This window comes from Streptomyces sp. MUM 2J, from assembly GCF_022414535.1.
Classification (GTDB): Bacteria; Actinomycetota; Actinomycetes; order Streptomycetales; family Streptomycetaceae; genus Streptomyces.
Map to the genome: position 1 here is coordinate 1 of NZ_JADWYM010000036.1, position 57,671 is coordinate 57,671.

Here is a 57,671-nt window from a genome sequence, read left to right on the forward strand (position 1 = left end):
GACTACTACAAGTCGCACCCCGGCCACGCGATCGACCTCATCCAACCCGACAGGTGAGAACGCAGGCGCCCTGACTGAAGCCCCACCAGCAACAGCTGGTGGGGCTTCAGATTTGCAATCATGACATAGCGCGAGATGGCACCGGATCACCCGTGAGCGAATCCGACTTCAAGGGGAATGCCCGACCTCGCAGGAGCCTACTCAGATCCGATGACGGCGCACACAGATTTCGTCACTCACGCCGAAGAATATCCAGTTCGCGCGCCGGGAACGGGATGCCACCCCAAGCTCTTGAATACGCATCGGCACCCCCACATTGCACCAGAACACCTTCTGCCATGCGCATTACGCCGCGAATGAACTGACTGACCCCAACCCGGCCATGCCACCGCAGAATCCCACCGCTCCAGCGACCAGACTCGGATTGCATGTCCGCGAATTGGACGACCTGAAGATAGGCCTCTTCGCTGGCGCCAGCGAAGAATAGACAGGTGCCACCCGGCTCGGCAGGAAGGAAGGCGATGGCCGAACTCGACCCTAGCCGCAGGTCATTCGCCGCCTTCACGATGGAACCGAGACCATCTCCCACGTATGTGGTGTGCACTTCGATGACCTCTTGCGGAAAGCTCACGACGAATTCCGCGGAGCCAGGTTGGCCCATGATCCAATCCAGGGAGAACTCACCCATTGCAATCACCTCGGATAGGCGGTGCGTAGAGATCCATCGGGATTGAGGATCACTTCGACACTAGTCTCACCCCGCGACCCTACGGGATATTCAAAATCTACCGTGTGGATTGTTCCATCACGAGGCACACCCGTCACCGGGTCTGGGGTATTCGGCCGCCCTCGCGTCTTGGCAGTATCCTGAATCAAATCTCCAATATCATCCAGATCCAGGTAATCGGAGAACGTCGTGTTTCCAGGCGCGACTCCTGGACTGCCGTTCACGTGCTCATCCAGCACATGCTGCCAGCCGTCCCCGTTGTAAAGACTGCAGTTGCTGTTGTGAACAAGAACGGGAGTCTCGCCCGCCAGCACATAGTACGTGTGAAGGTCATTGACTGTGAGGTTGTACATGCTGGCAGAGCCAGCCTCATCCCTTACATCAACGACCTCGACCTGAGTGTTTGCTGCGGTGGCCAGCGTGTCACCCGGTTGAAGGTTGCCGGCGGGGATCCAACCGTGGAGGTTCTCTTCCCAGAAGGGGTGACGCGAGGTCGTGTGGAGCCTTGAGACACGACCATCTTTTTCACGGACGTACAGCTCGACAAGATCGTCATCGTAGTGAACAAGACGCGCAATGACGGTTCTGACACCCTTGCGCTTTCCTGTTCCCGGATCTCCGGTCGCCACCTCATCGTCCGGTTTAACCTTACTGATGGGCTTTTCGGTGCCATTCTTGAGCAGGACCGGCGTGGAGGATGAAAAGCTGCAGCCCGATTTCAGTAGCCGCGCCACGGCGGCTTCCTCGGTCTCGACGGAGACGGCTCGTGCAGCAGCCAGTTCCGCAGCGGCCCCCTTGACTGCAACTCTGTTCCAGCCTGCGCCGATCAGGTAGAGGAGGTCCGTTACGACAGCCTCGACACAGTCTCCGTGTCCGGTGACGCAGTTGATGTTCGCCTGAACGCCGAAGGGGTCTTTTCCTACCTCCAGCAGTCCGGCATTCTTGGCGGTGTCACAGAATCCGGTGTACTTAGAGTCGTTCCCACCGCTTCCGAAACAGATATCCTTGGCCCAGCGCTGAATACGGAAGTCATATGTATCCTGATCGGCATATCCGGAAGCGTAACGGGAGAGCTCGTCATAATTGGGAATCTCAATCTTATTGACGACAGGCTTCCCGCCTTTCGCTGTCTTTCCTGCAGCGGCGTGGGACGTTCCAGACTTACTACTGTGACTGGAGCCTTTGGATTTGTCGGACGCGGGGTCGTTTTCAGGGTGATAGGTGCCGTACGTTCCGTTGTCCCCGGAGCAGGAGTGGGGGTAGCAGGATTCGAGTCCCGTGGGGTCGCTTGCAGTTGCGGGGTTGTTGTTGGCGTAGCTGTAGCCGTTGAGGGATTCGGGCTGGTCGGGGCTGAGGATGGGGTCAATGCTGATGAACTGGCCGATGCCCGGGTCGTATTCGCGAGCGCCTATGTGGGTGAGGCCGGTGGTGGTGTCGCGGGTTTTGCCGAGGAAGCCCTTGTCGTCGGGCCAGGGGCCGTAGAGGGGTGCCCCGCGGTCGGAGCCGAAGGGGGTGGTGTAGCGCTTGGTGAAGGTCTGGGCCGTGTCCGGGGTGAGGGCCAGGGTGGAGGTGCCGTGGTGGTCGGCGGTGAGGTAGGTGAGTTTCGCCGTCCCGGACTCGTTGGAGCGCATGGCGGCGGCGATGCCGCCCGCCGAGTAGTAGCGCTGGGCCCAGGTGGAGCCGTCCGCGCGGAGGTGGAGTTCGGTGGCACCGGCGTACAGGATGCGTTCGCCGTTCTGCTTGGAACGGATCAGCAGGGTGCCGCTGGCGTCGTAGAGGTAGTCGGTGGTGTTGCCGTTCTCCGTCAGCTTGGCCAGCTTGCCCTCGGGGTACCAGGTCAGGCTCTGTGTGGCCACGGGGCCGGGACGCCTGGTCGTGTTGCCCGTGTTGTCGTAGGCGTAGGTGCGGTCCGGCGTGGTGCAGTCGTCCTTGGTGCTGGTACCGGTCAGGGTGTGGGGCTGGGCGGAGTTGGCGTAGCAGTAGGTGGTCTTGGTGTCGCCGGTGTCCTTGTGGACGGTTTCGGACGTGCGCTGGCCCGCGGTGTTGTAGGCGTAGCTGGTCCAGTACGGGGCCGGGCCGGACAGCCCGGTCGCGCTGCGAGCGGTGGCGCAGTCCTGGGAGGCCGGTGTCCAGGCCTCGGTCAGGCGCTGGTGCCCGTCGTAGGCGAAGCACTGGGTGTCCGCGCTGCTGGTGCCCCCGAGCGTGGTCGGGTCGCTGATCTTGGTGACGTTGCCGGACTGGTCGTACGTGTAGTTCAGGTCCTGCAGCATGTACGGGTGTGTCTGGTCCGTGACATTGCTGCTGATCAGGCGGCCGGTTCCCTCCTCGAAGGTGTTGGTGACGTAGACGTTCTTCAGCCCTGAGGCGCCGGTGCCCAGAGTGAGCTGCTCGGGCTGGGACAGGGCCGAGTAGGACACGTTGCGCAGGTAGCCGGTGGCCCCGCCGATCTCGGTGAGGTTGCCCTGGCCGTCGTAGTCGTAGTCGATGTTCTCGGCGGGCAGGCCGCCGAGGGCGGGCTCCTTGGTCGTGCCCACGGTGCCGTCGTTGTTGTAGTACGTCGCGAACGCCAGCGTGGTGGGTGTGCCGGCCTGCACGACGGGGTCGGTGTCGGGCAGGTGGAGCTCGGTCGCGGTGGGCCGGCTCAGCGGGTCGTACGCGGTGACGGTCCGTGTGTAGGCGTCGCCGGTCGTGCCTCCGACGTAGCGGGTGGACGAGGACGGAAGGCCCTTGAAGACCGTGTCGTACGTGTGGGCGGTGAGCTGGTTGGCGTCCGTCTCGGTACCCGACCAGGTGCCGGTGATCCGCCCCAGTTCGTCGTAGGCGGAGAGGATCGAGGTGCCGCGGGCGTCGGTGGTCTTGATGACCTGGTCGAGCGTGTTGTACTCGCTGGTCGTGGTGCCCTTGTCGGGATCGCTCGCGCTGGTCTGCCGGCCGAACAGGTCGTAGCCGTAGGACCAGGTGGCTCCGTCGGGGCCGGTGATGGTCTTCAGCTGCCCGTCCGGGCCGTAGGTGAACGCGGTCGACGCGTAGGCGGCACCGGGTCCGGTGCCGTAGTCGGCGTCGGCCGGGCTGGTGCTCTCGTACGCGCGGGTCTCGACCGTGCGCCCGCGGATGTCGGTGACGGTGCGCTGGGCGGAGCCGCCGTCGAGCGCGGTGGCGGCGACGGAGTCACCGGTGTAGCTCGTGGTGGTGGACCACTTCTTCACGCCGCCGACGTAGAGGGTCCTCGTGGTCGGCCGTGCCGCGCCGTCGTAGACGGTCTGCGTCTCCGTGGGAGCCGCTCCGGAACCGGTGCGGGTGTAGGTGCCGTTGGGCGACTTGGTCGGGTCGAAGATGTCGGTGGAGGCGTCCCAGGCCAGGCCGCGGGTGTCGTAGCGGATGTCGGTCAGCAGACGGCCACCCTGCGGGGTGGGGGTCTGCGTCTGCAGGGGGCGCAGCAGAGCGTCGTAGAGCGTGTAGCTGGTGTTGTAGGTGTCGTCGTTCTTCACCGTCGAGGTCGACACCCAGGACGCCTCGGCGTTGTCCAGGTGGTAGTCGAACTTCAGGTTCGGACCCTGGACGCTGCTGCTCCGGTTGGGCAGCCACACGTCGGTCAGACGGCCGAGCGCGTCGTACGCCTGCTCGGTCTTCTTCACGTTGATGTCGTAGCTGCGCAGCGGCAGGGCGCGGCGCGGGTCCAGGAAGACGTACGTCTTGTACAGCTTGGGGTTGGAGGTGACGGTCTTGGTCAGCGGACCGCTCGCCGCCGGTGTGTAGGCCGTGGACGTGGTGTGGCCCGCGGTGTCGGTGACGGTGAGCAGGCGGCCGAGGGTGTCGTAGGTCGTGGTGGCGGTCGTCTGCCATCCGAGGGGGAGCCGGTCGCCGTTGGTGTCGGCGGTGGCGGCGTATCCGGTGGCCCGGCCTGTCCAGGTCGCCTGGCCCTTGGTGGGCGTCTGCGCCGCGGTCCAGGTGGTGGCGTCGGCGGTGTCGTAGACGGCGGCGGTGTCGGTGAGGACGTCGCCGCGCGTGGTGGCGGACAGGGGCAGGCTGAGCTGGCTGTCCGCGACCGAGCAGCTGCGGGCCACGGTGCGGGTGCGGGAGACGAGGCCGGTGATGCCGAGGCTGTTGTTGCGCGCGTACCAGGTGCGGGTGCAGGTCTCGTCGCCGCTCACCCCGTACCGGCCGAAGTCGTCGACGGAGACGGCCATGCCGAGGTCGTCGTAGGCCGCCTTGGTCTCGCGTGTGCGCCAGCCGGCGGAGGCTGTGAGGTAGGTGCTGGTGTAGGTCGTGGTGTCGCGGACCCACCGCGCTACCTGGTCGGCGGCGTCGGGGACGCTCTGGCTCGCCGTCTGCCGGTAGGTGTAGTTCTTGAAGAGGCTGCTGATGGGCTGGCTGCCGTTGTAGGCCACCTGCTGGCGCAGCATTCCCGCGTAGCGGTCGCTGTCGGTCGCGTTGGGCAAGTCGACGTCCGTGTCGAGCAGCGGGGCGACGGTGGCGGACTTGGTGGTGCCGTCCTTCTTCTTGTCGCCGTTCATTCCCTGCAGGTAGAGGGAGACCGTCTTGGAGCGGGTGGCGCTGGTGGCGCCGGTGAGGGCGGTGACCTGGCGGTAGCCGCGCCAGTCGGACCAGGTGCGTTCGTCCTTGGGCGTGAACGGGTCGTCGCTGTAGTGCCAGGCCGCTCCGCTGTAGGAGTAGGCGTGCTCGACCGCCGGGTTGTTCGCGGCCGGGTCGAACACGGTGACGGCCAGGACGCGGTACTTGTGGAACCAGTCGATCGAGGCTTCCTCGGCACCGTTGATGTGCCAGTACTGCGGGTAGCAGGAGCGGGTGTTGGAGTCCTCGGCGGCACCGGAGAGTTCACTGCGCACGCACTCGGCGGGCGACAGGGTCACCGCGGTGATCGCGCCGGTCTCCGAGGTGACGGTGGAGATGCGGGGGCGGGTGAGGGGCAGGATGTCGTCGGTGGCGTCGACCCGGTTGGGCCGCATCTGGTAGGTGAACGAGATCGGCTTCAGGGTGATGGGGGTGGCGCCGGCCTTGCCCGTCCGCGTGATGGACGTGAGCGCCAGCACCTGGTCCGAGCTGTCGCCGATGTCGTTGCCGTCCAGGTACTCCTCGGTCAGTGCCCAGGAGTCGACCGAGTCGTAGGCGGCCGTGGTGGCGTTGTAGGAGTAGGTGTGGATGCCGGTCAGGCGCTTGCGGCTGAAGAAGGACGGGCCGGCCGCGTTGCAGTCGGTGTCACCACTCGTGCACAGGGCGTCGAAGGGCACGTCCGGCCAGTCGTCGGCGGTGTCCTTGGTCAGGCTGGAGCAGTCCGCGGCCGTGCAGCGCTCGTCGTAGGTGAAGGTCACCTTGGCGTCGGCGTTGTCGGTGAACAGGGCGCCCTTGCGCAGACCGTACTCGATCCTGTTCGGATAGCCGCCTCGGGTGTAGACCGCGTCGGCCGTCGTCGCCTTGTTCTTCTTGTAGTAGTTCGCTTCCTTCGTGTACCAGTAGGTCGCCGCATTGCCGCGGGTGTCCTCGACGTAGTCGAGGTTCCACCGCCAGGCCTGGGTGAGCGACCGTTCCGCGAAGGTGGAGCCGGCCGAGTAGCCGGGCTCGCCGGAGTCGTCGCCGAAGACGGGCACCGTCCAGGTGGAGTTGGTGCGCTGGGTACCGGCACCGTCCAGTTTGTTCAGGCCGAAGACGTACTTGGTGCCGTCGCCGGTGGTGACGGTCCAGTACTCGCCGTTGTCGTCCCCGTTGTCCGCGCCGGTGGACCGGACGACCTTCGATGCGTCGTCGTCCGCCAGGTGCCACACACCGGTGGAGTCGTCCTTGATCAGTCGCGTGGACTTGCCGTTCAGGACGAGGGTGGCGTTGTCGTACTTCCAGCACTGGTCGAAGACGTCAGCATGACCGTCGTCGTCGCACGAGCCGTAGCTGCGCTCGATGTAGGACTCGGTGAGGGTGAACCCTTCACCGACGGAGGTGCCTTGGTTGTTGGTGCTCGCGGTGCGGCCGTCGACGCTGCCGGAGTCGTACGACAGCGAGAGGGACGGCGCGGGGCCCGCCGCCGCGGGCGGCGTCGCGAAACCGTACGACCAGGTGAACGAGCCGGAGTTGCCGCCGGCCTCCCAGGACGAGGACTCGGACAGCTGGGTCGCCGAGTAGTCGCCGGCGCCGTTGGGCGACTGGCCGGAGCCCGCGGAGGCGGCGGTGACCGCGAGGACGGTCGCGCCCGAGGCGGAGGCGCCGGACGCGGTGCGCATCAGCTGTGCGGACGGGCCGCTCGTCGTCTGAGGGAGCCGCACGTCGGCGGAGACGGTCTGGTGGGTGGTGTCGTTGTCCGACGCCAATGGCGTCTGCTTGCGGCACTCGGGCTTCTGCGGCGTCGTCAGCGCGCAGGCGGGCAGCTGCACCAGGCGCAGCCTCTGGGCCCAGCCGCCGCCCACCGCGGAGGCGAACTTGCTGTAGTCGACATCGAAACGGGCCGTACCGGCCTGCTCCGACTCGGCCGTCAGGAGGATCCCGGTGATGCCGGCCTCCCGGGCGGCCTGCTGGTCCAGGACGCTCAGGTGCACGTCGCCGTCCCGCAGGGACGTCTTGCCGGAGGAGCGGGTCACCGTCACCGGGAGCCCGCCGGGCCTGGCCAGCCCGGTGCTGCCCGCCGTGCCGTCGGGGACGGCGACGGTCGCTTCTCCCTTCTTCGGCCAGGCGCTCCTGCGTTCCTGGCCGGCCTGCGCGGCCTGCGCGGCGTTGGCCTTCCTGTCCCGGGCGACCTTCTGCCGGGCCGCCTTCGCCCCGGGCCCGTCGAAGGGCTCGACCTTGGTGACGCGTGAGGGGGGTACATCGGGGCGTCCCAGACCGGTGGGGCCGGCCGCCTGTGCGACCTGAGCGACCCCCAGGGGAACGACCAGGGCCAGCGCCAGTGACTGACCGAGCAGCCGACCGGTGCGGCGTCTCCCCGCACTACGCCACTTTCTTGAGGTGCCTATGCCAAAGACCATCGATTTCGTCCCACCGAGTTCCAAAGGATGAAGTCCGCGTCCTGCGGGCAGAACACCGCCGGATCCGCCCTGATCGATCCCGTGCGGTGCAGAACCGGCTCCGCCGGTCCTGCACCGTGTGTGTCAGCCGCTCGTCATCGTGATGTCGTCGACCTGGTCGGAGCCGGCCATCGCGCCTGCCCACAGCGATACCCGGCTGACGCGACCGGGCAGGTAGTGCTGCCAGGTGCCGCCGGTGAAGCCGGTGCCGACGGCGAAGTCTCCCGAGCCGGCTGCGGAGGTGAACGGCTTCGGGCCCTTGTCCTGGTCTCCGACGTAGAGCCTGATCTCGCCCGCCCGCGCGTCGTAGACACCGGTCAGCCGCACATCCGCGCCCACCTCGGCAACGGCGCTCACCCCGTCGAACTCGCCGTCGGCGAACCGGCCGAAGTACCAGTGCCCCGTGGGGACACTCTCCTCTTCCCCGGTGTCCTCATTGAGTTCGTTCTGGACGTCGGCCAGTTGGAACCACAGGCCCCAGCCGGAGCCGTCCGACGTGCGCTGGCCCGCCACCTGAGCCGTGTAGCCGATCGGTTCGGCCGCGATCTTCTGCTTGTCCACGGAGGCGACGGTGGAGAGGGTGAAGGAGCCGGTGTCGTCGACCACCGGTCCGGGAGTCTTGGCGGCGTCACCGGACCCGTCCAGCACGATCGCCGTACCGTCCAGGTGCGCGTCGCCCGACAGGGTCAGACTGCGGCCGTAGCCGGAGTCCGTGTCGGCGAGGGTCGTACCGCTGCCTCCGTCCGCCGACCAGTCGGCCACCAGCTCGACATGGTTGTACGCGCCGTTCAGGGACAGCTCCGCCTCGTCGGCCACCTCCGCGTCGGTCAGGGCCCGCTGCCAGGCGTTCACCTCGTCGATCTGCCCGGGGAAGTAGTCGTAGTAGGCACCGGCCCACAGCACCCGACCGATCTGCAGCGCCCCCTGCGCCTTCCGGGAGGAGGCCACCGTGTCGCTGCCCTGCAGCTTGCCGTTCACGTAGAGGCGGATCTCGTTGGTCGACGCGTCGTAGACAGCGGCCAGGTGCGTCCACACTCCAGCCGTTGCCGGCTGTTTGGCCACCACCACCTGGTCGGTGATGTTGCCGCTCCCGTCGTCCCTCGGTGACGTCCGCAGCGTCCACGTGCCGACGGAGCCCTGGTAGGAGAGGTAGAAGCCGCTGTAGAAGGTGCCGTCCTGCCCGAGGACGGTCCTGTTGTCGCTGGGCAGGCGGTCCAACCGGGCCCAGGCCGAGACGGTGTAGGAGGCGCGGGTGTCGACGACGGGTTCGGTGGTTGCCGCGTACCCGGTGCTGCCGTCCAGGGCCAGGCCCTTGTCCGTGATCGGCGGATCCAGAGGGTTCCCGAGCTCGTCCCGGGTCATCAGTCCTCTCCGGCCACGGTCGTCACGTGTCGCGCCGCCGTGCAGGGCCGCGTTGTACTGCGGGACGCCGCCGGCCACGGCCGAGTCGACGGCATCGCCGCTCGCCTCGTCGAAGTGCCACCTGCCCGTCGGACCGGCACCGGATGCGACGAGGAACTCCACCTGCGCCGTCTGCCCGGCACGGCCACCGTCCGTGTTTTGGACGGCACGCACCTGGAAGGTGTACGTCCCCGAGTGCTGCGGAGTCACGCTCACCGTGGCTTCGGGACCACTGGCGGGTGACCATTTGGTGTCGGTGGACAGCTTGTACTGGTAGTCGTAGGAATCCGTGTTCGTGTCCGCCGCGTTCGGGGCGACGGAGAACTTTGCCTCGACTCCCGGGCCGCCCTGCGCCACGCAGGAACCTTCTTCACCGTACTCGCTGGACCGGCACTCGGTGTACGGCTCGTTGAAGGTGATCTGCGGTGCCTTCGGTGCTTCGGGGTCGACCTTGAAATAGCAGAACCCGGTCGACACGGCACTGCTGAGGTAGTGGGACTGATCGTCGTAGTACGACCATGTCCAGGCGTGGTAGCGGTACAGCTTGCCTTCCGTCAGGGCCGACCATGTCATGGTGACGACTTGGTCGTCCTTGGCAAAGCCGGACGTGGGATAGAGGGAGCCGTTCCCAGGGGTTGTGTCGGTCCAACTGCCGTCGCTGTTCAGCTCGTCCAGGTCGAAATAGACGCGCAGGTTGCGCAGGTCCCCGCCCGGCAGGCTCTGCGCCCTGGCCCGCAGGGTGGGGGTGAACACGATCGCCGGATCCGATGCATTGCTCGCACACACGCTGGTCACGCCCACGCCCAGTTGGTCGGGCTTGCCGGGCAGCGGTACGTACTGCACCGAGAGGACGGCGTCGTTCCTGAAGCGCTTCCAGGAGGCGGTGTCCGACTCGTCGTGGGCCCTCAGTTCCAGGGTCAGCCGGGCGAAGTTGCCCGCGGCGAACGACTGCACCGTCGGCGTCAGGTTCTCGTTCGACTCGGCGGGGTTGTCGTGGAACTCGATCGGCGCGGCGGGCTGCGACGGATCGCAGGCCGAGCCGCGGCCCGCCGACACCCAGCGGTCGACCATCCAGTCCAGTTCCGCCGGTCGCGACGACCAGGTGGTCGAGGACGAGATGTTGTTGGTGCGGACCAGGTCCACCCACTTCGCGTCACAGGTGAACGACCAGGTCTCCGTGGCCCGGAAGGTGGCGTCGAGGACCTTCTTGCCGCTCAGCTGGGAGGGGGAGAACTCGAAGTAGAGCCGCTGCGTGTACCCCGGGCCGCAGTAGTAGCCGCCGTAGCTGCTGCAGTGGCCCATGCCCTTGCCCTCGTTGTCGGAGCCGTTGCCCCAGCCGTACGAGGTGTAGCCGTCGCTGCGCAGCAGGGTGCGCTCCGACACGCCGGCGGCCACCGCCGGGTCGATGAACAGCGGGAAGTCCGCGGCGTCCGTCTCGCTGAGCATCTGGGCGTCGGGCACCACCGACAGGGAGTCCTTCGTGACGTCCACGTCCATGCGGGTCACCGCGTCGCCCTGCCCGGGCTCGACACCGGACCCCGAGGGCGCCGACTCGGACGGGTCGGACGGTGCGGCCCCGCCGATGCCGGCGGCCTCGGTCCGCGCGAGTTGGGTCTGCGGGCCGGCGCCCTCGCCGGCGGAGTCCCACATGCGCGCGGGCGGCGCCTTGAACACCGTGCGACCCGCGTCGTCGACCGCCGCGAGGCTTCCGGACGCGCCCTCACGGACGTTCAGGTGCACGGCCTTCAGGCCGAAGGTGAGCTTCTTCAGCTCCTTGCTGGCCGCGGCCTCAGGCGTCTTCACCACGAACACCGGCTGGAAGCTCTCCGGCGTCGTGTTCACCCGCAGGTCCACACCCGGCAGGACCTCCGCGTACGAGGCGGTGGTGCCGTCCAGCGTGGGGGCGGGCAGCGTGCCCGGCCACCCCAGTTCCAGCGAGCGGCCGTGGTCAGTGATCCGGGCCAGGGGCGCCTGGTCACCACCGCCGGAGAACGCCATCTGCACGGCCGCCGCCTTCGGCGCCACCGATCCGTCGGGACGCTTCTCCAGCGTCGCGTCCGGCGCCTGCCAGCCGCCGTCCGGCGTGGGCACCCGTACCGGGGCCGTCGACTCCTCCAGGGTGAAGGTGTGGCCGTCGGGGTTGGCGAACACGGTCGACCGCTCGGACCGCTTGCCCGTCACCTCCACCCGCTGACCGGACTGCTCGGCCTCGGTCAGGGCCTGCTGTTCCTCCGACACGGGTGCGGGATCCGACTCGGAGGGAGAAGCGGAGACCTGATGCACGGGGAAGGCGAGTGTCGCCATCACCGTGGCGAGGACGACGGCTCCCGCCCTCGCTCTCGCGCGGTCCCTTCGTCTCTGACGCCCTTTCACGCCATGTTCGACCCACCCCGACGACACAGGAACTCGCCCCCCGGTTCACAAGATCACCACAAAGTCCCCGAGACTTTAACCCCGTTCTCATAATCGATCAAGAGTGCGACATGCAATCACCCGCGACCGCACCACCCCGTCGCGCGTCATTCACCCAGGCCGAACCGGGCGCCATCCCTGTGAAATCGGAGTCGTCCACCCGCATTCCGAGCACGCGCAAGGTCACGGCAAGCCATGTGGCGCAACTCCGAGAACAGGGAATCAGGCACCATGGGGCGAGAAGAATGAACCAACGGCAGACCGATCATCCATGCCGATATCGAAGGATATTTGATCTTTTTGAGCGGCTGATCGCCGTCCATCACCTTTCGCCCACGTCCCGAGCAGGCCTCCTGGACGAAAGTCCCGTGTCACATTCGGGGCGAGATGACATCCATCAGGATCAACGCCATCGGGGCGCCACCAGGTCGCCGCCAAGGGGCGCGGGCCGCTCACCGGGCCCGCGCGAGTCACGCCCGGCACCCCGACGGGAACAGCCCGCGCCTTCAGAGGCGGACGTCAGGGCCGATCCACGGAGACCCCAGGGCGACCCCGAGCGGCGAATTCCGGACAGGGTGGCTGGAAATAGATCCTACGAGGAGCCCGATAACCGGAATTGCTTGTTCCTGACGTGACCCGTCTCACCACGGGGATCGCACGAGGAAACTGCCGTCTACCCTTCACGGAAACGGGGAGAAACGGGGAGAGGAACGCGCATGCCGTCCTTACGCCGGGCCACAGCTGTTCTCGTGCTGGCCGTCGCAGCAGCAGGATGCACCGACCACAGCCCTTCCGGGGCTGTTCCGAGCCGCTCCGCGGCGACGGCGGGGAAGACGGCCCCCTCGGAACTGCCGTCCTTCTCGTCGGACGGGGTCGGCAACACCCTGCTGGAGGTGACCGGCCGCGGAACCGGCCGCCACCGGACACCTGCCGTCCCTGCGGGCGAGGTCACCGCCGAGATCGTCTGCACGGGCAGGGGCGTGCTGTCGGCCGACTTCGACGACGCGGCCGGCAAGGTGCTGTACCAGGTGGTGTCCCAGCCCTGTGACCCCGCGGTGAGCCACAAGGTCACCTTCGGTGTGCCCGCCGAGCCCGAGGGGATCGTGGTCGCGGTCACGGCGAGGGACGACGGCACGTACGGCGTCCTTCTGGGGACCGAGGACGTGGACGGCACGTGAAACCGGAGCCGGGCGGGCCGGAGGAGGCCGTGCCCGGCCGTGGTGAACGGTCCTCCAGCACCGGGCGGACCGGAGGGTGAGGCCGTGCCCGGCCGTGGGGAGCGATCCCCCGGCGCCGATCCACCGTGGCGATCCGTGGCGATACGTGGCGATCCCCAGCAGGGATCAGCGGTGCCGGTCGGTGGCATCGGCCGGTCGGTGGCACCGGCCGGCCGGGCCGCGCCCGCCGCGCCGGAACCCGGCGCTACAGCCAGCCCTTCTCGCGGGCGATGCGGGCCGCTTCCGTCCTGTTGCGTACGGCGAGCTTCTGGATCGCCGTCGACAGGTAGTTGCGGACGGTGCCCTGGGACAGGTGGAGGGACGCCGCGAGTTCGGCGTTCGTGGAGCCGTCGGCGGCTGCGCGCAGGACCTCGCGTTCGCGGTCGGTGAGGGGGTTGGCGCCCTCGGCGAGGGCCGCCGCGGCCAGGGTCGGGTCGATGACGCGCTCCCCCGCCAGCACCTTGCGGACGGCTGCGGCGAGTTGGGCGGCGGGGGCGTCCTTGACCAGGAAGGCGTCGGCGCCGGCCTCCATCGCGCTGCGGAGGTAGCCGGGGCGGCCGAAGGTGGTCAGGACGACCAGCTTGACGTCCGGTAGTTCGCGGCGGACCCGGGCCGCCGCCTCGATGCCGGTCGCGCCCGGCATCTCGATGTCGAGGAGGGCTACGTCCACGCCGTGCTCCCGGGCCGCTGCCAGGACCTCGTCGCCGCGCGCGACCTGGACGGCCACCTCGATGTCGTCCTCCAGACCGAGCAGCGCGGCGAGCGCCTCGCGGACCATGGACTGGTCCTCGGCCAGCAGAACCTTGATCATGCGCGTCATGCCCCGGATCCTACGGGCGCGGGCTGCGCGGCGGGGACGCGGGCGACCAGCAGGAAGCCCTTGCGCATCCGGCCCGCCTCCAGGCTGCCGCCCGCCTTCTCCAGGCGCTCGGTCAGGCCCGTGAGGCCGTTGCCGGGGCCGTTGCCCGCCCCGCCGGAGCCGTCGTCCTCGACGGAGAGTTCCAGGACGGGGCCGTCGAGCGTCTGACGGCGGAGGACGTCCACCGTGCAGCGGCGGGCGCCGCTGTGCCGCACGACGTTGGTGACGGCCTCGCGCAGCGCCCAGGCGAGGGCGGACTCGCTGTCCTCGGGGACGCCGTCGAGGCCGGGTTCGGTGGGGAGTTCGGCGGCGACGCCGGCCGCGGTCAGGGCGGCCTTCGCCCCGGCGAGTTCGGCGGCGAGGCGGGGGCGCCGGTAGCCGGTCACCGCCTCGCGGACGTCCACCAGGGCCTGGCGGCTGACCTGTTCGATGTCGGCGACCTGCTGGGCCGCCTTCTCCGGGTGGCCGGGCAGCATGCGGCCCGCCAGCTCGCTCTTGAGGGTGATCAGCGACAGCGAGTGGCCCAGCAGGTCGTGCAGGTCGCGGGCGAGCCGCAGCCGCTCCTCGTTGGCGGCGAGCTGGGCGACGGTGGCGCGGGCCTCGCGCAACTCGATGGTGGTGCGGATCAGTTCCCGCACGCCCGTCATGGAGAATCCGCCCAGCAGCGCCGGCAGGAGCAGGCCGGCCAGGAAGTCCTCGCCGCCGGGGACGGTCAGGGCGACCGCCGTCAGCAGCGCCGAGGCGCAGGGGATCGTCCAGCGGGACAGGCGCATCGGCAGGGCCGCACCGGAGGCCACGGCCACGTACACGTACAGGACCATCCAGTCCCGGCCCAGGGTGAGGGACAGCACCGTGGCCTGGGCGGCGAGGACTCCGAGCGCGCCGAGCACCAGGGCGTTGCGGTCGCCGCGCCCGGCGCGGAAGATCAGGATGAAGTACCAGGAGACGAAGGCGGCCAGGCCGAGCCAGCCGAGGAGCCGTACGCCGTCGCTGAGTCCGCCGTGCAGCAGGTCGTCGACCGGCGCCTGGAGGTAGGCGAACCAGATGCCGGTCCACAGCACCTTCAGCACGCGTTGCCTGCGGTTCTGCGGGCGCTGCCCGAGGCCGATGCCCTTCATCACGCCTTCAGCGTGTCCTTCCGGTACAGCCAGGCCGCTCCGCCCGTGAACAGGGCGAAGAAGACGGCCAGGATGGCGATGTCCTTCACGTGCGGGGCCTGGCTCTGCTCGATCGCCTGCCCGAGGGCAGCGTACGCGTGGGTGGGCACCCAGCGGGCGATGTCCTGGAGCCAACCGGGGAAGCTCGTCGTCGGCATCCACAGGCCGCCGAGGATCGACAGGCCGAAGTAGGTGATCATGGTGATCGGGCGGACCGCGTCGCCGCTGGCGAGGTAGCCGATGGCGACACCGAGCGCGGCGAACACCAGGCTGCCCGCCCAGATGGCGCCGGTGAGCGCGAGCCACTGCCAGGCGTCGAGGCGCACGTCCTTCACGGCGGCGGCGACGGCGAAGACGACGACGATCGACGGCAGGCTGACCACGGCGGCGCTGGCGGTCTTGGCGAGGACGTAGCCGCGGCCCGGGAGGGTGGTCAGCCGCAGCTGCCGTACCCAGCCGCTCTCGCGCTCCTTGGCGATGCGTTCGCTGTTGCCCATCAGGACGGCGGTCAGGGCGCCGAAGGAGGCCATGGAGACCATCATGTACGTCGGCAGGGTCAGGCCGGTGCCGTCGATCTTGGTGGTGCCGTCGGCGGTGCCCGAGATGAGCAGGAAGAGCACCGAGGGGTAGATCACCGAGAAGAACAGGAACTTGCGGTTGCGCAGGGCCCGGGTGAGTTCCAGTTTGATCAGGCTGTTCACGACTGCTTGGCCTCCTCGGCGGCGGTGATGGCGACGAAGGCCTGCTCCAGGCCGAGCCCGGCGACCTCCAGGTTGCGGGGGTAGAGGCCGAGCCCGTAGAGGGCGTGGACGGTGGCGTCGGCGTCGGAGGACTGGATACGGACGGTCTGGCCGGACACGTCGATCGTGGTGAGGAACGGCAGCTCGCGCAGCGAGGTCTCGTCGATCGTGCCCTCCAGGTCGAAGGACACGCGCCGGGCGCCGGCCTTCGCCTTGATCTCGGCGGCCGTGCCGTCGGCGAGCAGCCGGCCGCGGTGCAGCACGAGCACCCGGTCGGCGATGGCGTCGGCCTCTTCGAGGTAGTGGGTGGCGAAGAGGACGGTGCGGCCCTGGTCGGCCTGCTCGCGCATGGTGGCCCAGAAGGCCTGGCGGGTGGTGACGTCCATGCCGGTGGTCGGCTCGTCGAGGACGATCAGGTCGCTGTCGCCGGCGGTGGCGAGGGCGAAGCGGACGCGCTGGGCCTGTCCGCCGGAGAGCTTGTTGACCTTGCGGTCGGCGATCTGCGCGATGCCCGCGCGGGCGAGCACGTCGGAGACCCGGTACGGCCGCGGGTGCAGGTCGCAGGCGAGGCGGACCAGCTCGGCGACGGTGACCTCGTCCATCAGGCCGCCGGTCTGCAGCATGGCGCCGACCCGGCCGCGCACGATCGCCTCGCGCGGGGTGGAGCCGAAGAGGCTGACGGTGCCGCTGTGGGCGGCCTTGAGGCCGAGGAGGAGGTCGAGGGTGGTGGACTTGCCGGCGCCGTTGGGGCCGAGCAGGGCCACGGTCTCACCGGGGTGCAGGGTCAGGGTCAGTTCGTCCACGGCCCGGACCTCACCGTAGGCCTTGCTCACCTGGTCGAACGCGACCACCGGGGCTTTCGTTGTCATGCGGCCATGGTGGCCCGCGGGGCGCGGGCGGGGACAGTGCCGGCCGTCCGGAGTGCCGCATGACAGATGTCATGCCTCGCCTGCGACGACGTGCCGAACGGCCGGCCGCTGCGGACCGGCCGGCCCGAACTCCGGCCCGGCAGCCTCTCCGCCCATACGGCGGGCCCGGCGGTCCCTCGGACCGGTACGGCCGCCCGGACCCTCCGACCCGCGGCGGTCGGCCGGACCCGGTGTTCCCGGAGCCGCAGCGCCGGACCCCGGCGAACGCGGACCGCCGGGCCGGACCGCGGCGCCCCGGAGCCGCGCCCCGTCAGCTCGGGTCGGTCTCGATGACCGCCACCCGGTCGCCGGTGCTCTTCAGGGCCAGTCGCAGGGCGCCGTAGACGTCCTGGACGGTGACCGGGGTCTTCTGGCCGTCGGCACGGGTGATGAGCACGCCGTCGAAGGTGGTGCCGTACAGCTGCTTCAGCGCGTCGGTGTCGGGGGCGTCGACGAGCTTGCCGTCGACGGCCTTGACCCTCAGGAACTTCCACAGGGACTTCTCGGGGCTGAAGGCGATCTCGTGGGTGCCGTCGGCCGTCCTGAGGGTGACCCGCGCGGACATCGCCGGCCGGGCGAACTCCTTCATCATCCGGTCGACCTCGGCGTTGCCGACCGTGGGCTGCCGGGTGGTGGTGGAGACGGCGACGGGCCTGCTGGTCCCGGTCTCCACCTGGGTGCGGTAGGCCTGCTCGACGGCGTACTTGGAGCGGGCGACGTCGATGCCCCGGGAGGGCTTGCCGTACACGGCGACGGCCTTGCCGGACTCGAAGCGGATCGTGCCGTCGGACGCCGAGCCGGTGCTGCCCGCGGCGTTCTCCAGGGCGGCCTGGAGCTTCTCCTCGTCGACGGGCATGACCGGCTGGACCACGCGCTGCTGCCCGAAGAGGGAGCCGATCACGGAGACCGGGTTGTAGTCGCTGCGCGCGGCGGCGCCGACCGTGGCGTCCTTGTCGAACTGCAGGCCTGCCTGGTCGGGTTTGAGGGTGACGGTGGTACCGCCGACGGACAGCCGCAGGGGCTGGCCGACCCGCTTGGCGAAGGCCTGGTCGAGCTTCTTGACGGCCTCGTCACGCGTGCCGCCGCCGATGTCGACGCCGAGCACGGTGGTGCCCTTGGGCACGTCGGAGTGGTTCATCAGCAGTCCGGCGCCGTACGCGCCGGCGACCAGCACGATCACGCCGGCACCGAGGAGAGCGAGCTTGCTGCGGCCCTTCTTCTTCGGGGCCGCGGTGCTCTTCGGTGCCGGAGCAGGCGCGCTCCGCCTGCTGTCGGCCTGCTGGTGCGGCGGCGGACCGTCGGGGTGGACGCGGTCCGCGTCGAACGACGCGTCGGGGTGGGGGCCGCCCCCGGCGAACGGGCCGTCGTGCCGGTCGGCCGGGGGGACGACGGGGATGCCGCTGGTGACGGTGTGCCCGGAGACGTTGTCGTGGGGCGGCGCGGCGAAGCTGCCGGGGGGCGGCTCGGGGGCGGGGGGCTGCGGGGTGAGGATCGCGGTGTCGTCGCTCAGCGAGCCGCCGGGGACGGAGGGGACGCCGCCGACCGGGGGCACCATCGGGCCGTCGCCGGTCACGGGGCCGCCGGTCGGGCCGGAGGGGTGGTGCGGGCCACCGGGTCCCTGCGGGCCGTTCGGGCCGCCGGGGCCGTTGAAGCCGGTGGGACCGCCCGGGCCGCCCGGGCCACCGGGTGCGCCGTAGCCGTCGGTGCCGTCGCCGGTGGGGTACGGCAGGTCGTCGCGGCCGGGTTCGCCGGACCGGCCGGGGCGGTTGCCACCGCCCAGCGGGCCGGCGGCCAGCGCCTCGGTGACGTCGAAGGAGCCGGTGCCGCCGCCGTGGCCGGGCGCGACGGGGCCACCGGTGGCGCTCGGCAGCCCGGCGCCGTTCGGGCCGCCCGGGCGGGAGTTGCCGGGAGCCTTCATGGAGCCGACCACACCACCGGGGCGGCCGGGAGCGGTGGGGCCGGGAGCCGCAGGGCCGGCTCCCGGCGCACCGGGACCGGCCGGGGCGCCGCCCGCGGCCGGGGCGGCGCCGCTCGCGGCCGAACCACCCGGCGCGCCGCTGCCGTTGGCCCCGCTGCCGTTCTGGGGGGCCTTGTTCGCCGCGGACTTGCGGGGGGCGAACCAGTCGCTGGTCGGCTTCTCCTGTGCTGCGGGCTCGGGTTCGGCCGCAGGCTGGGAGGCGGCGCCGGGAGCGCCGGGGGCGGGGGCAGGGGCGGCGCCGGTCTGCTGCGGCTCGGCGGCCTCGGGCTCGACGGCCTCGGACTCGCCGACCGGCGTGCGCATGACGACCGGCGGAATCGGCCGGGATCCGGGGATGTTGATCCGGATGCGGGTCGTCAGCGTGGTCTCGGTCTTGCGCTCCTCCGGCTGTCCGGCGGCGCGGCCGGCGTCCGGGCCGCCGTCGGAAGCCATCGGCGTGCCGTACGGCGGCGTCCCGGAGGGGTAGGCGGCTCCGCCGCGCCCGTCGGGCCCGGAGGACGGAGTGTCAGTTTCACGGCTCAAGGCAGGTTCTCCCGGTTGGCTCCGCCGCCCGCGTCAGATCCTCTCGGGCAGCTCGGCGGCGCGCACCACCATACTGGCCACCTCCGGCGCGTATCCCCCGGCCATCGGGGAAACCCCCACCGCTCCCGCACGTGCGTGTTATGGCGAAGTGGTACGTCACTTGCCAAGTCGGACGGAACCGGCGTCCGGTTGCCTCCCCGCGCCGATCGTGGCGCAGATCACAGCGAGGGCCATGCCGCCGAGCAGGAAGAGGTAGGAGCCGCTTCCCGCGCCGAACAGGAAATCACCCTCGGGACGGCCGGCGGTGAGGGCGATGACGGTGATCACCCAGCCCGCGGCGGGCGCGACGGCTCCCCCGCGGCTGCGGGTGGCCCGGGACCCGCCGAGGAAGAGCCCGCCCGCGCCCGCGAGGGCGAGCAGCAGTCCGCCGGGGAACCAGCCGGCCTGCACCAGCGATCCGGCGATGCCGGTGACCGCGCCGAGGAGGAACAGCCCGAGGTAGGCGGCGAACCGTCCGGCCGAGGGCGGCTTGAACGGCTGGGCGAGCGGGGAGGTGATGCGGTCGCTCACGAGGCGCCCTCGTTCCCGGGTGAGATCCCCGCGGAGTCTCCGGCGGAACCACCGGACGCGTTCACGGCGGAGCCCCCCGACGCGTTCGCGGCGGAACCCCCTGCGGAGGTCCCGGCGAACAGATCGGTCTCCGGCAGGGCCCCCTCCGGCCCGCCCGTCCCGGAGCCGTGCGCGCGCTCCCCGTGTACCAACTCGTAGTACTCGGTGGTGAACAGGGGCTGCACGAGTTGGTTGGAGAGGGCGAAGTAGGGTTCGGCGACCTCGACCTGGGTGGCGTGCGCCCGCATCGCCGCGGCCTTGGCCGCGGCGTACGCGGTGCCGTCGACCGCCGCCGTGACGCGTTCCTCCCCCACCACGCCGGGGACGTCCTCGACGGCTGCACTCCTGTCGAAGGGCAGGCCGGGCAGGTCGCCGGCCAGCCGGTCGAAGGCGGCCTCGACGACGGGGCGCGGGACCCGGTTGACGTAGACCTTCGGGATCGTCCAGCCGGCCTCGGCGGCGAGCTGCACCGCCCGCATGGCGACCCGGTGGGCCTGGATGTGGTCGGGGTGGCCGTAGCCGCCGTTGTCGTCGTAGGTGACCAGCACCTGGGGGCTGGTCTCCAGGATCACCCGGACGAGGTGCCCGGCGGCCTCGTCCGGGTCGGCCTGCCAGAAGCAGTGCGGGTCGTCGTTGTCGGGCAGGCCCGTCATCCCGGAGTCGCCGTAGCGGCCGGCGCCGCCCAGCAGGCGGAAGTCGGTGACACCGAGGGCGCGCATGGCGGCCGTCAGCTCGCCCAGCCGCCATTGGCCCAGTGCGGCGCCGCTCAGGTGCCGCAGTTCGGGCGGGATGACCTCGCCGCGCTCGCCGAGGGTGCAGGTCACCAGTGTCACCTGCGCGCCCTCGGCGGCATACCTGGCCATGGTCGCGCCGTTGTTGATCGACTCGTCGTCCGGGTGCGCGTGCACCAGGAGCAGACGCCGCGCGGCGCGAGGCGGGGATTCCCCCGGCCGGGAGGACGCGGGCGCGGTCTGTTCGGTCATGCCACCCACCCTAGGGGGTCTTTCGGAGGTCCCGCACAGCACCCGCGGCGCCCGGCACGCCCTCCTCCACCTCGCAGCCGGACGCACCGTGCCCCGCTCACCATCGAGGACGAGCGGACGTCGCCCCCCGCGCCCCGTCCGCCGAACACGCCGCGGGGCCCGCGGCACAGGTCCCGCCCACCCCCGGTCACCCGGCCCCCGGCCGGGTCGGCGCAGGTCAGAACTTGAGGTTGCCGATCATGCCCGCGATGTTCGTGGTCAGCTCGCTGATCGTGGGGGCCACCGTCGACGACGCGAGGTAGAACCCGAGCAGCATGCAGACGACCGCGTGCGCCGCCTTCAGTCCGGACTTCTTGATGAGAAGGAAGACGATGATCGCCAGCAGCACCACCGCCGAAATCGAGAGTGCCACGGCGGTTCACCTCCAAACAGAGCAGGGCACGGTGTAAGTCCACGCAGGAGCCAGCAGGTTGATACCCACACAGCGTTAGTGATCATAGCTATCCGTACGCGCGCATCGGTCGGCGCACGGACGCGCAAGGGGGCGCATGGCCAATATGGTCGAGGCATGACGACCGAGCCTGACTCCTTTCCCCGGCGGCACGCCCGCACCCAGCGTTTCAGCCTCGGCGCGCCGCGTTCCTTCACCGTGGCGCCCGACGGCACCCGTGTCGTGTTCCTGAGGTCGAGTTCCGGTACGGACCGGGCGGGCGCCCTGTGGGTGCTGGATCCGGCGGACGGCAGCGAGCGCGCGGCCGCCGACCCCGCAGCCCTGCTGGGCGGGGCCGACGAGGCCCTGCCGCCCGAGGAGCGGGCGCGCCGCGAGCGGAGCCGGGAGGGTGGCGCCGGCATCGTCGGCTATGCCACCGACACGGCCGTGGAGCTCGCGTCTTTCGCCTTGTCAGGGCGGCTTTTCACGGCGGAGCTGCGCGCCGGGACGGCCCGCGAACTGCCCGCCGCCGGGCCGGTGGTGGACCCGCGCCCTTCCCCCGACGGCCGTCATGTCGCCTATGCCGCGCGGGGTGCCCTGCGGGTGGTGGGCACCGAGGGCGACGGGGACCGGGCGCTGATGGAGCCCGAGGCCGAGGGGATCTCGTACGGGCTGGCGGAGTTCGTCGCGGCCGAGGAGATGGCACGTTCGCGCGGGTTCTGGTGGGCGCCGGAGTCGGATCGGCTGCTGGTGGCGCGCGTGGACGACACGCCGGTGGAGCGGTGGTGGATCGCGGATCCGGCCAGGCCGGAACGTGAGCCATCCCACGTGGCCTATCCGGCGGCGGGCACGGCCAACGCGGACGTACGGCTGTTCGTGGTGGGCCTCGACGGGGCACGCACGGAGGTCTCCTGGGACCGGGCGCGCTATCCGTATCTGGCGCGAGTGCACTGGTCAGCCGCGGGTGCACCGCTGCTTCTGGTACAGGCCCGCGACCAGCGCAGCCAGCTGTACCTGGCGGTGGACCCGGACAGCGGTGCGACCCGGATGGTGCACGCCGACGAAGATCCGATTTGGCTGGAACTTTTCGCCGGGGTGCCGTGCTGGTCGCCCTCCGGTCAGCTGGTCCGGATCGCGGACGAGGGCGGGGCGCGCGTCCTCGCGGTCGGTGAACGCCCGTTGACCAACCGGCAGTTGCATGTGCGGGCGGTCCTCGACGTCGGGGACGAGGACGTGCTGGTCTCGGCCTCGGCCGGCGCGGACGCGGAGGTTCCGGAGATCGGCGAGGTGCACGTCTACCGGGTGAACGAACTGGGCGTGGAGCGCGTGTCGCAGGAGCCCGGCGTGCACACGGCGGTCCGGGCCGGGGGTGTGACCGTCCTGGTGTCGGCCGTGCCGGCCCGGCCGGGCACGCAGGCGCGGGTGCTGCGCGACGGCAAGCACGTGGCGCCCGTCCACAGTCACGCCGAGGACCCCGGCATGACGCTCCGGGTGACGCTCGCCGAGGGGGGCGCACGGCATGTTCCGTGCGCGGTGCTGTTGCCCCGGGACTACGACGGGAGCGCGCCGCTGCCCGTCCTCATGGACCCCTACGGCGGCCCGCACGGCCAGCGGGTGGTCGCGGCGCACAACGCGTACCTGACCTCGCAGTGGTTCGCCGACCAGGGCTTCGCGGTGGTCGTGGCGGACGGCCGCGGCACGCCGGGCCGCTCCCCCGCCTGGGAGAAGGCGGTCCGGGACGACCTGGCCGCCGTCGTCCTCCAGGACCAGGTCGACGCCCTCCAGGGGCTGGCCGGCGACTTCCCGCTCGACCTGAGCCGGGTCGCCGTGCGCGGCTGGTCCTTCGGCGGCTATCTGGCGGCCCTGGCGGTCCTGCGCCGCCCGGACGTCTTCCACGCCGCGGTGGTGGGCGCCCCGGTCACCGACCTGCGCCTGTACGACACCCACTACCAGGAGCGGTACCTGGGCCACCCGGCCGAGCAGCCGGAGGTGTACCGGCGCAACTCGCTGATCGACGACGCCGGCCTGGTCGACGCCGCCGAGCCGTACCGGCCGATGATGATCATCCATGGTCTCGCCGACGACAACGTCGTGGTCGCCCACTCACTGCGCCTGTCCTCGGCCCTGCTGGCCGCCGGCCGCCCGCACGAGGTGCTGCCGCTGTCCGGTGTCACCCACATGACGCCGCAGGAGGCGGTCGCGGAGAATCTGCTCCGCCTCCAGCTGGACTTCCTCAAGCGGTCGCTGTCCCTGACCTGAGCGCTCCGCCGGACGTGCCGAGACGCGCCGCCGATCGCCGGCGGCGCCGTCGCGGCCGGTCGCGCGGCTCCCCGCGCCCCTTTTCGGGGTGTTGCCGATCCGCAGCGGACCTCACCGCTGCCGTCAGTTCTCGACCGTGGTACTGGATCCTGGTGTTCCGGCGCGGGTGCCCTCCCGTGCGTAGGTCTCGGTCGTCACCGTTCCCTGGGGATCGGTGAAGGTGAAGTGGACGCTCGATGAGGTGACGGTGTACGCCACCTCGCCGGTGGCGCCGTCCAGAGAGTACTCAAGCCGGTACGAGCCTGATGTGGCGGACTTGAAGCCTGTGATGGTCGCTCCGGCCAGCGGCGTCTGGGCAGGCCGGAACGGTGTGGTGACGGGCTGGGGGTCCACCTGGTCGTCCACGACGCTGACCACGCCTCGCAGACCTCCGTTGATGTAGGGGTAGGTGCGCGTGCCGTGGTAGTGGTAGGTGCCATCGGGCGACTCGTGACCGTTGAACCTGTCCAGGCCGGTGACAGTGCTGCCATCGGGCTCGGTCTCGCCGTAGACGGGATAGCCGTCGAGCGCATAGGCGATGGGGAGTTCCTTGCCGACGGAGTCCTGCAGGTGCAGAGGGGCGATGTGGTAGTGGTAGTCGTCACCGCGTCCGGCGTGGCCGCCCCACTTGTCGAGTTCGCCCGCCAGGTATGCGTCGTCGCCTCGGTTGTTGAGCGCGTTGAAGATCGGCACGCCGTTCACCGCGAGAGCGATGGCCCCGCGGTAGAGAGCCGTCTTTCCCGACACCGGCTCGTCTGCCAGCGCCGGCGCGGAAGGGATGCGCCAGGCGTTGGTCCCGGTGTAGGGCTGGGACACGGGTACCTGCTGCTGCCAACTCGTTATGCCCACCATCATGTTGTGGGCCGGCAGGCCGTTGCTCTCGACGAGCCAGAACTCGCCGTCACTGACGACCTTGACGGTGTCGGCGAACTCCTCGAAGCCGCTCAGCGTGGTGAGCGGCACCCCGCTTGTCCGTTCGGCTGTGCCCGTACTCCGGTTCCTGGGGGAGTCGCTGCATGCCCCGAGGAAGGCGGCACCCAGTCCGGCCGCCCCCGCTCGCAGTAGCCGGCGCCTGGTCACCATGTGTGCAGGAAGCCGGATGCAGCCGTGTTCGTGGTGCTCGCGCGGGTCAGGCATGTGAAGGAACTCCTATGAGCGGCGGGCGTAGGTGACGGTGAGGGAGTCGCGGGCGAGTGTGATGTCGTCGACAGCAGCCAGCAGCGCCTCACGGTCGACAGCCGCCGGGTCGGGCAGCTCGGCCGGCCCGGACAGGGCGTACACGGTGATGGTGTAGGCCTTCTCCCCCGGTCCCTTCGAACACGGAGGGGCGTAGCCGAGTTGATCACTCACACTGTTGGTGCCGACCGTCGCATCGCCGTTCGAGCCGGCCGCGAGGCCCGTGACGGCCGGATCGATGCCCCACAGTGTCCAGTACCAGTGCCAGTCGTCATCGGGGGCGTGATGGTCCATCAACACCGCTAGGCTTCTTGTCCCGTCGGGCACGTCGGCCCACTCGATCGGTGGTGAGATCGCCGAACCGTCACAGGTGAAGTCGACGGGTAGTTCTCCGCCGTCGGCCATCGTCGGGCTGACGATGCTGAACCCGCTCGACATCGCTGTGCCGCTCGGATGTGGGGTCACCTCGGCTCTGGTCGTGTCCGATCTGGTGGGTGCTGCTGATGATGTCGTCGTCGGTCCGCCGCCGCAGGCGGTAGTGATCAAGGCGAGTGCCAAGACGACGGACGCGTGCTCGCCCCGGTGGAGCGATGTCATGCGGTGATCTCTTTTCGGAAGAGGATCGTGTTGTCGATCTTGAGGTCGGAACCCCAGATCAGCTTGGCGCCGTCATCCCACTCGATTTCGGCGTAGCCCCCCTTCGGCCCGACGTCGGCGACAGTCCACTCAGTTGCCGACCCCCATGACGTGTCATTGAAGTCGGCGCTCGTCCAGTCCTTCGGGGTATCAATGATCTCGGACTCACATGCGGTATCCGGGTCGGTGCTCTTCTCGCATTCGGTGTTCAGTGGGGCGCGGTGCACGACAAGCTCAGACCAGGAGTCATCCGTTGCTGCGACGACCTTTCCGCTCCCCAAGTCGGTAACCTGCGCAACCATGCCGCCGTCACCCATCTGCTGCTTGTCCGTGCCGATGTACTCGAGCCCGGAATCAGACTCCTTGAAGTCCTTTGCTTCAATCGCCACAGTGAAAGGAGCTACAGCCCTGAAGGTGAACGTCTCCGCGTTGAAGGAGCGTTCGGTCGTGATCGGCACCGAGTCTTCGCCGATCAGTTCACCGTCGACATAGACAGCCATCCAGTTGTCCGCCCAGATATCGATCTGGTACGCAGTCGAATCACCGGCGCTCTCATCGGCGGTGCGGGATCCACCCCCCTCTGCCCGGCCTACGCCTTGAGAATCGGATCCTGAGGCGCATGCGGCAGCCGAAGCGGCAAGCATGAGGGAAAGAAGGGCAGTACGGATGTGACGCATTGGACGGACACCTCGCCGGAAGATGGAAGGTGGGGTGAACCCGTCAGCGCCAGCCCCCGCTTGCGGGGCACCCCGATCAGCACCGAGGGCGGTCAACTGATCGCGAGCGCCAGAACAGCCGGTCTCCGACGCGCTTTACTTCAGACCCGCCCCTCCCGAGTCCACGCCGGCAGCACGAAAGCCGGTTCACCGGACCACCGAATTGACACGGAACATACACCGGCCCGACCACCCCGTGAAATACACAGATGGAAACCCACAGGAAAACCAATGGAAATCACAGGAAGGCTTGAGGTCGCCTCGCCTCAAACATGTTTACACGCAGGCAACTTGGCGGAAGCGGCACCGATATACGGACACGGAAGGCTGAACAGCGTACGGCCGTGCGGGTGCCGTAGACGGGCCGGGGTGCGTCGTGTCACCCCGGCCCGTTGCCGATCTCCTCCGGCGGGACGACCTGCCGCTCCTCCGCGAAGTGGCACGCCGAGTCGTGCACCGCCGGACCCTGCGCGCTCCGGAACGCCTCCGGTACCGCGAGTTCCGGCACCTCCCGGGCGCACCGCTCCCGGGCCTTCCAGCAGCGGGTGCGGAAGCGGCAGCCGGACGGGATGTTCGTCGGTGAGGGGACGTCACCGGCGAGGATGATCCGCTCGCGCTCCTCGCGGGCCTCCGGGTCGGGGACCGGGACGGCGGAGAGCAGCGCCTGGGTGTAGGGGTGCGTCGGGTGGTCGTAGATCTGCGCGTCGGAGCCGATCTCCACGATCCGCCCGAGATACATCACGCCGACCCGGTCGGAGATGTGACGGACGATCGACAGGTCGTGCGCGATGAAGACGTACGACAGGTCGAAGTCCTTCTGCAGGCTCTCCAGCAGGTTGACGACCTGGGCCTGGACGGAGACGTCGAGCGCGGAGACCGGCTCGTCCGCCACGATCACCTCGGGGCGCAGGGCCAGCCCCCGGGCGATGCCGATGCGCTGGCGCTGACCGCCGGAGAACTGGTGCGGGTAGCGGTTGATGTATTCGGGGTTGAGGCCCACGACGTCGAGCAGTTCCCGGACCCTGCGGCGCCGGTCGCCCTTGGGCGCGACCTCGGGGTGGATGTCGAAGGGCTCGCCGATGATGTCGCCCACCGTCATGCGGGGGTTGAGGGAGGTGTAGGGGTCCTGGAACACCATCTGGATGTTGCGGCGGACGGCCCTCAGGGCCCGGCCCGACAGGCGGGTGATGTCCTCGCCCTTGAACCGGATGGTGCCCGCCGTCGGCCGTTCGAGGTTGACCAGCATCTTGGCGACCGTGGACTTGCCGCAGCCCGACTCGCCGACGATGCCGAGGGTCTCGCCCTGGTGCAGGGTGAGATCGACGCCGTCGACGGCCCTGACCGCGCCGATCTGCTTCTTGAAGAGGATGCCCTGGGTGAGCGGGTAGTGCTTGACGAGGCCGCTGACCTCCAGAATCGGCTCAGCCATCGAGGCACTCCCTCCAGAAGTGGCAGGCGCTGCCACGGGTCTCGGAGACCTCGTACAGCGGCGGCACGTCGGTGCGGCACACGTCCTGGGCCATCGGGCAGCGCGGGTGGAAGGCGCAGCCCGGCGGGATGTTCATGAGGTTGGGCGGCAGGCCCTTGATGGCGTACAGCTCCAGGCCCTTGTGGTCCAGACGCGGAATGGAGTCGAGCAGGCCGCGGGTGTAGGGGTGGGCGGGAGCCTTGTAGATGTCGTGCACGGGGGCGGTCTCGACGATCCGGCCGGCGTACATCACGGCGATGTGGTCGGCGACGTCGGCGACCACGCCGAGGTCGTGGGTGATGAGGATGAGCCCCATGTTGTACTCGCGCTGGAGTTCCGCGAGCAGGTCCATGACCTGGGCCTGGACGGTGACGTCGAGGGCGGTCGTCGGTTCGTCGGCGATGATGAGCGCGGGTTCGAGCGCGAGCGCCATCGCGATCATGATGCGCTGGCGCATGCCGCCGGAGAACTGGTGCGGGTACTGCCTGACCCGTTCCGCGGCGGCCGGGATGCGCACCCGGTCCATCAGCTCCACCGCCTTGGCGCGGGCGTCCTTGCGGGACATGCCGCGGTGGACGACGAACATCTCCCCCAGCTGGTCGCCGACGCTCAGCACCGGGTTCAGGGACGACAGCGCGTCCTGGAAGATCATCGCCATCCCGGCGCCGCGGACCTTCCGGCGCTCGTCCTCCTTCATCTTCAGCAGGTCCCTGCCCTGGAAGAGGATCTCGCCGCCGGTGATCTTCCCGGGCGGGATGTCGAGGATGCCCATGATCGCCTGCGCGGTGACCGACTTGCCGGACCCGGACTCGCCCAGCACGGCGAGGGTCTCGCCGGCGTCGACGCTGTAGTCGACGCCGTTGACGGCCTTGGCGACCCCGTCCCGGGTGTGGAACTCCACCTGCAGATCACGCACTTCGAGCAGCATGGCGCTCAGGTCACCTCAGCTTCGGGTCGAGGGCGTCGCGCACCGCGTCGCCGAGCATGATGAACGCCAGTACGGTGACCGCCAGGGCACCGGACGGCCACAGCAGCGCGTGCGGGGCGTTGCGGACGTAGGGCGAGGCCGCGGAGATGTCGATGCCCCAGGACACGCTGGGGGGCTTGAGACCGACGCCGAGGTAGGACAGGGTCGCCTCCAGGGCGATGTAGGTGCCGAGGGCGATGGTGGCGACGACGATCACCGGGGCGACCGCGTTGGGCGTGATGTGGCGCAGCAGGATGCGGGAGTGGCCGGCGCCCAGGGCCCTGGCGGCGTGGACGTAGTCGTTCTGCTTGGCGGTGATCACCGAGCCTCGGGCGATGCGGGAGATCTGCGGCCAGCCGAGCAGGACCATGAACCCGATGACCGGCCAGATGGTGTTGCTGGTGACCACCGACAGCAGGACCAGGCCTCCGAGGACGACCGGGATCGCGAAGAAGACGTCCGTGAGGCGGGACAGGAGGGAGTCCCACCCGCCGCCGAAGAACCCGGCCAGGCCGCCGAGGACCGAGCCGAACAGGCCGACGCCGAGGGTGGCGAGGACGCCGACGGCGACGGAGGTGCGGGCGCCGTAGACGGTGCGGGTGTACACGTCGCAGCCCTGCCCGTCGAAGCCGAACGGGTGCCCGGGCTGGGAGCCCTCCTGGGCCTTGGCGAGGTCGCACCGCAGGGGGCTCTCCCAGGTGATCGCCGAGGGCCACAGGGAGATGAAGACCAGGAACAGGATGATCAGCCCGGAGATGATGAACACCGGGTTGCGGCGCAGGTCGCGCCAGGCGTCCGACCACAGGCTGCGGGGTTTGCCGGCCGGGCCGGTCCCCTCCGGCCCGTACGGGGTCTTCTCCAGCGTCTCCGCCTCGCTGGCACCGAGGTCCATGGCTCCCCCGGCGCCGGTGCCCGCGATGGCCCCCTCCTGGTCGTACGGCTGCTCAGGCATAGCGGATCCTCGGGTCGAGTACGGCGTACAGGAGGTCCACGAGCAGGTTCGCCACCAGGAAGACCAGGACGAGGACCGTCACGAAGCCGACCACGGTCTGGGTGTTCTGCCGGAGGATGCCCTGGTAGAGCTGGTAGCCGACGCCGTGGATGTTGAAGATGCGCTCGGTGACGATCGCGCCGCCCATCAGCGCGCCGATGTCGGTGCCGATGAAGGTGACCACCGGGATGAGGGAGTTGCGCAGCAGGTGCCGGGTGACGACCCGGTGGCGGGGCAGTCCCTTGGCGACGGCGGTGCGGACGTAGTCGGCGCGTTTGTTCTCGGCGATGGAGGTGCGGGTCAGCCGGGTGACGTAGGCGAGGGAGACGGAGGCCAGCACCAGTCCGGGCACGATCAGCTCGTTGAAGGGGGCCTCCGGCGACACCGACGGTTTGATCCAGCCCCATTGGACGCCGAGCAGGAGCTGCAGCAGCAGACCGGTGACGAAGGTGGGCACGGAGATGACGACGAGGGTGGCGAGGAGGACCCCGGTGTCGACGGGCCGGCCCCGGTGCAGGCCCGTGATGACGCCGAGGGTGATGCCGATGACGATCTCGAAGAGGATCGCGACGATGGTGAGCCGGATGGTCACGGGGAACGCGGACGCCATCAGCTCGGTCACCGGCTGGCCGTTGAACGCCGTCCCGAAGTCGCCGGTGAAGACGTTCCCCATGTAGGTGAGGTACTGCTGCCACACGGGCTTGTCGAGGCCGAACTCCTTCTTGAGCTGGGCGGCGGTGGCCGGGTCGCACTGCCGGTCACCGCACAGCCCCGCGATGGGGTCGCCCATCACGTTCACCATCAGGAAGATCAGCAGCGTGGCCCCGATGAACACCGGGATCATCTGGAGCAGCCGCCGGACGACATAGCGCCCCATGGCGCGTCAGCCCACCTTGATCTCGTTGTAGACCGGGACGGAGAAGGGGTTGAGCTTGACGTCGGACAGCCGCTCCGAGAAGCCGGCGCTGCCGTTCTGGTACCAGAGCGGGATGGCCGCCATGTTGTCCCGGACGACCTCCTCGGCCTGCTGGAAGGTCTGGACGGCCTTGGTGGTGTCGGTCTCGGCGTTGGCCTCGTCGACGAGCTTGTCGAACTGCTGGTTGGACCACTTGCCGTCGTTGGAGGAGGCGTTGGTGTAGTACAGCGGCTGCAGGAAGTTCTGGATCAGCGGGTAGTCCATCTGCCAGCCGGCGCGGAAGGGGCCGGTCATCTTCCGGTCGCTGATCTGGTTGCGGAAGTCGGCGAAGGTGCCGATGGGGTTGCCCACGCACGCCTTGTTGTTGCCCAGGGCGTTGTTGATGGAGTTGCAGACGGCGTCGACCCACTGCTTGTGGGAGCCGGTGTCGGCGTTGTACGAGATCTTGATCTGCCCGCCGGGCAGACCACCGCCCTCCTCGATGAGCTTCTTGGCCTCGCTCGGGTTGTACGTGCAGGCGTCGCCGCACAGACCTTCCTGGAAGCCGCCGTCCTTGCCCAGCACCGGCGAGGTCCAGTCGGTGGCCGGGGTGCGGGTCTTCTGGAAGATCGTGTCGGTGATCTGCTGGCGGTTGATGGCCATCGACATGCCCGTCCGGACCTTCTGCGCGCCGGCCGTGTCCCAGTCCTTGTCGTAGAACGGGAACGCGAGGGTCTGGATGATGCCGGCCGGGGTGTTGAGGTAGCGGTCGCCGAGGTCGCTCTGGACGTTCTTCAGCTGGGCGGCGGGGATGTCGTCGACGAGGTCCAGGTTGCCGGCCAGCAGGTCCGTGTAGGCGGTGTTGTTGTCCGTGTAGACCTTCAGGGTCACACCGCCGTTCTGCGCCTTGTCGTCGCCGGGGTAGCCGTCCCACTTCGTGAGCTGCATCTGCGAGCCCTTGGAGTACGACTGGATCGTGTAGGGCCCGTTGCCGACCGGCTTGCTCAGCCAGGCGCTGTGGTCGTCGAAGAACGACTGGGGCAGGGGCGCGAACGCGACGTAGCCGAGGGTGTCGGGGAACGTCGAGAACTTCTGCGTGAGCTTGACGGTGAAGGTCGTGTCGTCGACGACCGTCAGGCCGGAGAGCGTGTCGGCCGTCTGGGCGCTGCCGTCCTCGGGGTGCACCTGGTCGTAACCCTGGATGTAGCCGAAGAAGTAGGCGTTCTTCTGGTTGTTCTTCAGACTGGCGCCGTAGTTCCAGGCGTCGACGAAGGACTTCGCCGTCACCTTCTCGCCGTCGCTGAAGGTCCAGCCGTCCTTGACCTTGATCGTGAAGGTCTGCGAGTCGGAGGTGTCGATGCTCTCGGCGAGCATGTTCTGCGCCTCGCCGGTCTCCGGGTCGTAGCGCTTCAGCCCCCGGAAGATCATGTCGAGGACCTTGCCGCCCTGTACCTCGTTGGTGTTGGCCGGCTCCAGCGGGTTCTGCGGATCGCCCCAGGAGGCGCTGAGCACCGCACTGCTGTCGCTGCCACTGCCGCCTCCCCCGCAGGCCGTCGCCACAAGGACTACGGACGCTGCGCAAGCGGCCCATTTGGCGTGCGTGGCTCCGCGCATGGAGTGCCTCCTCTTTGACGCGCAGGATGTGCGCTGTGCGGGCAGCGCCGGAACGCTGATCCCTGATCGGCCTTATCGGCCAATATCGACACAGGAGGAGCAAAATGCACATCGCGTTCCGCCCTTCGGAGGAACGGCGGCACCGGACGGGCGGTGGGGGCGTCCCGGCACGGCGAAGGCCCGCGCCGGTCGGCGCGGGCCTTCGGTCCTGCTGACGGGGGCGGGCCCCCGGGATCCGGCGTCCGGTACGGCACGGCGCCCGGGCGGGGCGGCGCCGTACCGTACCGGGCGCGCGGGGCCCCGGCCGGGACGAGCGGCGAGTCCACGGGCCGGGTCGGGGCGGGCGTGCGGCGGCGGGACCCCGGCCGCCGCCCCGGGCACGCCGGGGCTCCCGGGCCCCGGCGCGGAGCACGCCCGCAGGCGCAGGGTACGGCTCGGGCCTTCCCCCGACGCGCGGAGGGGCGCGGGGACAACGGCGCGTCGGCCGCGTACCCGTACCCTCCGGCGCGTCAGTCCTTGCCGGCCCCGTCGCCCTCCAGCGCCTTCAGCGCCGGGTCCATCACGACGTCCTGCGCGCGGCCCTGGAGTGTGGGCTCCTCCGGGAAGTGGCACGCGGTCATGTGGCCGTCCCGGCTTCCGGAGAGCCTGACGAGCGGCGGTTCCTCCGTGGCGCACTTGTCCTGCGCCTTCCAGCAGCGGGTGCGGAAACGGCAACCGGACGGCGGCGAGATCGGCGACGGGACGTCACCGGTCAGGCGGATGCGCTCCCGGCCGTCGCCCTCGCCCTCGAGGTCGATCTCGGGTACCGCCGACAGCAGGGCGTGCGTGTAGGGGTGGCGCGGTTGGTTGTAGATCGAGTCGCGGTCGCCGACCTCGACCACCTTGCCGAGGTACATCACCGCGACGCGCTGCGAGAAGTGCCGCACGACGGCCAGGTCGTGGGCGATGAACAGGAACGCGATGCCCAGTTCCCGCTGGACCTCCTGGAGCAGGTTCACGACCTGCGCCTGGATGGACACGTCCAGCGCGGAGACGGGCTCGTCCGCCACGATGAGCTTCGGCTCCAGTGCCAGCGCACGGGCCACGCCGATGCGCTGGCGCTGGCCGCCGGAGAACTCGTGCGGGAAGCGGTTGAAGTGCTCGGGGTTGAGGCCGACCAGCTCCAGCAGCTCCCGGACCTTCTTCTCCCGGCCGCCCGCGGGCTCGATGTCGTTGACCTCCATCGGCGCCTTGATGATCGAGCCGACGGTCTGCCGCGGGTTCAGCGAGGAGTACGGGTCCTGGAAGATCATCTGGATCTCGGACCGCACCGGCGCCAGCTGCTTGCGTGAGGCGTGCGTGATGTCCTGACCGGCGTAGGTGATCTTGCCGGCGGTCGGCTCCAGGAGCCTGGTGATGAGCCGGCCGGTGGTCGACTTGCCGCAGCCGGACTCGCCGACCAGACCCACGCTCTCGCCGACGCCGACCGTGAGGTCCACGCCGTCGACCGCCTGGACCGCGCCGACCCTCCGCTTGATCGGGAAGCCGCCGTAGATCGGGAAGTGCTTGGTCAGTCCCTCGACCTCCAGCAGGGTCTCCGGGGTCGTGGTGTCGGCCGGGCCCTGCTGTGCGGGGAGGGTGAGGTTGTCGCTCATGTCTCGGATCTCCCTAGCGCAGCCGGGGCTGGATCTTGTCGATGAAGATGGTCTGCTTCTGCTCCGCCGTCAGGTGGCACGCGGAGGCCCGGCCCTCGCCCAGCGGGGGGCGGGTGGTCGAGCACTGGTTGCCGGGGACCTGGTCCTTGTAGGCGCAGCGCGGGTGGAAGCGGCAGCCGTCGGGCGGGGTCAGCAGCGACGGCGGGGAGCCGGGGATCGGCTCCAGCGCCTCGTCGAGCTTGCTGTCCAGCCGGGGCATGGAGCTCAGCAGACCCCAGGTGTAGGGGTGCTTCGGCGTGCTCATCACCTCGCGCGCGGAGCCGCGCTCCACGGCCCGGCCCGCGTACATCACCAGCAGGTCGTCGGCCATCTGGGAGATGACGCCGAGGTCGTGGGTGATGAAGATGATCGCGGAGCCGAACTCCTGCTGGAGGTCCTTGAGCAGGTCCAGGATCTGCGCCTGCACGGTCACGTCGAGCGCGGTGGTCGGCTCGTCGGCGATCAGCAGGTCGGGGTCGCACATCAGCGCCATGGCGATCATCGCGCGCTGGCGCATACCGCCGGAGAACTGGTGCGGGTAGTCGTCGAAGCGTGTCTTGGGCTGCGGGATGCCGACCTTGGTGAGCATCTCGATCGCGCGGTCCTTCGCCTCCTTCCGGGAGGCGCCGCGGTGCTTCATGAACGGCTCGGACAGCTGCCGGCCCACCGTGTAGAACGGCGACAGCGCCGTCAGCGGGTCCTGGAAGATCATCGCCATCTTGTTGCCGCGGAGCTGTTCCAGCTCCTTCTCGCTGGCGGTGATCAGCTCCTTGCCGTCCATCACGATCTCACCGTCGACGGTGGTACTCCGCGGGGAGTGCAGACCGAGGATCGTGAGGTTGGTGACCGACTTGCCCGAGCCGGACTCGCCCACGATACCGAGGGTCTTGCCGCGCTGGACGTCGAAGGAGAGGCCGTCGACCGCCTTCACGGGGCCGTCCTCGGTGGAGAACGTCACCTTCAGATCGCGAACCGACAGGAAGCTCTCCGGCCCGGTCGGGGCGGATGCGTCCTCGGTCTTGGTCAGTGTGGTCACGGTGGTTCGTTCTTCCTAGGAGAGCCGGACGCGCGGGTCGATGAAGGCGTACGCGATGTCGGTGAGGATGTTGACGATCAGGATGAAGAAGGCACCGACCAGCATCACGCCCATCGTCAGCGGCAGGTCCTTGGTCGTGGCGCCGTTCACCGCGAGTCGGCCGATGCCCTGCAGGGAGAAGGTCAGCTCGGTGACCACGGCGCCGCCGAGCATGGCGCTGAAGTCGATACCGAAGACCGTCACGATCGGGATCAGCGAGCCTCGCCACGCGTAGCGGAAGAAGACGTACTTCTTCGACATGCCCTTGGCGCGCGCGGTACGCACGTGCTCCTCGGCCAGCTGCTCGATCATGGAGGAGCGCGCCATACGGGTGTACTGCGCGGTGAAGATCGTGGCCATCACGCACACCGGGATGGACATGCCGACGAACCAGCCGAACGGGTCCTCGGTGATGGGGACGTACTTGGGGTCCTCCATCAGGCCCGTGCTGTACACGAGGACGACGAGGGCGATCGGCCCGAGGAAGTAGATCTGGAACGAACTGAGCACCATGGACGCGCCGGTGGCGAACTTGTCCACGAAGGAGCCGCGCCGGAAGGCCGCGACCATGCCCGCGCCGATGCCGACGACGAGGAAGACGATCGAGCCGCCGATGGTGAGGGTGAGGGTCAGCGGGAAGCGGTCCATGATGGTGTTCCACACCATCTCACCCGAGTAGAACGACTGGCCGAGGCACGGCGCGGAGCAGTGCCCGGTGGGGAAGTCGCGTCCCATGAAGATGCCCGTCATGAAGTCCCAGAACTGCTGGGCGACGGGCAGGTTGAGCCCCAGGGCCTCCCGGATGTCCGCCAGTCTCTGAGGCGAGCAGTCCTTGCCGCAGGCCAGGGAGGCGTAGTCGGAGGGCGCGGCAACGAACAGGAAGAACGTCGCCGCTCCGATGAGGAAGAGCGTGACGACGGCACCAAGTGTGCGCCGGATGATGAACTGAAGCATGGCGGACTGGCTGCTCTCTGCGGAGACGGTGGAAAGGTTTCGCTCGGAAGCGGGAGCCCGCGCCGCCTGGTGCGGGCTCCCGCTTTCAGTCCTGGAGCGTTACGACTTCAGGTACAGACGGTTCACGTCGATGTAGCTCGACACCGAGCTGTACCGGGCGCCGCCGATGTTCGAACCGAACAGCTGGAGCTGCTTGGTGTACCACAGCGGAGCGGCCGGGACGACCTCCTCCAGCAGGTAGTGCTGGGCCTCCTTCCAGGTGGCCGCGGCCTCGGCCGGCTCCTGCGTGATGGCCTTCTTGATCAGGGCGTCGACCTTCGGGTCCTTGACGTGCGCGTAGTTCGCGGAACCGTCGAAGACCTGGCTCGGGTCGTAGACCGGCGTGATCACCGTGCTGGCCGACGGCCAGTCCTGGCCCCAGCCGCTGATGTAGATGTCGTACGGGTTGTTGAGCTTGCCGATCTGCTCGTAGTAGCTCGCGGAGTCGATCTCCTTGGCCACCACGTCGATGCCGACCTTGGTCAGGGCGTCCTCGATGGCGACCTTGCGCTTCTGGCCGGCCTCGCTGTTGGAGTAGGCGAAGACGAGCTTCTTCTCGGCGGCCGGGACGTCCTTGAGGATCTCCTTGGCCTTCTCGATGTTGCCCTGCGGCGTCTTGAGGCGGCCGTACGGGTCGTAGGTGGCCTCGTAGCCCGGCAGGGTCGGGGCGAAGTAGTTCGGGGCCACGTCGCCGCCGTAGGCACCGCCCTCACCGGCGATGAGCGACTTGGAGTTGACGGCGTAGGTGACGGCCTGGCGGACCTTCTTGTCCTTCACCCGGTCCAGGTTGAAGTCCAGCTGCATGACGTAGGGCTGGTAGCCCTTGATCGTGCGCTTGCTGATCTCCGGGTTGCCGACGACGTCCTGGATCTGCGTGGCCTCGACGCTGCCGGTGAACTGGATGGCGTTCTTGTTGTCGCCCTGGTCGGCGATCAGACGCTTGGTCTGGGTCGAGCCGGTGACACCGAACTGGAAGTTGAAGCCGTCCACGTACTGGTGACGGACCGAGTCGGTCTTCGGGTCCCAGTTCGTGTTCTTGACGAGCTTCATGACCTTGCCGACCTTGTACTCGGCAATCTTGTACGGGCCGGTGGCGACCGGGGTCTTGTCGTACTTCTCCTTGGTGTCCGCCTTCTCCGGGACGATGGCGTAACCGGCCATGGCCAGCGTCTGCGGCAGGTCCGGGCGCGGCTTGTCGAAGTGGAAGATGACGGTCTTGGCGTCCGGGGTGTCCAGGACCGAGGCCGGCAGGTGCTTGCCGTCGAAGCCGCCGCCGGGCAGCTGCTTGCGGTAGTCGGCGGAGTTGGCGTCGCCGGCGAGCCAGGTCTGCAGGTACGTCGGGCCGTCGAAGATGAACTTCGCGTACAGGCGCTCGACGCTGTGACGGACGTCGGCCGAGGTGATGGCGTTGCCGTTCTGGTCCTTGACGCCGTCCTTCAGCTTGAACGTCCAGGTCTTGCCGCCGTCCGAGGACTGGCCGGAGTCGGTGGCGAGGTCACCGGCGACCGAGACGTTGCCCTTGTCGTCCTCCTGGAACTGCGTCAGGCGGCGGAAGAGCAGGTTGGCGATCTGACCGGCGTCGGAGACGTAGATCTGGCCCGGGTCGAGGTGGGACAGGCCCGACTCCTGGTAGACCTGGATCGTGCCGCCGGACTTGGCACCGGGAACATCCTCGGCAGGGCCGGTGGAGCCCGCGGCGTCGATGTACGCCACCGCCTGGGACTGCGTGGCAGCCTGCTTCTGGTCCTTCTTCGAGTCCGAGCTGGACTTGCCGCCCTCGTTCTTGGAGCACGCGGTGAGGGCGAGGGAGCCGGCCGCGAGGGCGACCACGACGGCGCGAGCCGTGCGTGAGCGATGAGACATCATGTGGCGAATCCACCTACCTGTCGGTTGTTATCCATGAGTACTGCCAGGCGCCGGCCGGCCGGCCGTGCGGGGGTGGCAGCCACCCCCCACCAATGGACGATTTATCGCCCGGACTTGGGGTCGAAGGCGTCCCGTACGGAGTCTCCGAGGAGGTTGAAGCACAGAACGAAGATCACCAGGGCGAGACCCGGGAAGAACATGAAGGCCGGGTCCTGCTCGGCGTAGTGCGCACCGGCCGCGAACAGCCGTCCCCAGTCGGGGGTCGGCTCGACGAAGCCGACGCCGGCGAAGGAGAGGAACGCGATGGTGAGGATGGTGCTGGGCAGCTGGAACGTGAACTGCACCAGGATCGGCGTCACCACGTTCGGCAGGATCTCCTTGCGGACGATACGCCAGGGCGAGGCGCCGGAGACCTTGGCGGCCTCGACGAACTCCCGCTCACGCAGCGACAGTACGGTCGACCGCACCAGGCGGGCCATGCCCATCCAGCCCAGCAGCCACAGCACGATCAGCATCGCGAGGGCCCGGAAGTAGGTGGGCGTCTCCTCCCGCGGGTCCACGAAGAACGCGGTCACCACCGGCATGAAGGCGATGAAGAACAGCTGTTGCGGGAAGGAGAGGAAGAAGTCGGTGACCCGGCCGATCCAGTAGTCCGTGCGGCCGCCGAAGTAGCCGCCGACCAGACCGATGATGACGCCCGTGGCCATCACCAGGGTAGTGATGCCGACCGCCATCCAGAGCGAGGTCCGCATGCCGTACACCAGCATGGCGAACAGGTCGCGGCCGTACTGCGGTTCGACACCGAACCAGTGGTCGCCGGACACACCGCCCAGGTAGCCGAGCGGCAGGCCGAACTCGTCCAGCACCGGCTTGTCGGCGAACGTCGGGTCCTGACCGTACAGCGTGTACGGGTTCGTGCCGCTGAGCTTCGTCAGCAGCGGCGCGCACAGGGAGACGACGAAGTAGAAAACCACTACCCAGGCACAGATGACACCGGTACGGTCCCGCTTGAAGCGCTGCCACATCAACTGGCCGGGAGAGCGCCCCGCGAGCTTCTGCTCATCCTTCGCAGGCTCGGGGGCCGACTCGAGCTCAGGGTCCAAGGCGACTGGACTGGTCATGTGTGTTCTTCCCCCGGGGGGTTGGAGAGTTGAGCGCAGCACAGATACCGGCAGGTTCTGTGGTTTGGGGGAACTTTCGCCAACGTGTTCAACGCGAGTCAAGGGTGGAAGGCATAGGGATCTCCCTACCGTCCATATTTTGAGGAAAAATTGCAAAGATTGACACCTGCGCGCGCTTGACTGCCGAGACACCAAACAGTCAAATCGGACGCAAAGGTGCGCATTTCCGTTTACATGTCCGAAACCTGAGTGTGTCGACACCGATAACCGGACAGGGTTGCGGAGAGCCCTCGCGCCTGCGCACAGCCCGAAGGCCCGGCCCTCCGGGCGGAGGGCCGGGCCTTCTCGCGACGCCCCGCGGGTGGCCCCGCGAAGGCCGGCTCAGCCGTGCTTGGCGCGGCTGGCGGCCCGGGCGCGCTCGCGGGCGTCCAGATTCACCTTGCGAATGCGAACGGCCTCGGGCGTGACCTCGACGCACTCGTCGTCGCGGCAGAACTCCAGGGACTGCTCCAGCGACAGCTTGCGCGGCGGTACGATCGACTCGGCCACGTCGGCCGTGGACGACCGCATGTTGGTCAGCTTCTTCTCCTTGGTGATGTTGACGTCCATGTCGTCGGAGCGGGAGTTCTCGCCGACGATCATGCCCTCGTACACCTCGGTGCCGGGCTCGGTGAAGAGCACGCCACGCTCCTGGAGATTTGTCATCGCGAACGCCGTGACGGCGCCGGAGCGGTCGGCGACCAGCGAGCCGTTGTTGCGCGTCTGGAGCGTGCCGAACCAGGGCTCGTGGCCCTCGTGGATGGAGTGGGCGATGCCCGTGCCGCGGGTCTGGGTGAGGAACTCCGTCCGGAATCCGATCAGACCGCGCGAGGGCACCACGAACTCCATACGGACCCAGCCCGAGCCGTGGTTGGACATGTTGTCCATACGGCCCTTGCGGACGCCCATGAGCTGGGTGACGGCGCCCATGTGCTCCTCGGGCACGTCGATGGTCATGCGCTCGACGGGCTCGTGCACCTTGCCGTCGACCTCACGGGTGACCACCTGGGGCTTGCCGATGGTCAGTTCGAAGCCCTCGCGGCGCATCTGCTCGACCAGGATGGCCAGCGCCAGCTCACCGCGGCCCTGCACCTCCCAGGCGTCCGGGCGCTCGGTATCCAGGACACGCAGCGACACGTTGCCGATCAGCTCGCGGTCCAGCCGGTCCTTCACCTGGCGGGCGGTGACCTTGCGGTCCTTCACGACCGCCTTGTTGTCGGCGCCCTTGCCGGTGCCGCCGCGGCCGACCAGCGGGGAGGTGTTGGTGCCGATGGTCATGGAGATCGCGGGCTCGTCGACCGTGATCAGCGGCAGTGCGACCGGGCTCTCCGGGTCGGCCAGCGTCTCGCCGATCATGATGTCGGGGATGCCCGCGACGGCGCAGATGTCGCCCGGCCCGGCCTTCTCGGCGGGCTTGCGGGTGAGCGCCTCGGTCATCATCAACTCGGAGATGCGGACGTTCTGCACGGTGCCGTCGCGCTTCATCCACGCGACCGTCTGCCCCTTCTTCAGCTCGCCCTGGTGGACGCGCAGCAGCGCGATACGGCCGAGGAAGTTGTCGGCGTCCAGGTTGGTGACGTGCGCCTGGAGCGGTGCCTCCTCGTCGTACGTGGGGGCCGGGATGTGCTCCAGGATCGTGGAGAAGAACGGCTCCAGGCTGGTGGAGTCCGCGGGGACGGTGCCGTCCTCCGGCTTGGTCAGCGAGGCGATGCCGTCCCGGCCGCACGCGTAGACGATCGGGAACTCGATCTGGTCCTCGTCGGCGTCCAGGTCGAGGAAGAGGTCGTAGGCCTCGTTGACGACCTCGTCGATCCGGGCGTCGGGCCGGTCCGTCTTGTTGATGCACAGGATGATCGGCAGCCGGGCCTGGAGCGCCTTGCGGAGCACGAAGCGGGTCTGCGGCAGCGGGCCCTCGGAGGCGTCGACGAGCAGCACGACGCCGTCCACCATCGACAGGCCGCGCTCGACCTCACCGCCGAAGTCGGCGTGGCCGGGCGTGTCGATGATATTGATCGTGATCGGGTCCCCGCCGTCCTTCGGGTGGTACTTGACCGCCGTGTTCTTGGCGAGGATCGTGATGCCCTTCTCGCGCTCCAGGTCGTTCGAGTCCATGACGCGGTCGTCGACCTGGTCGAGCTGGTGGGCGGCGAAGGCACCGGCCTGCTTCAGCATGCCGTCGACGATCGTCGTCTTGCCGTGGTCGACGTGGGCGACGATGGCCACGTTGCGGATGTCGTGACGCGTTGCAGTCACAGCCATAGTGCGGCTTACTCCCGGAGTGTGAGGAAGGCCTGGGCGTACGTCCGAGGTACACGGGCCCTGCCGGGCTTGACATGCCACGGCCTCACCCCATAGTACGTGGCCCTGCGGCGGGAGGCCCCCGCAGGGCCACGGGGCCGCCTCAGCTCCGCGACGGGCTCGCCGACGGCTTGCCGCTCTTCTTCAGGAAGCCGATGTCCTCGTAGACCGGGGTCGCGAAGCCGAAGGCGCCGGCGTTGGCCAGGTCCGCGCGGGCCGCCGTCAGCTGGGGGCGCTGGAAGAGCGGGATCGAACCGGCCGCGGCCCAGATGCGGGAGTCGGCCTTGCGGATCAGGGACCGTGCCTTGTCCCGGTCGAGCGTGCCGATGGCCTGGTCGAAGAGCTGGTCGACCTGGTCGGTGCCGACGCGGGTGTAGTTCTGCTCGACGGTCAGCGATCCGTCGGCGGCCGGGACGGGCTTGGCGTAGATGGGGCGGGCGTCGGTGGCCGGGAAGGCCGACGCGGGCCAGGAGTACAGAGCGAGGTCGTACTGACCGTTGGCGATGTGGTCCTTGAAGTAGCCGTCCTCGGCCACCTTGGTGATCTCGGTGCCGATGCCCACCTTGTCCAGCATCCGGGCGATCCGGTCGGCGACCGTGCGCAACGTCTCCGAGCCGGAGCCGGAGGGGACGACGAAGCGCAGCGTCAGCGCCTTGCCGTCCTTGGCCAGCGGCCGGGCCGCGGCGCCCGCCGGGGCGGCCGTGCCCTTCGGGGCGTACGCGCCCGGGACCGCGCCGGGCAGGTGGGGCCTGTCGGCGTACTGGACGCCGTCCTGCGCGAGGTGCCGGCCGCCGCCCTCGCCGCTCCGGCCGAGGGACATCTGCTCCCGCGCGGTCCTGGCGGACGGTTTGTCGTCCTCGCCGACGATGTAGGTGCCGTCGTCGTCACCCTCGGATTCCGCGTCGTCGCTCCCCTTTTTCCCCTTCCCCTCCTTTTCTTCCTTACTATCCTTTTCACTCTTGTCCGCTTTTTCTCCCTTTTCTGTCTTTTCTTCCGCCCCCTCGTCCTTCTCCTGCTCCTTCGTCGCGTCGGCCTTCTTCCCCTCGCCGCCCGCGGCCTTCTCGGTCTTCTTCTCCTCCGTGACCGGGCCCCCGCGCACCCAGCCCGCGTCGGCGAGGAGGGCCTGCGCCTCGGCTGTGTCCTGGTCGCCGAGGGCGCCGCTGTTGTCGGCGTAGGCATCCTGACCGGACAGCGCCAGGTGACTGCCGACCGGGACGGCCGGCAGACCGAGCGGCTTGAGCACCAGCTCGGCCAGCTCGCGGCGGTCCAGGGCGCGGGCGACGGCCCGGCGCACCCGCTCGTCGGCGAGCGGGCCGCCGGCGCCGTTGAGGGCGAGCTGGGTGTAGGCGAGTTCGAAGGACTTGCGCACCTCGAAGCCGCGCAGCGCCTGCTGCTGCTTCTGCCACGCGGCGAACTCCTTGCGCAGCTCGGCCTCGTCGGCGTCCTCGTCGAAACCGTGCGCCGCCGCCCAGGTGCGCAGGGCCTTCGCCGACGCGGCCTTGTCGCTGTCCCGGAGGGGGCCCGCGTTGCCCCGGGCGGCGCCGGTGATGGTGCGGACGTCGGCGGTGTCGATCTCGGCGAGGTCGACGGTCCCGTCGGCCAGCGCGGCGGCCCGCTTGTCGCGCGGCACGGCGTGCAGCACGATCTCGTCCAGCTTGGCCGGCCTGCCCCACCAGCGCGGGTTGCGGACCAGGACGACGTCCTTCTTCTTGCGGTCGACCGTCTTGACCTTGAAGGGACCGGCGGTGACCTTCAGGGTGCGCCGCGCGCCGTCGTTGAAGGAGTCCGGGGTGCCCATGACGTCCTTGGGGTACAGCGGCGAGAACAGCGACCGCCAGTCGGCGTAGGGGCGGCGGAAGGTGACCCGTACCTGGAGGTCGTTGGCGCCTCGCTCCACCTTCTCGATGCGGTCGTAGCCGGCGTTGCGGGCGGTCCAGTAGGCGGAGTCCTTGCCGGACAGGGCGCGCCACTGGGCGGCGAAGTCGGCGGCACCGATCTCGCGGCCGTCGCTCCAGACGGCCTGCTGGTTCAGCTTGTACAGCACGACCTGCTTGGGCTCGGTCTCGACGACGTCGGCGGACTCCAGGTAGTCGCCGTTGCGCCGGGCGCGCCCCTCGGCGTCCAGCCGGTACATCGACGGCAGGACGGCCTGGGCGACGCGGGCGGTGGTGGCGTCGGCGTCGGCCTGGAAGGAGTTCAGCGTGTCGGGGACGGCGTCCACGGCCCAGCGCAGCGTGCCGCCGTCGGCGAGCTGGGCGCGCGCGGCCGGGGCGATGTCCTGCCCGGCCAGGGGCTTGCCGGCCTCGTCGTCCGCACTGCAGCCGGTGAGCAGGGTGACCGCGAGCGCGCCCGCGGTGAGGAAGGCGGCCGAGCGCAGTGCCGCGCGCGGATGGACGCCGTCGAGTGACATCTCAGGTACCTCCGGGGAGCCGCGGTCGAAGTGATCACGTTTGGCGGTATATGGAGCTGATCAGATCTTTTCGGACCTGTGCGGCCACTGAAGAGGAAAGGATCCTTCAACGCCGGGAGACACGGCGGCGGCGGGCGCCAAGCCCACCCGTGCGGCGCAACTCCCCGGGGCCGCACCGGTGCGCCTCGGCCAATCGCTGCACGTGCCTTCCCAGCGCCGGCACGACGCGCAACACTCGCAGGCGCATGACCGTTGCCGCCTGGGGCCGCAGGGCCCGTGGAAGTGAGGTCACGTCATGTCCGTGCACGACGACCTGGCAGCCGTGCAGCGCTGCCTCGACGATCTGACGCGGTCGGTGGGACGGCTGGAGCAGCGGCTCGGCGGCGGACTGGAGGTCCGCCGGGTGCGCACCGACGCCGACCATCTGCGCGAGAGCGTCGCCCTGCTGCGGCAGGCCGCCGCCCCGGCCGAGCCGGAACAACGGCCCGACCTCGTCACCATCCCCGACACGCCGTACGACACCTCGCTGTGGCAGGACTCGGACGACGAGGGTCTCGGCTCCCGCAACCGGCACGCACCCTGACCCCGACCGGAGTCCACCGTGGCCACTGGTACGGAACCGCATCCGCAGCGCGGCGTGCACAGCCCCACGCGCGCCGCGATCACCGCCCCTCACCTGCGCACCGACCGCTGGTGGCTGGCGCCCGCCGCGACCGCGGCCGGGCTGTTGGCCTTCGTCGTGTACTCGACGTGGCGGGCCTTCGCCGACACCGACTACTACGCGGCACCGTACGTGTCGCCGTTCTACTCGCCCTGCCTGGCCGAGAACTGCCGGACCATGCCGCACGGCCCGAACGCGGACCTGTTCGGCAGCTGGTGGGGGATCTCCCCCGCGGTCATCATCCTGATCTTCCCCCTCGGCTTCCGCCTGACCTGCTACTACTACCGCAAGGCCTACTACCGGGGCTTCTGGGCGTCCCCGCCGGCCTGCGCGGTGCCCGAGCCGCATCGCGGGTACACCGGTGAGACCCGGTTCCCGCTGATCCTGCAGAACGTCCACCGGTACTTCTTCTACGCGGCGATCCCGGTCGCCGGGGTCCTCACCTACGACACGGTGCTCGCCTTCCGCGACGAGAACCACGCCTTCGGCCACATGGGCCTGGGCACCCTGGTCTTCCTCGTCAACATCGCGCTGATCTGGGCGTACACCCTCTCCTGCCACTCCTGCCGGCACATCGTCGGTGGCAAGCTCCGGCACTTCTCCCGGCATCCGGTGCGCTACCGGATGTGGCGCATCGTGGGCCGGCTCAACGCCCGGCACATGCTGCTGGCCTGGGCCTCGCTGCTGAGCGTGGCCCTCGCCGACTTCTACGTCTATCTCGTCGCGTCCGGCGTCTTCGACGATCCACGCTTCTTCTAGCGGGAGTGGGGCATGTGATGGCAGCGGTGGAACGGCAGCAGTGGGACGTCGTGGTCGTCGGCGCCGGCGGGGCGGGGCTGCGTGCCGCGATCGAGGCACGCGAACGGGGTGCCCGTACGGCGGTCGTCTGCAAGTCGCTGTTCGGCAAGGCGCACACGGTGATGGCCGAGGGCGGCATCGCCGCGGCGATGGCGAACGCCAACGAGCACGACACCTGGCAGGTCCACTTCCGCGACACCCTGCGCGGCGGCAAGTTCCTCAACCAGTGGCGGATGGCCGAACTGCACGCACGGGAGGCGCCCGAGCGGGTGTGGGAACTGGAGACCTGGGGCGCGCTGTTCGACCGCACCGAGGACGGCCGGATCAGCCAGCGCAACTTCGGGGGCCACGAGTACCCGCGCCTGGCACACGTGGGGGACCGCACCGGTCTGGAGCTGATCCGCACCCTCCAGCAGCGGATCGTGGCGCTGCAGCAGCAGGACCACCGGGAGACCGGCGACCACGAGTCGCGTCTGAAGGTGTTCCAGGAGTGCACGGTCACCCGGATCCTGAAGAACGGCGGCCGCGTCTCGGGCGTCTTCGCCTACGAGCGGGAGAGCGGGCGCTTCCTCGTCCTCCGGGCGCCCGCCGTCGTGATCGCCACCGGGGGTATCGGAAAGTCCTTCCAGGTCACCTCCAACTCGTGGGAGTACACCGGCGACGGCCATGCGCTGGCCCTGCTCGCCGGGGCGTCGCTGCTGAACATGGAGTTCGTGCAGTTCCACCCGACGGGCATGGTCTGGCCGCCCTCGGTGAGGGGGATCCTCGTCACCGAGTCGGTGCGCGGCGACGGCGGGGTGCTCAGGAACTCCGACGGCAGGCGGTTCATGTTCGACTACGTCCCCGACGTCTTCAGGGAGAAGTACGCCGTGTCGGAGGAGGAGGCCGACCGCTGGTACGACGACCCGGACCGCAACAGGCGTCCCCCCGAGCTGCTCCCCCGCGACGAGGTCGCCCGCGCCATCAACGCCGAGGTGAAGGCGGGCCGCGGGTCCCCGCACGGCGGCGTGTTCCTCGACGTGTCGACCCGGATGCCGGCCGAGGTCGTCAGGCGGCGGCTGCCGTCGATGTACCACCAGTTCAAGGAGCTGGCGGACGTCGACATCACGGCGGAGGCGATGGAGGTCGGGCCGACCTGCCACTATGTGATGGGCGGCGTGGCCGTCGACTCCGACACCGCGGCGGCACGCGGCGTGCCGGGCCTGTTCGCCGCGGGTGAGGTCGCTGGCGGCATGCACGGCTCCAACCGGCTGGGCGGCAACTCGCTCTCCGACCTTCTGGTGTTCGGCCGCAGGGCCGGGCTGCACGCGGCCGGGTACGCGGCGGGCGCCGAACAGGTGCCCCTGGACGACGCGCAGGTGGCCGCGGCGTCGGCGGAGGCCCTCCGGCCGTTCTCCGCCGAAGCCGCCGGGGCGGAACAAGGACCGCCGGAGAACCCGTACGCCCTGCACCGGGAGCTCCAGCAGACCATGAACGACCTGGTCGGCATCATCCGCCGGGAGGAGGAGATGGAGCAGGCCCTGCACCGGCTGGCCGAGCTGCGCGCCCGGGTCCGCCGGGCCGGCGTGGAGGGGCACCGCCAGTTCAACCCGGGCTGGCACCTGGCCCTGGACCTCAGGAACATGCTGCTCGTCAGCGAGTGCGTGGCACGGGCCGCGCTGGAGCGGACCGAGTCGCGCGGCGGGCACACCCGCGAGGACCGTCCGGGGATGGACCGCGCATGGCGCGCCGTCACTCTGCTGTGCCGGCTGGCCGGCCCGGCCGAGGGCGGTCCCCCGCGCGGTGCGATCGAGCTCGTCCACGAGTCCGCCGACCCCATCCGACCCGACCTGCTCGCCCTCTTCGACAAGGAGGAGCTGGTCAAGTACCTGGCCGACGAGGAGCTGTACGAATGAGCAGCGAGGAGCGGCACGCATGAGCGGCTACGAGGCGCGTTTCGCGGTGTGGCGCGGTGACGCGGAAGGGGGCGGCCTGGAGGAGTTCCGCGTCGAGGTCCATGACGGAGAGGTGGTCCTCGACGTCGTCCACCGTCTCCAGGCGACCCAGACGCCGGACCTGGCCGTGCGCTGGAACTGCAAGGCGGGCAGGTGCGGTTCGTGCTCCGCCGAGGTCAACGGCCGGCCGCGGCTGATGTGCATGACCCGCATGTCGGTGTTCGGCCGCGAGGAGACGGTCACCGTCACGCCGCTGCGGGCCTTCCCCGTCGTCCGCGACCTGGTCACCGACGTCGGCTTCAACTACCGCAAGGCGCGGGAGATCCCGGCGTTCGTGCCGCCCGCCGGGCTCGCGCCCGGCGAGTACCGCATGACGCAGCGGGACGTGGACCGTTCACAGGAGTTCCGCAAGTGCATCGAGTGCTTCCTGTGCCAGGACACCTGCCACGTGGTCCGCGACCACGAGGAGAACAAGACGGCGTTCGCGGGACCGCGCTTCCTGATGAGGGTGGCGGAACTGGACATGCACCCGCTGGACGCCGCCGGGGAGTCGGGGCTGGACCGCGGGCGCACCGCCCAGGACGAGCACGGCCTCGGCCACTGCAACGTCACCAAGTGCTGCACGGAGGTCTGCCCCGAGGGAATCCGGATCACGGACAACGCGCTCATCCCGCTGAAGGAACGGGCCGTCGACAGCAAGTACGACCCGCTGGTGTGGCTGGGCTCCAGGATCAGGAGGCGGTCGTCACCGTAGCGGGCCCGTGCCGGGCGCTCCCCACCCCACCCAGTCCTCCCGGTAGGCCGTCCAGTCCGCCTCCGTCGCCGCGAAGTCGACGTACAGCGCGACCCCGAAGCGGGCGCGGTCGGCGTCGGTGCGGGACAGCCCCAGGCGGACACCGCGGACGGCGGCGGGGACGGTCTCCGCCGAGCCGCGGTGGCCGAAGGTGTCGTCGGTGAAGAAGGGCAGGCCCATCAGCAGGTCGGTGGTGGGTGGGGTGGCCTCCAGGGCGAGCGACGTCTGCTCGGCGACGTAGCCGCCGTAGGTGCTCTCCCACTGCTGCATGGTGTCGTACGACATCACCGCGATCTGGTCGACGCGGCGTGCCACCTGCCCGAAGAACGCCTGCGACCACCACTTGGGGTGGTGGAAGAGCGCACCGGCGGCCGCGTGCAGTCCGGGCAGCGGGTCGATCTGGTGCGCGGCGACGGACAGGACGACGTGCCGGGCGGCGGTCTCGCGGTGCAGCGCGTCCAGCAGGGAGAGGTAGTTCCGGTCTCCCGAGTGCAGCGGCTCCAGGTCGAAGTGGACACCGTCGAAACCGGCGTCGAGGACCTCACGGGTGGAACGGAGCACGGCCGCCCGCGTCGCCGCCCGTTCCAGGTGCATCCCTTCCGGTTCCTCCGGGGCCAGCACGTCCCCCAGCCAGGCCTGCACCCGGACGCCGGGCAGCGCGCGGTGCACGGACGCGACGAGCCCGGACGCCCCCGCAAAGGCCGATCGCGGCAGGGTGCCGTCGTGCTCCAGCGGGCCGGCGTGGACGTACAGATCGTGGATGCCGGTGCTCTCCAGGCGGCGGGCGAGGGCGGCGACGTCGGCGTCGCCCTTGCGTCCGTCCACCCAGGCGTGTCCCAGCCAGATCGCGTCGCGGCCGCGGGTGAGGGTGCCGTCGGCCGGGTCCCCCCGGTAGTTCAGGCGCAGGGCGACCTGGGTCGCGAGCACGGGTAGCAGCAGGACGAGGACGAGCGCGAGGGCGGCCCGCCGGGCCCAGCGGGTCCAGCGCCTGCCCCTCCGGGGGGCGGACGGCTGCTGCACGGCCGTCGGGGCCTCCTCACCGTCCCTGCCGGTACCGGCCGGCACTGTCTGCTCCATCCCCACGTCCCCCGTCTCGCTTCCCGGCTTCCCCGGCGGCCCGCCCCTCCTGCGCCCGGGCAGGGCCCCGGCTCGGACGCATCCCGCTCGCGCCCCCGCATACACCGCCATACGCTCCCAAATGTGACAGCGTCCAGGAGCCGGAACCGCCCGCGGCGGCGATCCGCCTCGCACATACCGGTGCGGGTCGCGCACACCGTGCTGGGTGGCACGGCCGCACTGGTGTGGCTGGTGCTTCCAGGGATGACGTCCCCGTCCGCCCCTCCGGTTGCGGTCGCGCCGCCCGGCCCGGCCACGAGCGCCGGCGGTGGCGCCGCGCCGCAGGAGGACGGGACGGACCCCGCCGACCTCGTGCTGCCGTTGCTGGCCGTCGGCGCGGCCGGAGCCGCCGCCGGATTCGCCTATGTGCGCCGCGCCCGGCGGGCGCGGACCCGTACCACGCCCGCCGGGCGCCCGCGCCCCTCGGACAGGACGGCGCGCGAGCCCCGGACGGAACCGGCCGGCCGCCCGGCGCCGCCCACTGCCGGGGGCGGCGCCTCCCCGGCGGACGCCGTGGCCCCCGCAGGCCCCGTCGTCCCGTCCCGGCCGTACCGGCCCGGTCTGGACGAACTCGACCGGCAGGCCTGCGCGGCGTTGGTGGAGGCGGACGACTGCGTGCGCGGGTCCCGCGAGGAACTCTCCTTCGCCGAGGCCGGGTTCGGCGGGCGGGCGGTGGAGTCGTCCGCCCGGGCGGTGCGGGAGGCGCAGGGCGAGCTGACGGCGGCAATGCGGATGCGTCAGCGGTACGACGAAGGGATACCGGCGGAGGAGGCGGCCCGCCGCCAGACTCTCGCGGGGATCGTCGGACGGTGTGCGGAGGCCGGGCGCCGGCTGGACGCGGAGGCTCCCGGCCTCGACCGGCTGTGGGCACAGGAGCAGGAGGCCGGTGCGGCACTCGGCAGGACGGAGACCCGGTTCAGGGAGCTGACCGGCCGGACCTCGGCCGCCGGGACGACCCTCGCCGGGCTCGCCGGGCGGTACGCGTCCGCCGCGAGCGCGGACGTCACCGGGTACGTCGAACAGGCCAAGGACCGCCTGCTGTTCGCCACCGCCCGCCTCAACCGGGCGCGCCAGGCGGGTGACCGGGGGGACACCGCGGCCGCGGCCGCCCACCTGCGCGCGGCCGAGGGCGCGGTCACGCAGGCGGGTGTCCTCGTCGGCGCCGTCGAACGGCTGGCCGCGGACCTGGCGGCGGCGGAGGGGATGGTCGGTGCCGCGCTCACGGGCGCGGAGGCGGAGCTGGCGACGCTGCGCGTGACGCCCCCGTCCGCCGGGCCCGGCGGACGCCCGGCGGGCGCGGCCGCGGCCGAGGCGGAGCGGCGGCCCCCGGCACCCGGCACACCGGGCGAGCCGGGTGCCACCCCTCCCGGCGGGCTCGCACATGTCCTCCCCCCGGGGGAGCTGCGTTCCCTGGTGATGCACGCCGACGCCGTGCTCGCCTCGGTCCGGCACGAGCTGACGAGCGGGCGGCCCCGCGACCCTCAGGCCCTGCTGCGCCGGATCACGGCCGTCCTCGCGCCGGTCGCGAGCGGCCGGGCCGGGGTGCTGCCGGCCGCCGCGCGGCTGGCCGCCGGCAGCACCGTCGCGGCGGCCGACGGCTTCGTGGCCACGCACCGGGGCGCGGTGGGGGCCCCGGCCCGTACCCGGCTGGCGGCGGCCGGGGACCTGCTCGGCTCCGCCGGCCTCACCGATGCGGTGCGCGCCGACGCGCTCGCCCGCCAGGCCCGGGACCTGGCCGAGCAGGACGTACGGCTGCACGGCACACCCTCCGCGGGGGCCGCCGAGGACGAGCTCGGTGCTGCGGGCGCGGTGCTCGGCGGGATCCTCCTGCCCGGGGGGACGCCGGTGTCGTTCGGCGGGCCGCGGACTCGGGGCCGCCGCACCGGCCGGCCCGACGCCCCCGGCACGCAGGGGTAGGCGCGTCTTCGCCGGGACGGAGACACCCGGGGCCCCGCGGGGTCCGTGGTCCGGTGCGGGGCGGCGAGGACCGGCACCGGTTCGCCGGGGCGTGCGCCGAGGGGATCGGCCCGTGGCGCCGGGTCAGAACAGGCTGAGCAGTGCCTCGGCCGGGTCCGTGAGCACCGACTCGCCGTCGGGCAGCGGCAGTTCGAACCACACCGTCTTGCCCCGGGGGGTCCGGCGGGAGCCCCAGGACGCGGAGAGCAGGCCGACCAGTTGCAGGCCCCTGCCGCCCTCGTCGGTGTCGCGGGCGCGCCGGCGGCGCGGCTGGACCAGGCCCGAGTCCCACACCTCGCACACCAGCGTCCGGTCCAGCAGCAGGCGGAGTCTGATCTCGCCCTCGCCGTACCGCAGGGCGTTGGTGACCAGCTCGCTGACGAGCAGCTCGGCCGTGTCGACCAGCGGCTCCAGGTCCCAGGACAGCAACCGGGCGCGGGCGGACTCACGGGCGCGGCCCACGCTGCGCGGTTCACGGGGCAGCGTCCAGTCGCCGACGGACTCGGCGGGCAGTCCCTGGACGCGGGCCATGAGCAGGGCGATGTCGTCCTCGCCGTGGTGGGTGTCGAGGGTGTTGAGGACGTGGTCGCAGACGTCCTCCAGAGGGCTGGAGGGGTCGGTGAGCGCGCCGACGAAGGCCTGCAGGCCCTCGTCGAGGGGGTGGTCGCGGGATTCCACCAGGCCGTCCGTGTAGAGGGCGAGCAGCGCGCCCTCCGGCAGCTCCACCTCGACCTCCTCGAACGGCTCCCCGCCGACGCCGAGCGGCATGCCCGGCGGCACGTCCAGCATGAGCGCCGACTCGCCGGGCTCGACGAGGACCGGCGGCAGATGGCCGGCGTTGGCGAAGGTGCAGCGGCGGGTGACGGAGTCGTAGACGGCGTACACGCAGGTCGCCAGGTACACCTCGGACAGGTCGGCCTCGCGCGGGCGGCGGGCGGCCCGGGTGGCCTGCTGCACGCCGCCGGGGGTGCCGAGACCGCGGGCGATCTCGTCCAGCGCGGAGAGGACTTCGGCCGGTTCGAGGTCGAGCAGTGCCAACGTCCGGACCGCGGTCCTGAGTTCGCCCATCGCCACGGCCGCGCGCAGGCCGCGGCCCATGACGTCGCCGACCACCAGCGCCGTTCTGTGACCGGGCAGTTCGATGACGTCGAACCAGTCGCCGCCGACCTCGCTGGGCCGCCCGGTGGACGCGTTGCCGGGCAGGTAGCGGCAGGCGATGTCCAGGCCGGACGCCACCGGGTCGCCCGGCGGGAGCAGGGACCGCTGCAGTATCAGAGCCCGCTCGTGCTCGCGGCGGTACAGGCGGGCGTTGTCGATGCAGACGGCGGCGCGGGCGGCCAGGTCGACGGCCAGGTCGCGGTCCCGGTCCCCGAAGGGCTCGCTGCCCTTCGTGCGGGCGAACTGGGCCAGTCCGACGACGGTGTCGTGGGCGACCATCGGTACGGCGAGTGTGGACTGCACCAGGCCGCCCTCCTCGCCGGGCACGTTCCGCGGACGGGCGGTGCGCAGCACGTCGGCGCAGGGCGAGTTGAACGGGTAGTGGTGGACCGCGCCCAGGGCCATGGGCCCGCCGGCGCCGCCCCGGAACGGCGCGTCGGCGACGGCGCTGGCGAAGGCGACGCGGCGCAGTTCGGCGCTGCCGTCGGCGAGTCCGGGTGCCGTCTCGTCGCCGCTCACGAGGCCCTGGTACAGGTCAACGCTGGCGAGGTCACAGAAACCGGGGACGACGACGTCCAGGAGTTCGCGGGCGGTGGTCTCCAGGTCCAGGGAGTTGCCTATCCGGGCGCCGGCCTCGTTCAGCAGGGCGAGGTTGCGGCGGGCCGCGGCGGCCTCGCGGGCGGCGGCGCGGCGGGCGGTGATGTCGGTGCCGAGCCAGGCGATGCCGATGGGCCGGCCGGAACCGCTCTGCACCCGGTAGAGGTTGATCGACCAGTGGCGGCGTTCGTCGGAGTCCGGGACGTGGCCGGTGACGTGCATGTCGGTGATGGAATCGCCGGTCTCCAGGACCCGCCGCAGGGTGGCGGAGACCCGGTCGGCCTCCGGCCGGGGCAGGTAGTCGTGGACGCCCTTGCCGCGGTGGTCGTCGGGGCTGCCGCCGAAGATGGAGGCGAACCGCTGGTTGGCGCGGCGCACTCTGAGTTCGGTGTCGATGAGCAGGAAGCCGAACGGCGATTGACCGAAAATCGACTGCGAGGCGGCGAGGTCGGTCTCGATGCTGCGCAGCGTGCGGACGTCGACGACGATGCACACGGCGGCTCTCTCGCCGCCCTTGTTCCGCGTCGGCATGACGTAGACCTCGGCGAGCCCGTCCTCGCCGCGTCCGCCGCCCTCAGGGGCCGGCATCCGGAAAGGGACCACTCCCGTCCACTCGCGGCCGTCGAGGATCTCGGCCATCCGGCGCTGGCCGTGCGCGCGCAGGTCGGGGTCGACGAACGTCTCGACGGGGTCCATGCCGACGGCGCGGTCGGCGGGGATGCCGAAGATCTGCTCGGCGCGCAGGCTCCACTGGTCCACGAGTCCGTCGGGGCCGATGGAGAACGAGGCGACCCTGATGTAGTCGTAGATCGAGCCGGGCGGGCTGCTCTGCCACACGGGTTCGCCCGGCCCTCGGCCGTCGGCGGCGGCCGTGTTCCCCGCCGTACGGGCCAGGGCCCGCGTGGCGTCCGGGGCGAGTGCGCCTGCGGCCGTCGCCCTCACGCCGTCCGACGGGTCCTCGGACTCCGTGGCCTTCGCTGGTATCTCGCTCACGCGAACCGTCCCCTCCAGCTCACCGCGTCCGGCACCGGTCACCGGCGGCGGCTGCCCGCAGTATCCAGCACTACGGCGCCGCGCAACACGGTGTTCACGATCACAGCACGGTCCAGGCATTTTCCGGACCGTGCTGCGAGAACACTTCCAGTCTTCTAACCAGGGGACACGGCCCCGAATCACGCACGGCGGCAATCACCGGTGGCCGGATCCCGGCGCCCGACGGCGTCACCGGCCGTGTGCAACCGTGCCACCCCGGCACGCCCCCCGGTTCACCCCGGGATCTTCAGTTCGAACCACACCGTCTTACCACCCTCCCCCGGCCTGGTGCCCCAGCGGTGCGCCGCGGACGCCACCAGTTGCAGACCCCGGCCGGTCTCGTCCTCGGGCCGGGCGTCCCGCTCGCGCGGCGGGTCGGGCAGCGGGTCGGAGACCTCCACCAGCAGCACGTTCCGCAACCCGTCGGGGCGCACCAGGCGGAGCCCGATCGGTCCGGTCGCGTGCCGCAGGGCGTTGGTGACCAGCTCGCTGACGAGGAGGGCGGCGACGTCACCGACGTTGTCGAGGTGCCAGGCGGCCAGTCGGCTCCGTACGGCGGCACGAGCGGTCCGCACGGCACCCGGCTCTGCGGGAAAGGTCCACTCGGCGCAGTCGCCTTCGGTGTCGATCACGCCGATCACTTCCCAGGCCAGCGAGTCCACCCCTGTCCGGTTTCGTGGGGTTAATGGGCACATACCCGATATCAGGAGGGCAGTACCGCCCGGGAGGGCGCACTGTGGCACAAACGGCGTACCGGAAGCACACCCGCTCGCCCCCGGCGCACGATGCGGTACCGATCCCTTCGGCGCACATCGCCGCACCCCGGCACACTCCGCCACGACATGGAGCGCCCGCGGGGGTGCAACCGGGAGGCGGCAAGGGTCTTCAGAGGTCGGGACACGCCGCGGATCGCCCCAGGCGGGGTGCCGCGGCGACGGCGCGGGCCGGCTCCGCCGGGGCCCGGTACGGTCCCGTGCGCCCCCACCCGGCTCCACGCGGCCCGGGTCAGCGGGAGTCGGCACCCAGTCGTGCGGCCACCTCGCGGACCGCGGGCACGTCCTGGTCGAGCCAGCCCACCTCCCAGAGCTCGCCGGGCGCGAGCCAGCGCAGCGCGTCGTGGTCCTGGAGGGGCTGCGGCGCGGCGGATCCGGGCAGCAGGCGGGCGGTCCAGACCGTGAGGACGTACGGTGCGCGCAGCGGCCACTCCCCCGGCACCCGCTCGACGACCTCGGCGGACACGCCGAGTTCCTCGCGCAGTTCGCGCTCCAGGGCGGCCTCGGGGCGCTCGCCCGGCTCCACCTTCCCGCCGGGCAACTCCCAGCGGCCGGCCAGGTCCTCGGGCGCGCTGCGGCGGGCGGCGAGCAGTCGGCCGCCGTCGAGGAGGGCGGCCCCCACCACCGTGATCCGTTCGCTCATGGGCCGGAGCCTACGCCGGCCGCGGGCAGGTCAGTTGCGGGTGGCCTCGCCGTTCTGCCCGATCCGCTCGACCCAGTACAGCTGCTTGTGGCCGCGGCGGTCGAGACTGTCGGCGATCTTCTGGGCCTCCGCCCGGGTCGCGTACCGGCCGACGCGATAGCGATTGCCGTTGTCGTCCTGCCTGACGACGAGCCAGGGAAGTGAGGCCACGCTGTCGTTCATCGCCCCTCACCACTCCTTCCCGCCTCGGTCCGGCCACGCCCCGCCCGCGGCCCGCGCCATGCCCCGCCCGCTAAGGAAACCGCAATCCGCATATGCCCGAGCCTACGCCTTACCTTTACGCAGCGAACACGCCTTTTCACAAAGAGGTACGCAACCGGCCAGCACGGAAGGGGCGCACGACATCGCACGCGCCGTGCGCCGAGGACACCTCCCCCGCTCGGGGGCGTGTCGGGCACACCAGGAACGACCTGCGAAGACGACCGAAACACAACGGCACGACAGAGGCGCACGCGCCCGAACGGTGCGGTCGCTGCCGAGGGCAACTGCCGCGGGGTTGTGCGCCACCCCCCGCAAGCGTGGCGCATGTCACACGGAGGAGGAACCGCGGGGCCGCGCCCTCGGCCACGTCCCCGGCAGGCTGTGACTACTTCACCGGCAGGTGGTACGCGACCCGGAAGCGGTCGGCCGGGATGACCACGTCGGCCGTCTCGACCGGGCGGCCCGAGGCGTAGTACGTGCGCTGGACGACGAGCACGACATGGCCGGGGACGCCTCCGAGGGTGAGCAGTTCCTCGGCGAGGCCGGGTCTGGCGCCGACCTCCTCGGTGACGTTGTCGACGATGATGTCGATCGCCCGCATGCGCTCGACCACGCCCATGCCGCCGAGCGGCCCCTCCTCGGGCAGCATCACGGGCGTACGGCCGGTGACGGCGAGGGGCTCCCAGGAGGTGGAGAGCATCATCGGCTCGCCCCCCTCCCGGAACAGGTACCGGGTGCGCATCACGCGCTCGCCGGCCCCGATGCCGAGCCGCTCGGCGACCGCGGCGCTCGCCCCGGTCTGCTCACTGTGCGACTCCCAGGTGCCGCGCGCCTCGGCGTCGGCCTGCTCCTGCCGGAACGGGGTGGCCCCCGCGGCCGGGCGGAAGCCGGAGCGGGCGACCCGGCGCGGCACCGGCCGCTCGCGCACGTACGTACCCGAGCCGGAGCGGCCCTCGACCAGCCCCTCCGCCATGAGCACCTTGCGCGCCTCCAGGGCGACGGTGTCCGAGACGCCGTACTCCTGGCGGATGCGGGCCTGGGAGGGGAGGCGGGTATGCGGTGGCAGCAGGCCGTCGACGATCTTCTTGCGGAGATCACCCGCGACACGCAGATACGCCGGCTGCTCACCGAAAGTCACTGGCCGCTCCCATCAGCTTGTACAGACAGCAACAGCGTGGCAACCGACCGTTGTGCCGGGCAAGTAAAGGCCAGGGAATCACTCGATGTGATGACTTGCGCGGGGGGAAGGCTTTACCCAGGCACTTTCTCCCCGCTATGGCCGCGTTCACACGTCCGCGCAAGCGCGTGCCGCGCTCACACGGCGATGCCGCCACCGCCGGCCGAGGCGCCGTCCTCACCGCCGCGCCCCTCGCCGGAACCCTGGCCGCCGAACCACTTCGGCGGGGTCGTGGTGAGCCCCAGGGCGCGGCGGGCGCCGAGTGTGGAGTCGGCGTCGACGGACGCCCAGCCCTTGTCGTAGTGACCGGCGAAGGTGTCCGCGTCCGTGGCCGCGGCGGCCTTCGCCCATGCGTCACGCGCGGCCCGGAGGTCCTTCAGCCAGGCGGCGACGGGCTGTTCGGCACCGGCGGACCAGACGTGCCCGCGCAGCGCCGTGAGCTGCGCGGAGAGTGCACTGCGGACGTCACCCGCCCAGGCCCGATGGGCCTTCAGGTCGTCCCGGGGGGACGCCTCGGGCTCCTCCCCCAGGGCGTCGTCGACAGCGGACTGGGCTCGCAGGAAGGCGAGTTGGTCGCTGTCGAGGGTGGTCGCGTCCAGGCGCAGCGAGCCGGTCAGGCCCTGGCCCTCCTGCTCGCTGCCGAGGACGCAGGCCACCGAACGGTCACCCAGTCCCCAGGTGTCCTCGGTCGGGCCGAGGTAGAACACCTCGACGTCGTCGGTGACGGCCCAGGAGTCCATGACGTAGTCGCCGATGTGCGCGGAGCAGGCGTCGTCGGCGGCGTCGCTCACGGCGGCGGCGCCGGGATAGGAGGAGCCACCGGTCATCGTGAAGGTGTGGAACACCTCGCCGTCGTGCTCCCGGTCGCAGGGCACCTCGTCGACGTCGTACACGTCCCCGTCGCCCATGCCGCCGGGCGCCACGTAGCAACGGCCCTCGACGAGCGACGAGTCGGCGCCGCCGCGCACGCCCTCCCGGAAGCCGTCCCACATGTCCGCGGCGGCGCCCGTGGCCAGGACCGCCGCCCACAGCGCGAGCCCGATCGCCGACAGCACGGCCCCGGTGACGGCCATGGCCGTGCCGCGCTCGCCCCTGCGGCGGATCTGCACCAGCGCGATCACACCCAGCACCAGTCCCAGCCCGGGGACGCAGCACAGCAGGCCGAGGACGAGAGCGGCGATGGCGACGCCGTTGACCGGCGCCGGCCGGTTGACGGGGCTGTAGCCCTGCGCCCACGGCTGGTACGGCGGGCCGTAGGGACCCGGCGCCTGATGAGGCCCCGGCGCGGCAGGGGGCTGATGGGGCCCGGGGGGCGGCGGTATGGACACGGGTGCCGTGCTCCTGGTTCGTGGTGCGGGGCGGGACGGGGGCTCGGCGCGCGAGCGGCGGGAACTGACGTACGACTGGCCGCATCGTAAGCGGGCGGCGGTCACACACGGAACGCCGGTGGCCACGGGGCGGCGTTCCGGGGCGGACGACGACACGGCGGTGGGCCCACATCATCGACACCGGTGTCCGCATCACCCACAGCGACTTCGCGGTCCGCGCCTCCTACGGCTACGACGCCGTCGACAACGACGGCTCCA

41 protein-coding genes are annotated in these 57,671 nt (G+C 70.4%); 8 read left to right on the plus strand and 33 right to left on the minus strand.

The genetic code is table 11. The annotated features are described in order from the left end of the window. Positions 1 to 232 precede the first annotated feature (232 nt). From I3F54_RS24380 to I3F54_RS24390, 3 genes are all read right to left on the minus strand, one after another. Entirely contained in the window at positions 233 to 688 is a 456-nt protein-coding gene (locus tag I3F54_RS24380; protein WP_240121030.1) for a hypothetical protein, read from the minus strand. Positions 689 to 693: 5 nt separating this feature from the next. After that, positions 694 to 7,695, minus strand: coding sequence for an RHS repeat-associated core domain-containing protein (locus tag I3F54_RS24385; RefSeq protein ID WP_240121031.1), 7,002 nt, complete (start codon positions 7,693 to 7,695; stop codon positions 694 to 696). A gap of 123 nt (positions 7,696 to 7,818) precedes the next feature. Then, a complete protein-coding gene (locus tag I3F54_RS24390) occupies positions 7,819 to 11,439 on the minus strand; it encodes a LamG domain-containing protein (RefSeq protein WP_275676737.1) in 3,621 nt (1,206 codons plus the stop codon). A gap of 824 nt (positions 11,440 to 12,263) precedes the next feature. Between I3F54_RS24390 and I3F54_RS24395 the strand changes: the two genes are divergently transcribed. Next, entirely contained in the window at positions 12,264 to 12,725 is a 462-nt protein-coding gene (locus I3F54_RS24395; protein WP_240121033.1) for a hypothetical protein, read from the plus strand. Between the two features lie 244 nt (positions 12,726 to 12,969). Here I3F54_RS24395 and I3F54_RS24400 read toward each other — a convergent pair whose 3' ends face one another. The 8 genes from I3F54_RS24400 to I3F54_RS24435 form a co-directional block, all read right to left on the minus strand. After that, positions 12,970 to 13,584 (minus strand): DNA-binding response regulator, encoded by a 615-nt coding sequence (locus I3F54_RS24400; protein WP_240121034.1) that lies wholly within the window; start codon positions 13,582 to 13,584, stop codon positions 12,970 to 12,972. Further along, positions 13,581 to 14,741 (minus strand): sensor histidine kinase, encoded by a 1,161-nt coding sequence (locus I3F54_RS24405; protein ID WP_240121098.1) that lies wholly within the window; start codon positions 14,739 to 14,741, stop codon positions 13,581 to 13,583. The genes I3F54_RS24400 and I3F54_RS24405 overlap by 4 nt, the downstream gene beginning before the upstream one ends. Continuing rightward, positions 14,741 to 15,481: an ABC transporter permease gene (locus I3F54_RS24410; RefSeq protein WP_240121035.1), complete on the minus strand. Its 741-nt coding sequence runs from the start codon at positions 15,479 to 15,481 to the stop codon at positions 14,741 to 14,743. Before I3F54_RS24410 ends, I3F54_RS24405 begins: the two co-directional genes overlap by 1 nt. Then, positions 15,478 to 16,389, minus strand: coding sequence for an ABC transporter ATP-binding protein (locus I3F54_RS24415; RefSeq protein ID WP_240121037.1), 912 nt, complete (start codon positions 16,387 to 16,389; stop codon positions 15,478 to 15,480). The genes I3F54_RS24410 and I3F54_RS24415 overlap by 4 nt, the downstream gene beginning before the upstream one ends. Before the next feature lie 310 nt (positions 16,390 to 16,699). Beyond that, positions 16,700 to 18,928, minus strand: a complete 2,229-nt coding sequence (locus I3F54_RS24420) for a hypothetical protein (RefSeq protein WP_240121038.1) — start codon at positions 18,926 to 18,928, stop codon at positions 16,700 to 16,702. A 156-nt stretch (positions 18,929 to 19,084) separates the two neighbouring features. Beyond that, entirely contained in the window at positions 19,085 to 19,498 is a 414-nt protein-coding gene (locus I3F54_RS24425; protein WP_240121040.1) for a DUF6113 family protein, read from the minus strand. After that, positions 19,495 to 20,520 (minus strand): N-acetyl-1-D-myo-inositol-2-amino-2-deoxy-alpha-D-glucopyranoside deacetylase, encoded by a 1,026-nt coding sequence (mshB, locus tag I3F54_RS24430; RefSeq protein ID WP_240121042.1) that lies wholly within the window; start codon positions 20,518 to 20,520, stop codon positions 19,495 to 19,497. Before mshB ends, I3F54_RS24425 begins: the two co-directional genes overlap by 4 nt. Positions 20,521 to 20,737: 217 nt before the next feature. After that, positions 20,738 to 20,932 (minus strand): hypothetical protein, encoded by a 195-nt coding sequence (locus I3F54_RS24435; RefSeq protein ID WP_205383416.1) that lies wholly within the window; start codon positions 20,930 to 20,932, stop codon positions 20,738 to 20,740. Positions 20,933 to 21,088: 156 nt separating this feature from the next. Between I3F54_RS24435 and I3F54_RS24440 the strand changes: the two genes are divergently transcribed. Next, entirely contained in the window at positions 21,089 to 23,209 is a 2,121-nt protein-coding gene (locus tag I3F54_RS24440) for a S9 family peptidase (RefSeq protein WP_240121043.1), read from the plus strand. Positions 23,210 to 23,332: 123 nt separating this feature from the next. Here I3F54_RS24440 and I3F54_RS24445 read toward each other — a convergent pair whose 3' ends face one another. Both I3F54_RS24445 and I3F54_RS24450 read right to left on the minus strand, forming a co-directional pair. After that, positions 23,333 to 24,211, minus strand: a complete 879-nt coding sequence (locus tag I3F54_RS24445; RefSeq protein ID WP_240121044.1) for a YHYH protein — start codon at positions 24,209 to 24,211, stop codon at positions 23,333 to 23,335. A gap of 186 nt (positions 24,212 to 24,397) precedes the next feature. Next, positions 24,398 to 24,829, minus strand: coding sequence for a YbhB/YbcL family Raf kinase inhibitor-like protein (locus tag I3F54_RS24450; RefSeq protein WP_240121045.1), 432 nt, complete (start codon positions 24,827 to 24,829; stop codon positions 24,398 to 24,400). 13 nt (positions 24,830 to 24,842) lie between these two features. Here I3F54_RS24450 and I3F54_RS24455 point away from each other — a divergent pair, with 13 nt between their 5' ends. Beyond that, positions 24,843 to 25,028, plus strand: a complete 186-nt coding sequence (locus tag I3F54_RS24455; protein WP_240121046.1) for a hypothetical protein — start codon at positions 24,843 to 24,845, stop codon at positions 25,026 to 25,028. On the opposite strand, the gene I3F54_RS24460 is transcribed toward I3F54_RS24455, so the two are convergent. From I3F54_RS24460 to I3F54_RS24520, 13 genes are all read right to left on the minus strand, one after another. Continuing rightward, on the minus strand, positions 25,018 to 25,737 hold the full coding sequence (locus I3F54_RS24460) for a hypothetical protein (protein ID WP_240121047.1): 720 nt from the start codon (positions 25,735 to 25,737) through the stop codon (positions 25,018 to 25,020). The genes I3F54_RS24455 and I3F54_RS24460 overlap by 11 nt on opposite strands. Before the next feature lie 418 nt (positions 25,738 to 26,155). Continuing rightward, positions 26,156 to 27,205, minus strand: coding sequence for a dipeptide ABC transporter ATP-binding protein (locus tag I3F54_RS24465; RefSeq protein ID WP_240121048.1), 1,050 nt, complete (start codon positions 27,203 to 27,205; stop codon positions 26,156 to 26,158). Beyond that, positions 27,198 to 28,172, minus strand: coding sequence for an ABC transporter ATP-binding protein (locus tag I3F54_RS24470; RefSeq protein WP_240121049.1), 975 nt, complete (start codon positions 28,170 to 28,172; stop codon positions 27,198 to 27,200). Before I3F54_RS24470 ends, I3F54_RS24465 begins: the two co-directional genes overlap by 8 nt. Before the next feature lie 10 nt (positions 28,173 to 28,182). Further along, positions 28,183 to 29,163 (minus strand): ABC transporter permease, encoded by a 981-nt coding sequence (locus I3F54_RS24475; protein ID WP_240121051.1) that lies wholly within the window; start codon positions 29,161 to 29,163, stop codon positions 28,183 to 28,185. Beyond that, entirely contained in the window at positions 29,156 to 30,079 is a 924-nt protein-coding gene (locus I3F54_RS24480; protein ID WP_240121053.1) for an ABC transporter permease, read from the minus strand. The genes I3F54_RS24475 and I3F54_RS24480 overlap by 8 nt, the downstream gene beginning before the upstream one ends. Before the next feature lie 6 nt (positions 30,080 to 30,085). Then, positions 30,086 to 31,711, minus strand: a complete 1,626-nt coding sequence (locus tag I3F54_RS24485) for an ABC transporter substrate-binding protein (RefSeq protein WP_240121055.1) — start codon at positions 31,709 to 31,711, stop codon at positions 30,086 to 30,088. Between the two features lie 509 nt (positions 31,712 to 32,220). Beyond that, positions 32,221 to 33,345 (minus strand): dipeptide ABC transporter ATP-binding protein, encoded by a 1,125-nt coding sequence (locus tag I3F54_RS24490; RefSeq protein ID WP_240121056.1) that lies wholly within the window; start codon positions 33,343 to 33,345, stop codon positions 32,221 to 32,223. Positions 33,346 to 33,358: 13 nt separating this feature from the next. Then, positions 33,359 to 34,420, minus strand: coding sequence for an ABC transporter ATP-binding protein (locus I3F54_RS24495; RefSeq protein WP_240121058.1), 1,062 nt, complete (start codon positions 34,418 to 34,420; stop codon positions 33,359 to 33,361). A gap of 15 nt (positions 34,421 to 34,435) precedes the next feature. After that, complete coding sequence (locus I3F54_RS24500) at positions 34,436 to 35,413, minus strand: ABC transporter permease (RefSeq protein ID WP_240121059.1); 978 nt, start codon at positions 35,411 to 35,413, stop codon at positions 34,436 to 34,438. 99 nt (positions 35,414 to 35,512) lie between these two features. Beyond that, positions 35,513 to 37,318, minus strand: coding sequence for an ABC transporter substrate-binding protein (locus tag I3F54_RS24505; RefSeq protein WP_240121061.1), 1,806 nt, complete (start codon positions 37,316 to 37,318; stop codon positions 35,513 to 35,515). Between the two features lie 101 nt (positions 37,319 to 37,419). Further along, entirely contained in the window at positions 37,420 to 38,439 is a 1,020-nt protein-coding gene (locus tag I3F54_RS24510; RefSeq protein WP_240121063.1) for an ABC transporter permease, read from the minus strand. 381 nt (positions 38,440 to 38,820) lie between these two features. Next, on the minus strand, positions 38,821 to 40,737 hold the full coding sequence (gene typA, locus I3F54_RS24515) for a translational GTPase TypA (RefSeq protein WP_240121065.1): 1,917 nt from the start codon (positions 40,735 to 40,737) through the stop codon (positions 38,821 to 38,823). Between the two features lie 142 nt (positions 40,738 to 40,879). Beyond that, positions 40,880 to 43,186: an ABC transporter family substrate-binding protein gene (locus I3F54_RS24520; RefSeq protein ID WP_240121067.1), complete on the minus strand. Its 2,307-nt coding sequence runs from the start codon at positions 43,184 to 43,186 to the stop codon at positions 40,880 to 40,882. Between the two features lie 295 nt (positions 43,187 to 43,481). On the opposite strand from I3F54_RS24520, the gene I3F54_RS24525 reads away from it, so the two are divergent. From I3F54_RS24525 to I3F54_RS24540, 4 genes are read left to right on the plus strand one after another with little or no spacing between them, the layout of a single operon-like run. Next, positions 43,482 to 43,769 (plus strand): hypothetical protein, encoded by a 288-nt coding sequence (locus tag I3F54_RS24525; protein ID WP_240121069.1) that lies wholly within the window; start codon positions 43,482 to 43,484, stop codon positions 43,767 to 43,769. 18 nt (positions 43,770 to 43,787) lie between these two features. Beyond that, complete coding sequence (locus I3F54_RS24530; RefSeq protein ID WP_240121071.1) at positions 43,788 to 44,606, plus strand: hypothetical protein; 819 nt, start codon at positions 43,788 to 43,790, stop codon at positions 44,604 to 44,606. Between the two features lie 17 nt (positions 44,607 to 44,623). Continuing rightward, positions 44,624 to 46,540, plus strand: coding sequence for a fumarate reductase/succinate dehydrogenase flavoprotein subunit (locus tag I3F54_RS24535; RefSeq protein ID WP_240121072.1), 1,917 nt, complete (start codon positions 44,624 to 44,626; stop codon positions 46,538 to 46,540). A gap of 19 nt (positions 46,541 to 46,559) precedes the next feature. Beyond that, positions 46,560 to 47,333 (plus strand): succinate dehydrogenase/fumarate reductase iron-sulfur subunit, encoded by a 774-nt coding sequence (locus I3F54_RS24540; RefSeq protein ID WP_240121074.1) that lies wholly within the window; start codon positions 46,560 to 46,562, stop codon positions 47,331 to 47,333. Here the strand turns inward: I3F54_RS24540 and I3F54_RS24545 are convergent. After that, the gene (locus tag I3F54_RS24545) at positions 47,325 to 48,449 is read right to left on the minus strand and encodes a glycosyl hydrolase family 18 protein (protein ID WP_240121076.1); all 1,125 of its coding nucleotides are present in this window, start codon (positions 48,447 to 48,449) and stop codon (positions 47,325 to 47,327) included. The genes I3F54_RS24540 and I3F54_RS24545 overlap by 9 nt on opposite strands. A gap of 123 nt (positions 48,450 to 48,572) precedes the next feature. Here I3F54_RS24545 and I3F54_RS24550 point away from each other — a divergent pair, with 123 nt between their 5' ends. After that, positions 48,573 to 50,405: a hypothetical protein gene (locus I3F54_RS24550; protein WP_240121078.1), complete on the plus strand. Its 1,833-nt coding sequence runs from the start codon at positions 48,573 to 48,575 to the stop codon at positions 50,403 to 50,405. 123 nt (positions 50,406 to 50,528) lie between these two features. On the opposite strand, the gene I3F54_RS24555 is transcribed toward I3F54_RS24550, so the two are convergent. The 6 genes from I3F54_RS24555 to I3F54_RS24580 form a co-directional block, all read right to left on the minus strand. Next, on the minus strand, positions 50,529 to 53,192 hold the full coding sequence (locus tag I3F54_RS24555) for a SpoIIE family protein phosphatase (protein WP_240121079.1): 2,664 nt from the start codon (positions 53,190 to 53,192) through the stop codon (positions 50,529 to 50,531). 272 nt (positions 53,193 to 53,464) lie between these two features. After that, complete coding sequence (locus tag I3F54_RS24560) at positions 53,465 to 53,893, minus strand: ATP-binding protein (protein WP_240121080.1); 429 nt, start codon at positions 53,891 to 53,893, stop codon at positions 53,465 to 53,467. Between the two features lie 343 nt (positions 53,894 to 54,236). Continuing rightward, positions 54,237 to 54,647, minus strand: a complete 411-nt coding sequence (locus tag I3F54_RS24565) for a (deoxy)nucleoside triphosphate pyrophosphohydrolase (protein WP_240121081.1) — start codon at positions 54,645 to 54,647, stop codon at positions 54,237 to 54,239. 30 nt (positions 54,648 to 54,677) lie between these two features. Next, the gene (locus I3F54_RS24570) at positions 54,678 to 54,869 is read right to left on the minus strand and encodes an SPOR domain-containing protein (RefSeq protein ID WP_240121082.1); all 192 of its coding nucleotides are present in this window, start codon (positions 54,867 to 54,869) and stop codon (positions 54,678 to 54,680) included. 424 nt (positions 54,870 to 55,293) lie between these two features. Further along, complete coding sequence (locus I3F54_RS24575; RefSeq protein ID WP_240121083.1) at positions 55,294 to 56,046, minus strand: GntR family transcriptional regulator; 753 nt, start codon at positions 56,044 to 56,046, stop codon at positions 55,294 to 55,296. Between the two features lie 176 nt (positions 56,047 to 56,222). Further along, positions 56,223 to 57,413 carry a DUF4190 domain-containing protein gene (locus tag I3F54_RS24580; protein WP_240121084.1) on the minus strand — a complete coding sequence of 397 codons (1,191 nt, stop codon included), beginning with the start codon at positions 57,411 to 57,413 and terminating at the stop codon, positions 56,223 to 56,225. Positions 57,414 to 57,671 lie beyond the last annotated feature (258 nt).

Excerpts from the sequence above, each read along its gene's own strand:
- I3F54_RS24415 (WP_240121037.1), bottom strand. The coding sequence starts at position 16,389 with ATGACAACGAAAGCCCCGGTGGTCGCGTTCGACCAGGTGAGCAAGGCC.
- I3F54_RS24400 (WP_240121034.1), bottom strand. The coding sequence starts at position 13,584 with ATGACGCGCATGATCAAGGTTCTGCTGGCCGAGGACCAGTCCATGGTC.
- I3F54_RS24470 (WP_240121049.1), bottom strand. The coding sequence starts at position 28,172 with ATGCTGCTCGAAGTGCGTGATCTGCAGGTGGAGTTCCACACCCGGGAC.
- I3F54_RS24440 (WP_240121043.1), top strand. The coding sequence starts at position 21,089 with ATGACGACCGAGCCTGACTCCTTTCCCCGGCGGCACGCCCGCACCCAG.
- I3F54_RS24405 (WP_240121098.1), bottom strand. The coding sequence starts at position 14,741 with ATGAAGGGCATCGGCCTCGGGCAGCGCCCGCAGAACCGCAGGCAACGC.
- I3F54_RS24390 (WP_275676737.1), bottom strand. The coding sequence starts at position 11,439 with ATGGCGACACTCGCCTTCCCCGTGCATCAGGTCTCCGCTTCTCCCTCC.
- I3F54_RS24450 (WP_240121045.1), bottom strand. The coding sequence starts at position 24,829 with ATGGCCGACGGCGGAGAACTACCCGTCGACTTCACCTGTGACGGTTCG.
- mshB (WP_240121042.1), bottom strand. The coding sequence starts at position 20,520 with ATGACCGAACAGACCGCGCCCGCGTCCTCCCGGCCGGGGGAATCCCCG.
- I3F54_RS24385 (WP_240121031.1), bottom strand. The coding sequence starts at position 7,695 with ATGGTCTTTGGCATAGGCACCTCAAGAAAGTGGCGTAGTGCGGGGAGA.
- I3F54_RS24465 (WP_240121048.1), bottom strand. The coding sequence starts at position 27,205 with ATGGCTGAGCCGATTCTGGAGGTCAGCGGCCTCGTCAAGCACTACCCG.
- I3F54_RS24475 (WP_240121051.1), bottom strand. The coding sequence starts at position 29,163 with ATGCCTGAGCAGCCGTACGACCAGGAGGGGGCCATCGCGGGCACCGGC.
- I3F54_RS24520 (WP_240121067.1), bottom strand. The coding sequence starts at position 43,186 with ATGTCACTCGACGGCGTCCATCCGCGCGCGGCACTGCGCTCGGCCGCC.
- I3F54_RS24540 (WP_240121074.1), top strand. The coding sequence starts at position 46,560 with ATGAGCGGCTACGAGGCGCGTTTCGCGGTGTGGCGCGGTGACGCGGAA.
- I3F54_RS24510 (WP_240121063.1), bottom strand. The coding sequence starts at position 38,439 with ATGACCAGTCCAGTCGCCTTGGACCCTGAGCTCGAGTCGGCCCCCGAG.
- I3F54_RS24460 (WP_240121047.1), bottom strand. The coding sequence starts at position 25,737 with ATGCGTCACATCCGTACTGCCCTTCTTTCCCTCATGCTTGCCGCTTCG.
- I3F54_RS24570 (WP_240121082.1), bottom strand. The coding sequence starts at position 54,869 with ATGAACGACAGCGTGGCCTCACTTCCCTGGCTCGTCGTCAGGCAGGAC.
- I3F54_RS24545 (WP_240121076.1), bottom strand. The coding sequence starts at position 48,449 with ATGGAGCAGACAGTGCCGGCCGGTACCGGCAGGGACGGTGAGGAGGCC.
- I3F54_RS24480 (WP_240121053.1), bottom strand. The coding sequence starts at position 30,079 with ATGGGGCGCTATGTCGTCCGGCGGCTGCTCCAGATGATCCCGGTGTTC.
- I3F54_RS24455 (WP_240121046.1), top strand. The coding sequence starts at position 24,843 with ATGCTGAACCCGCTCGACATCGCTGTGCCGCTCGGATGTGGGGTCACC.
- I3F54_RS24395 (WP_240121033.1), top strand. The coding sequence starts at position 12,264 with ATGCCGTCCTTACGCCGGGCCACAGCTGTTCTCGTGCTGGCCGTCGCA.
- I3F54_RS24380 (WP_240121030.1), bottom strand. The coding sequence starts at position 688 with ATGGGTGAGTTCTCCCTGGATTGGATCATGGGCCAACCTGGCTCCGCG.
- I3F54_RS24500 (WP_240121059.1), bottom strand. The coding sequence starts at position 35,413 with ATGCTTCAGTTCATCATCCGGCGCACACTTGGTGCCGTCGTCACGCTC.
- I3F54_RS24490 (WP_240121056.1), bottom strand. The coding sequence starts at position 33,345 with ATGAGCGACAACCTCACCCTCCCCGCACAGCAGGGCCCGGCCGACACC.
- I3F54_RS24485 (WP_240121055.1), bottom strand. The coding sequence starts at position 31,711 with ATGCGCGGAGCCACGCACGCCAAATGGGCCGCTTGCGCAGCGTCCGTA.
- I3F54_RS24525 (WP_240121069.1), top strand. The coding sequence starts at position 43,482 with ATGTCCGTGCACGACGACCTGGCAGCCGTGCAGCGCTGCCTCGACGAT.
- I3F54_RS24505 (WP_240121061.1), bottom strand. The coding sequence starts at position 37,318 with ATGATGTCTCATCGCTCACGCACGGCTCGCGCCGTCGTGGTCGCCCTC.
- I3F54_RS24535 (WP_240121072.1), top strand. The coding sequence starts at position 44,624 with ATGGCAGCGGTGGAACGGCAGCAGTGGGACGTCGTGGTCGTCGGCGCC.
- I3F54_RS24565 (WP_240121081.1), bottom strand. The coding sequence starts at position 54,647 with ATGAGCGAACGGATCACGGTGGTGGGGGCCGCCCTCCTCGACGGCGGC.
- typA (WP_240121065.1), bottom strand. The coding sequence starts at position 40,737 with ATGGCTGTGACTGCAACGCGTCACGACATCCGCAACGTGGCCATCGTC.